We start from the raw sequence: 57,671 nt of genomic DNA, 5'->3' as shown, positions 1-57,671 counted from the left end.
CATGGTCCCTTCGTTGATCAATGGAAGATTAGTTCCTGCGGCAGACCGACGAGAAACGCAACGAATCTCTGTATCGTAGCGCTGTCCGGGTCACAAAGGTGAGAAATACATTGCAAATTCAGAACATCACGACACCGGTTGTAGTGGTGAACTGCAAACTGGGGGCGCTGGCTATTATGCGCAGCCTGGGAGAGCAGGGCATCTCGATCTATGGGGTTGATGCCGATCCTCATGCACCCGGGTTGCTCTCGCGATACTGCAAGAAGCGTTTTCTCTACGGGCTGGATGAACGTCGTCCGGAACAGTTTGTCGAACAGCTGTTGAGGGTAGGGGAGGAAATCGGGCGGCAGTCGATCCTGATCCCAACCTCGGACGAGACCGCTGTCTTTGTCGCGGAGTATGCCGAAGCGTTGAGCCGATGGTTCATGTTCCCGAATAACTCGCCTGCCGTGCTACGTGAGCTGATCAGCAAGAAAGGGATGTACGAGCTAGTTGGCCGGCATGGCGTGCCGACACCGTTTACCCTCTTTCCTGAATCTCTTGCGGATGTTGAATCGTCCCTGAACAAAGTGAAGTTTCCCTTGATGCTGAAGGGGATTTATGGAAATCGCCTTCAGGCGCGGAACAAAAAGAAGATGGTCACAGTCTATTCGCCGAATGAGCTGGTTGAACTGTACAAGGAAATGGAGGAGCCGGGTTTCCCAAATCTGATGCTTCAGGAGTACATCCCCGGTGGAGACGACCAGATTTTCATGTTCAACGGATATTTTGATCAAACCTCAGACTGCCGGATCGGCTTAACCGGGTACAAGATTCGTCAGTTTCCGGTCCATGTCGGCTGTACGTCGCTTGGAGAATGTCGCTGGAATGAGACCGTTGCCAAGTTGACCACGCAGTTCATGAAGGCGATTGGCTATCGTGGCGTGCTTGATATCGGGTATCGATTCGATGCTCGTGACGGCCAATATAAGGTTCTCGATATCAATCCACGAGTCGGCCAAGCGTTCCGGCTCTTCGTCGCCGAAGGCGACATGGATGTTGTCAAAGCACTCTATCTGGATCTCACCGGCCAGCCGCTCCCGATGATCATTCCGAGAGAAGGCCGCCGCTGGCTCATCGAAGATTACGATCTGACGTCCTCACATGACTACTATCAAGAGGGGACATTGCGCTTCGGGGATTGGGTCCGCTCATTCAAGGGGGTAGAGGAAGCGGCCTGGTTCAATTGGAGAGACCCCTATCCGTTCGTGAAAATGGCCTGGACCCTCCTGAAACGGCTCGCTTCCTGGGGGCTAAAGCGGTCGGGTGCGGGAAAGAGGTAGGAGATACGGTGGGGATTGCCGGATCCGATGTCAGTTCGGTAGGGCTACGTCCCTACATGCCTCAGCTCGATGGAGTCCGAGCCTGTGCCGTGATGATGGTGTTTGTGAGCCACTGGATTCCGTGGAGCTTTCAAGGCGGCTTCCCCTGGAACAATTTCGGTGTGGATCTATTCTTTGTCCTGAGTGGCTTTCTCATCACGGATATTCTGCTGCGCGGTCGGCGGTATATAGAAGGAGGGGAGCAGGGTCTTTTCCTTACACTGAGGCAGTTCTACATACGTCGTGCCCTTCGTATTTTCCCCCTGTATTTTGCCTTTCTCCTCTGTTACGCCTTGACGGCCCCGAGTTTTGTCGATGAGCTGACTCCGTGGTTGTGGACATACACGCTGAACCTGTTTCGCGTCTTGATCGATAACAACTGGGAAGGACCCATCTCCCATCTGTGGTCGTTGTCGATTGAAGAGCAGTTTTATCTCGTCTGGCCATGGGTCATTCTATTGACCCCTCGACGGTTTCTATTGCCCGTTCTTTTACTGTCGGTCGCGATCGGTCCCACGGCCAAGGTGATCCTTGGTCTGAACGAAGTGTCGGAACGGGCGATCCGGTTCTTCACTCTATCCCGTATGGACACACTGGCTTTGGGGGGGCTGCTGGCCTATGTCGTTCATCAACATGGGCTGCTGTCTGTTGCAAAGAGCCGTATTTCCGATTGGCTCATCTGGGCCGGGCTGCCTCTTTTCTGTGTGGTGGTAGGGCTTCGAGCAATCGGGATCGGCTCAACGAACTGGCTGATCCTAGAAATGTCCGCTGAGACGCTGCTTTGTGGGTGGGTGGTGCTCCGTGCAGCTCAGGGATTCCAAGGGCTGATCGGGCGATTCCTTGGCTCAGCCCCGCTGGTTTATTTGGGGCAAATTAGCTACGGATTATATCTTCTCCACAAGCCGATTCCATCTATTCTTCGGGCCTATGGGATTGACACGGATGAGATCCCAGCCGGAATCGGGTTCCTCATGTATACGGTCTTGGCGATTCTGGCAGCGTCCCTGTCGTGGTTTCTCTTCGAAAGGCCTATCAACAGGCTCAAGCGGAATTTCCCTTATCGAATCCATGGAGTCATGCCTGTCTGCGAGCCGGCATTGGCCGGGGCTGCTAGGGAGTAAAGCGATGCAGGAAATCGAACTTCGAACTGGTGCCTGGTATCACGATCGGTCCATCCAACTCACCTTCCCGGACTCCTGGGATGTTGTGACCTACTGGCCGGATACGCCTCCTCCGTTGACCGACGAAGAGATTGCCGAGCAAATCCGTCGGCCGATCGGGCAGCCGACGCTCAGCGAGTTGGCAAGAGGAAAAAAGCGCCCCGTCATCGTCGTGGACGACTTGGCGAGACCGACGCCGGTTTTCAGGATTCTGCCGTTCTTACTCAAGGAATTTGAGGCAGCCGGGATTCAGCCGCATGACATCCGGATTCTCGTGGCGACGGGCACCCACGGTCACCAAGACGCGACGGCTCTGGCAAGCAAGATAGGCCAGCCGGCCTACGCACGTTGCCAGGTGATCGTCCACAGCGATCTACGCGGTGCGAAACTCATCGGGACGACGTCATTTGGAACGCCGGTCTATGTCAATGGTGAACTGTGCAAGGCTGATCTGATCGTTGGAATCGGAGGTGTCTATCCCCAACACACGACCGGATTTGGGGGCGGTGGAAAGCTCATGCTGGGGGTCTCGGGCCGCAAGACTATCCGGACATTGCATTTCCGGCACAAAGGCGTCGGAGGCTCCTATAACATCGATAATGACTTCCGGAAAGACGTGACTGAGATTGCGCGCATGGCCGGATTGAACACGATCTATACCGTTCACATCAACGATCGCATGGAAGTGGTCCAACTCCTGGCGGGAGATCATTATACCTACTATCCCCAGGCAGCCGAGTTCTCGAAGAAGCGCTACACGGCCCCGCTGCCTGAGGATGCGGATGTCGTGATCGTCAATTCCTATCCATCCGACGTGTCCTACACGTTCGTCAGGAAGGCGATGAAACCGATCCGTTGTGCTCCCCGTAGCGCCATGAAGGTTGTGATCGGGTCGATGCATGAAGGGCTGGGCCATCACGGATTATTTCAACAGGGGCTGAGTGATCGGATCCGAGAATATCGCGAACTGTACAACAGAATTTCCGTGATGTCTCCAGGTGTTATCATGCAGAAGCTCATCAAGAACATGTTCTTTCGAAATCATCGACAGACTCAGTCTCATGCCAGTGTTTCCGTCGCTCCGCAAGTCGAACCTCTGTGGGTGTATCGACCTGCAGGGGCTGGTGTTGCGATGCAGGATCTTGAGGGGGTGCGGATCGTACAGTCATGGGATGCTGTGCTCAAGGGGATCCAGGCCCGCTTTGCGTTAAAGAGCAGCGTGAAAGTCCGGATCTACCCGTGCGGCTCACTGCAATGCCTCGACGCGCCGCTTGGCCAAGATCAGGCCTCTGGTGATTGAGAGGGGAAGATGGGACGACGCCTGCTGAGAGTAGAACGACTAGCCGCCAGGATCCGCAAGATCTGGGAGGAGAAACGGAATTCTGCCGGGCAAACGTATGTCCATCACCGCGTTTCAGAATATCAGGAGATCTGGAGAAATGTGGCAGCGAAGGTCGGAGCTCGCTTTACAGTCTTGGCGGATTCGGTTTGGGAACTGGAGCTGAATGGAAAGAAAACCAGGATTCTCAACGACAAGCTGGAGTTCGATAATCCGGTTACGCTTGAGATCGCCGGCATGAAGCCGTTGGTCTACCAGCTATTCGCCGAACGTGGACTCCGGGTGCCGGAGCATCGGACATACCAACTCGACGACTGGAAACAAGCCGCCGAATTTCTCAAAAGCCATCCGAAAGGGTGTGTCGTCAAACCCGCGAATGGAACCTCGTCCGGTCAAGGTGTCACGACCCATATTTTGACGGAGAGTGAGGTGAAGACAGCCTCCATTCTAGCGTCTCTCTATTGCTCGGATCTCTTGATTGAGCCGATGATCCCCGGAGAGTGCTACCGTCTCCTGGTCTTAGATGGCGAATTGGTCCATGCTGTCCGTCGGACAGGGCCAAGACTGGTCGGGGATGGAGTCTCAACGATAGCCAGCCTGCTTCAGGTGGACAATGAATTCCGGAGGAGTCGAGGTGAGCAGCCCCTTGATGCCGATCGCGATTGCCTCTTCACCCTCGATTATCAAGGGCTCTCATTGGAATCGGTGCCCCTCCATGGACAGGCCGTCCTCGTCAAAAGCGTGAACGATCCCCGGAGGAAGTGCGTCGAGGTTCGGACCGTCTACAACGATGTCGTGACTCATCTCATCTGCGACTCGTTGAGACATAATGCAGAGGCAGCGGCCAAGATTCTGAACTCGCGCCTGGTCGGGGTGGATTTCATCACGGTCGATCCCACGGTTCCTTTGGACAAGAGCGGAGGGGTGATCAACGAGGTCAATACGACACCCGGGCTGCATCACCACTATGACGCGGCCTGGGAATCTTTTCCCGAGCCTGCCCCGCGGATACTCCAATCATTGTTCAGTCGGTAACCGTCCATGGGCAAGAAGGTACTGCTCATTTCCTATCATTATCCGCCCAGCGTGGAGGTGGGCGGTCTGCGATGTGCAAATTTTTCCAGGCACCTGCCCCGCTTCGGATGGATTCCCTACGTCCTGACCTTGAAAGACGAATATCTTGATACAGCAGATCCTGAGAAGCTGAAGTGCGTTGGTTCCGTCAAGATTTTCAAGGCTGGCAGGATGCCCACAGTCTCACAAGCCTATGTGGGAATCAAACGCATAGCGCACTGGCTGTTCAGAAAATCAAGTGAATCGGTCACTCGATCAGACGGCGGTACTGGACCTGGTCAATCATCCAGTCGCGTCGCCGAGACCTGGTCTCAGAAACTCCGTCGATACATCCTGTCTTTTTTGTCGCTTCCGGACGAGCAGAGGAACTGGGTCTTGCCTGCTGTGATTCAAGGCGTTCGTATTATCAAACGAGAGAAGATCGACTGTATCTTCACGTCGAGCCCACCGTATTCGGTCAATCTGGTCGGATGGTTGCTCAAGGCTATTACGGGTGTGCGCTGGATTGCCGATTTCAGGGATCCATGGATGACCGGGGGTTCCAAGAAACTGTACGTGACCTGTGCGGTGTCGTTGGGAATCGAGCGATGGCTGGAACGGAGAGTGGTTGAGAAAGCCGATTTGCTCGTGGCGAATACCGAGATGTTATCCGAGGCCTTCAGAAAGGCGTATGGCTCTCAGCTGTCTGACCGGTGTGTCTGTATCACGAACGGATTCGATGGGGAATTGTTCTCAAGTTTCGGCCCTGTGAAGAAGGAAAAGGTCTTTACGATCACCTATACCGGGACCCTGTATTTCGGAAGGACACCAGAGCCGGTGTTTCAGGCTGTTCATGAGCTGATCCATGAGGAACGGATTGATGCCCAATCGATCCGGATTCGATTGATAGGACATTGTCAGGTCATTGATGGCAGACCCACAGGGGAGATCGTGCACGACTATCAGTTAGAAGGGATTGTGGAGGTCCTGAAACCGGTTTCATATAAGCGGGCGATCGAGATGGTTAAGCAAAGCCAACTCGCGCTGCTCTTAGCGCCGAACCAGCCGTATCAGATTCCGGCGAAAGCCTACGACTATATGGGAACTGGGACCAGAATCCTGGCTTTGGCAGAGGATGGAGCGACGTGCGACCTGGTTCGCTCTACCGGGGTTGGAGCGGCGTTTCGCCCTTCCGATACGGCAGGGATCAAGGAGTTTCTGCTTCGATCCATGAGTCCAGACTGCTTGTCGATCGACTCCAAGAGCAAAGGTCCAGTCTCCGAGTACGAGATTCAATCTCTGACACGACGTCTCGCGCAATATCTGGATAGCTTCGGCGGCCAGGCGGAACGCGCTGAACGGGTAGGAGGATCAGGACATGCGGCTTGAAGTCGGAAGGTCAGCCGGACCGGAATGGACCCGATGGGTTGAGCGGTTCGAGGGCAATATCTATCACAGCCAGGAGTGGGCCGAGATTTGTCGATCGGAGCATGTCTACCCATTGTTTTTCCGAGGACTGGATGAACAGGGCCGGTGCGTCGGGATCGCGCTTGGAATCGAGCGCCGCTCTTCAAGGCCGGTGATCGGGCATTTTTCAAGGAGACTGGATTTTGAGACATTCCCCGCGGTTCAAGGGAATGACGTCCAACTAGCCAGCCGGATGATCAGCCTGTTGGTCGAGTTTGCGAAGGCCGGAGGATATCGTGGACTCACGATCCAGTCTCACTATGCCGGGATGATGGTTGCCGATCTGGACCGCCTGGGTCTGATGATCACACCAAGGGTTGAGTGCATTGTCGATCTGACGAGGTCTGAAGAGGAGCGGTGGAAGCAGCTTTCGACACACCATCAGAGGAAGATCAAGAAAGCCGGCCGGCATGGTCTGGTCTTGGAGGAGGTCTGCACAGCCGAGGCTATGCAGGAGTTGAGGAGGCTCCAGATCGGTTCGCGCGACCGAAGAACGGCACGGGGCGAGTATTTCGGCCTGCAGCACGAAGCCTATTACGAACAGATGGGTCGGCGGTACTTTGAAAGAAATCTAGGTCGCCTGTTCATCATGCGGCATGAAGGGCACGCTATTTCGGCCGCGTTCATCTCGATGTATTCGGGACGGGCCTTCTATGTGCTTGGCGGAAGTGAACCGAAAGGGTTTGAGATGGATGCGCCGGCGCTGTTGTTTTGGAAGGTCTTCAGTCGCTGCATGGAACTGGGTTGTCGGGAGTTCAACCTCGGAGGAGTTCCGGCTTCTTCCGCTGATCCGGAATCCCTCGCGCATGGATTATACCGGTTCAAATCTGGTTTCGGGGGGCGCCAGGTTCAACGGGTGACCGGAGTGTTGGAGCATCTTCGCCCGAGTTTCAATTCGCTGGCCAAGAACATGAAAGACCTCTGGCTTCCGTTAACGACGAGCGGGTAGGTCGAGCGATGCTCTGGTGGTCAGGAGATGTGGAATGTTGTGGGCCAGTGACCGAACTTTCTAGTGAGCGGGGTTAAACAAGAAGATGGACGTGTTAGTCACAGGAGCGGATCAGCGACAAGGGCTGGCAGTAATCCGTTCACTCGGCCGGCGTGGTGTCTCAGTCGTGGCAGCGGGGCCGGACCCCAACAGTCTGGGGTTCTCTTCCCGTTATGCGGCAGCCCAATGGGTCTATCCTTCGCCTTTTGAGCAAGCGGGTGCATTCGTGGAGTCGATCTGTGAGGCGGCCAGGCGATTTCAGGTCCGTTTAGTGATGCCGGTTGTCGAGTCTACGGTGGCTGTACTGAACGAGCACAGGGAAATGATCGAGTCCGTTGCGCCGCTGGCCATGGCCTCCCGCGAGGCGGTGTCGCTGGCCCTTGATAAACGTAGTCAGTATTTGCTGGCCCAGCAGCATGAGATTCCGATTCCCAAAACGATGGTTCCAATCTCAATGCAGGAGGTAGATGCGCGCATAGCGGGGCTTCACTTTCCAGTCGTCGTGAAACCCAATCAAAAACCTCATGGCACATCAGCGTCATCCGGCGACTTCAAGGTCACGTTCGTGGCCGACGAAGATGCGCTCCGAAAACTCCTGGCCATCTACTTTCGGCATTTGGTTGTGCCGATTGTGCAGGAGTTCTATGTGGGGCACGGGATCGGGTTCGGCGTGCTCATGCATCGTGGCCAGCCGCTGGCCTGCTACCAGTATCACCGCGGCCGGGAGTTCATGCCGACCGGGGGTGTGCCGGTGCGGTATGAAAGCATGCCGATCTGGCCGAACGTGCAGGACTACTCCGTCCGTTTCCTTCGAGCCATGGGATGGGAAGGTGTTGCGCAGGTCGAGTGGAAGGCCATGCCAGGCACCAGGGACGTTGTCTTAATGGAGGTGAACGGCCGTTTTTGGGCGTCACTCCCCGGGTCGTTGCACGCAGGGATGGAATTTCCGTTCTGGCTCTACCAGAGCCAGCTGGGGGAGCCAGTCCACTACGACAGGCCTTATCGCCAGAAGGTCGCTAGCCGATATTTGCAGGCCGATCTCAAGCGCCTGGAACTGGTGCTCCGACACGATTTTCCCATCAGCAGCGTGCCGCTGCCGTCAAAGTGGAGAGAGTGTATGGATTTCGTTCTTGATGGCTTTCGCTGGCGGGTGAAAGGAGACATTTGGTCGTGGGACGATTGGTCTCCCGGCCTTCAGGAAGCCTGGAAGATCATCATGTATTTCTGGAATCGTGCAAATCAAAGGACGCTTGGGCCAAAGGTAGAAGGATAAATTCGGATGATATACGCACCGTTTGTCAAACATGTCAGCTTGCCGCTGTACCACTGGTGGCATGGGTCCGACCTGTTGAAGAACATCCGGACATTCGAGGCATCGCAATGGCTTTCCCAGGAGCGCCTCCGGGCGATGCAATGGGAGCGGCTGAGCCGGCTGCTCGAACATGCCTATGAAAATGTCCCGTACTACCAAGAAAAGTTCAAGGAGATAGGGGCAGAGCCAAGGGATATCCGTTCGTTTGAAGACTTTGGCAAGTTTCCTACTCTGACGAAGCGGATCCTTCAAGAGAGGCTCGCAGACCTGATCGCTTCAAATATCCCGCGCGGCGAAATGGTGAAGGGGATCACCAGCGGCTCTTCAGGGCAGCCGACTTCTTATATTCAAGAGAAGGCCAGCAACCGGATCCGGGCGGCAGCCGGAAAGCGGCTCACCAGGATCGCAGGATACGATCTTGGGCAGAGACTATTCTATTTGTGGCGTGACAGTCCCTTCGTCATCGATGGGGATCGAGTCAGGCCGTCCTCAGATGTGCAGGAGCCGAAATCTTCTGCCCTGGCAAAATTGAAGGGGGCGCTGCACGATCGCTTTGGCGTGGAGAATCAAACTTTGAGGGTCGATCCCACGTTGATGACTGAGGTGGAGATGGCCAGAGTTTACGAGCGGCTGCGATCATTCAAGCCTCACGTCGTCATCTCGTATGTGAGTACGCTCTATATGTTCGCCCAGTATCTGGAGGCCAATCGTCTTGGAGGGATTGCGCCCGGTTCCGTCATCGTGTCTTCAGAGACGCTTTATCCTCATCAACGTGAGTTGATGGAGAGAGTCTTCGGATGCCGGGTTTACAATCGATATGGCCTCAGCGAGACGGGCATCGTCGCAATCGAGTGCCCTGTCCGCGAGGGGCTCCATCTCAATCAGGAAATCCTCCACATGGAGCATGTCCCGGACGCATTCGGCTATACGCAGTTGGTTGTGACAGACCTGATCAACAAGGGTATGCCGTTACTTCGGTATGAGACCGGGGATACAGGCCGGTTGATCGAGGAGCCCTGTCGATGCGGCCGCGGATTATGTCGCATCGGAGACCTCGCTGGCCGCATCATCGATCAGCTTCCGACCAGGCTGGGTGGGCATGTGAATGGCCAGCTGTTTGCGACATTCCATTGGATCGAAGGCGTCAAGCAGTATCAGGTGGTGCAGGAGAAGATCGACGCCTTTAAAATTCGGATCGTCCGGACTTCTTCCTTCGCTGAGAACAACCTTGCCCCGATGCTCCAGACCATCCGCGAACGGTTCGGAGGGGATACTTCGATCGGGGTGGATTATCTCGAAAACATCCCCTTCACCAGAGGGGGGAAATACAAACTCGTTGTGTCTGAAGTCACAACGCAGGAGGTGTTGCGATGATCACGGCCGTTTCAGATTTGTTCAAGTACTATTCTTCGTTCGCCGACGCCGAACTGCTCAAAGTCTATCTGGCCGGATCACGATCCGAGGAGCGGGGTACGATGGAACACATCGAGGCCGCGGTCCAGTGGATCTGCCAGGCCCAGGACGCGTTCGAGGGCGGAGGAGTGGCCCGGAGCTACTCCATGGTCTACCAGCCATATTTTAAGAAAAGAGGCTGGTTTGCTCCCTATCCGGAGACCACCGGATATATCATTCCGACTCTCATCGATTATGCGCGATTGGTCAATAGCCAGGAATTCGTTGATCGAGCAGTTCGGATGGCGGACTGGGAGTGCCGGGTCCAGATGCCGAGCGGAGCAGTGCAAGGGGGGATGATCGATCAGCCGTCTTCTCCTGCAATCTTCAACACGGGCCAGGTGATTTTTGGATGGATTCGAGCGTTCAAAGAGACCGGTGCATCGAAATACTTGGATAGCGCAGTCAGGGCTGGAGGATTCCTGGTTTCGCAGCAGGATAAAGACGGCGCATGGAGAAAATCTCTTTCCGATTTCACGAATGGGTCACGGATGACTTCCTATACCTATAATACGAGGACGGCATGGGCGTTGTTAGAGCTTGCGCTGGTGACCGGAAACGAAGAATTTAAGGAAGGGGCCATTCGGAACGTCGAATATGCATTGGGGGAGCAGACAGAGAACGGGTGGTTTCGATCCAATTGCCTGACGCAGCCGGACCGCCCGCTGACTCACACGATTGCCTACTGTATCAGGGGGATCATGGAAGTCGGATCGCTGCTTAAGAATGAGACCTATCTCGCTTCGGCTCGAAAGGCGGCAGATGCCCTTTTGGCCAGACAGCGACCCGACGGCAGCCTTCCCGGCCGATACAATGGGCATTGGGAGCCTGCTGTGTCCTGGCGGTGCCTGACCGGGGAAGCTCAGATGGCGGGGATTTGGGGACGGTTGTATCAGCTCACCGGCATGCCGGACTATCTGGAAGGGATGAGAAAAGCCAATGCCGGGCTCAGAAAAGTTCAATTCATGCGCACCGATCAGCCGGGGCTGTATGGGGGCATCAGCGGATCTGAGCCGATTCATGGCATGTATGGCCGATTTGAGATCCTCAATTGGGCCGTCAAGTTTTTCCTGGACGCCCAGATGTTAGAGCTATCGCTGAGAAAGATGGGCGATAGCAGGCTGCGATCTCATGGCATCGGTGACGGTGCCTCTTCCAACTAAACACTGTCCGCCCATCGCAGATTGTGCTGTTTTCAGTAGTTGCATTCGCACTGACTGTTACACCCTGCTCCTGCTCTGCCATTGAATTCCTAACAGTGTCGACTGCGGTTGTTGCCGGCTCGCGGCCGTCGAATTTGCGAGGGCCTCTCCAACAAAAGGGAGCGCCATCGTTTTCTCCAGAAAGTTGATCTCGTATTTATGAAAGATCGTATCGGAAAAGCCGTGTTCTGGGTGGGATGGTCGAAGGGTTTTGTCCAATTCATTTCCTTCCTCAGCACGCTGTATATCGCCAGGCTGCTAAGCCCGAACGATTACGGCCTTATGGCCATGACCGCTATCTGGGTAGGCGCGTTGGCGATTGTGACGGAAATGGGGTTAAGCGCGATAGTCATTCAATTCAAGGATCTTGATGAGCGGGAGCTGAACCTCTGTTTTTGGAGTGCTGTGGGGATGGCGGCTGTTGGGTACGGAGTCCTGTACGTGGCTGCACCCACGATTGCAGACTGGTTTGGTGTCCCGATGATTTGTGAGATTCTGCGTGTCGTCAGTCTTACTCTGCCGTTGACCGCTGTCAAGATCATACCGGATGGCCTGTTACGAAAAGCGCTCGCACTCGACAAGACCTCGCGAGCTGAAATCCTCTCAGTCGCCGTAGCGGTACCGGTGCAGGTTGCAATGGCTTCTGCAGGGTTCGGCGTGTGGGCGCTGGTGACGGGCACTCTGCTCATGCCATTGGTGCAAAGCGTCATTACCTTCAAGCTTTCTGCGTGGCGACCGGGCCTAAAGATGGGGAGCCCTCGCACCAGAGCCATTCTGAACTTCGGTTCAGCCAAGCTCGGCGGCAGTATTAGCTGGGCTGTCTATGAGCAAACGGACAGTCTCGTCCTGGGAAAGATGTCAGGCGAGATGGGGGTCGGTTTATATTCGATGGCCAAACAGATCGCGTTGTTGCCCGTCCATAAGATCTCCGTTGTGGTGAATCAGATTGCCTTTCCGCTCATGGCAGGATTGCAAGACAACGTGGAGCAGATGCGGTTGGTGTTCCTGCGCCAGATACGAATGGTCGCGTGCCTGACTTTCCCTCTATGCATCGGGCTTGCACTAGTAACGGAGGATCTTGTCTGGGTGGCCCTTACAGAGAAGTGGTTGCCGCTTGTCCCGTTGCTGCAAGTCTTGTGCGTCAGTTCTGTTGTCCGGTCCTGTGAGGTGCTGTTTCCTCCGGTATTACTGTCCCGGTATCGGGCTTCGGTCTTGTTCTGGTGGACGATCAGTCTACTGTTCGTCATGCCGATCGCATTCTGGGCAGGGGCGTCATTGTCAGGAGGATTCGGTGTTGCGCTGGTCTGGGCGTTGGTCTATCCCGCCATGGTTGCAGGGATGATGCAGCGGGCTCTCAGAGAAATTAACCTCAATTGGAAGGTGGTTTGGGGCGAAGTGGCGCCGATAGTGAAGGGAACCATAGTGATGGCAATATCCGTCAGCCTGTTGCTCTCAGCGATGCATGCCGAGGATGCCGCGACCCATTTGCTTCGATTGATCCTGAGTGTCGGCCTTGGCGCGGTTGTCTACGGTGGCTGTATCTTTTGGCAAGGGGGCCGACTGGTCAGTGAGATCGTCCAACTTGTGCGATGGGTGATTGGGAAAGACATGACATTCAATCCGAGGAGCACAACAAAAGGCGCGTGAGGCATCAGGCTAAGGAGGATTCCGCGATGATCCAGCAACACAAGACACAGGCAGCGGGCGTGGATGTTTCCTCAACCACGACGGGACCAGTTGCGAATGGTGGGGCGCAATGTCTCTCTGTGGGCGAGGGAAATGAGCGTGACGGACTGGGCGAGCGCAGTGTTGCCGGCACCGGAGTAGAGGCGCAAAAGGAATTCGTGCAACAAGGACAGCCAATGATTTGCGACGCCCTCTCGTTGCTCGTGATTCGACTGCTGAGAGAAGGTTCCCGGTTGGCGCCGTCCGGGAGCGATCTGTGGCGGGTAAACGATCTGGCAAGCAAACTGGCAGGCAGGCTCTCGAAGGGGCATCAGATCGTTGTGCGCTCGCGCGATGGAAGGCGATTTTGTGTGGACCCAAGGGAAAAACAATATCACATGGGCCTGCTCGGCACGGGAGTCTATGAGCCGGTAGAGACCCGTGTCGTGATGGCTTGTGTCTCTGAAGGCGATATGGCGTTCGACGTCGGGGCCAATATCGGGTGGTATACCACCCTTCTGAGCCGGCTCGTAGGGCCTCGAGGAACCGTTCACGCCTTTGAACCGCTGGCTAGCACCTATCAAGTCCTCACGGGCAACTGCAACTTAAACAAATGCCTCAACGTGGTACTCAATAATATTGCGCTGGGCGACAGAGACGGCAGGGTGACGATGCATTACTACCCCGATGAAGCATGTGGCAATGCCTCGATGGTCCGGATGTCCACCGCATCATCCATTCAGTCAACCTGCAGCCTCACGACGCTTGACGCCTTTGTGCTGAAGTACCACGTGAGCCGATGCGACTTCATCAAATGCGACGCGGAAGGCGCAGAGATGGATTTTGTAAAGGGCGCGTGCCGGACATTGAGCGAGTTCGAGCCCAGCATATTAATTGAGTTAAACCCTCATATCTTTGCTATGGCGGGGTATTCATCGAGCGATTTGTTGAGGAAGATTCGGGAGTGTGGGCCCTACCGGTTCTTTTCCGTCGACAGGGGCGACTATGAAGAACTTATAAACCTTGAATCCTCCAATGGGGTTATCGGGCATCACAACGTGCTCTGTGTCTCGGAACGGTCCGCGATGTTCAAGAGGATTGCCTCCTTGTCGGGCGCGCAAGCGGGCTAAATAGCTCTTAGTGGTGTTTCCAGGTCTCAGCGTCTGTCTCCAATCTCTTCTGTACGGATAATGCCCCGACGGGAAGGATCTTGCAGCCATGTGTGGAATTGTAGCCGTCCTCAATTTTGACCGCGCAGCCATAGACTCTCAACGGCTGAGGGCTATGCGGGACGTGTTGCACCATCGAGGGCCTGACGACGAGGGGTTGTTCGTAGAGGGCCCCGTCGGCCTGGGTCACCGCCGCTTGTCCATTATCGATCTATCGGAAACCGGCCGGCAGCCCATGTCCAATGAGGATGGCTCGATCCAAGTCGTGTTCAACGGGGAGATTTACAACTACCTTGAATTAACGCAAGACCTGAAAGCCAAGGGGCATCGGTTTTCATCCTCCTCGGATACTGAAGTCATTCCCCACCTGTATGAGGAAGACGGAGAGGAGTGCGTCACCCGGTTTAATGGAATGTTTTCGTTTGTCCTGTGGGACCGGCGCCGGCGCCGTTTGGTTGCAGCCAGAGATCGGATGGGGATCAAGAACCTCTATTACTATGTTACTCCCAAGAAGCTCATCTTGGCCTCCGAGATCAAGGCGATCCTGGAAGATCCGGATGTCGAGAGGGCCATCGATCCCCAGGCGTTGGCTGATTACGCTTTCTGTGGCCGGGCGCTCGGAGGCAAAACGATGTTTCGGAATATCCGGGAACTTGAACCGGGGCATATGCTCCGTGTGGATCTCGAATCGGGCCGCCCTCTGATCAAAAAATACTGGGGACTGCGATACAATTACAATCGCTCTCGGTCCGACGAGGCGGTCAGGGATGAGTTATTTTATCTCTTGGACGAGTCAGTGAAGATGCACTGCCGAAGTGACGCGTCCTTAGGGTGTCACCTGAGTGGTGGTTTAGATTCCAGCACGGTGACGGCTCTGGCCGCGCGGCATCGCCCAGGCCTGAAGACCTTCTCCATCGGGTTTGCAGAAGATGGATTTGTGGATGAGACCCTGCTCGCCCGGATTGTGGCTCGCCATGTGGGATCCGAATACTGTGAGGGCAAGCCGGACTCCATGGATTTCGCCAGTCGCCTTCCCTATTTACTCTGGCACATGGATGTTCCAATGGCGACGCAAGGCGGGTTCGCATATTTCACGGCCTCCCAACTGGCCCGTCATCATGTGAAAGTTACTTTGACGGGGCACGGCGGTGACGAACTCTTCGCAGGCTATCCGGCACAATTTCAGGCCAGCTTTGGCCGTACGGACATGTTCGGCCAGTTCAAATATGCTCAGCGCATGTCTGGCTCACCGCTGGATCAGCCCCTGATCAAGAAGCTGTTGAGTCGTGGTTTGACAGGCCTGGCTCGGTCCCTCCGGCAGCGGATATTCAAGCCAGAGAAGACTCTCAAAGATCTCTGGATCGAGCTTCACTGTGGTCAATGGCTAGGAGCTTTCACCGCCGATTTTACGACGAGCTTGGGAGGCTACAGCCCCGTTGATGATTATCTCAAACCGTTCCTGGAGGTCGACACCGATGAGGTTCTGGACCAGTGCCTCTATCATGATCAGCGGGTTTATCTCCCCAGTCTGCTTCTCTTAGAGGACCGCGTCAGTATGGCGCTGTCGATTGAGTCTCGGGTGCCGTTCCTCGATAACCGGATCGTTGAGTTCCTTGCTACGGTTCCGCCAGAGCAGAAAGTGAGAGGGCTCGAACCGAAGTACCTGTTGCGGCAAGTGGCAGCCAAGCTGCTTCCCAATGAGGTGTGGGCGAGGAGGGATAAATGCAACTTCCCTGTTCCGGACAATTTCTGGCGATCGAAAGTCATGAAAGATCTCACAGAGGAGATCTTGATTGCCCCGGACAGCATCAGCCGGGGAATCTTTACGCCTGATGTTCTGAAAGGAGCTTGCCAGTACGGTGACCTGACGTGGGCGCTCGTGAACGTCGAGCTGTGGTTTAAGATTTTCGTTGACCAGAATCCCAACTGGACCGACCGGATTGTCTCTCCGCCGCCTGTCAGGCTGGAGCGGGAGGTTCACAGTCGACGACTTAGGGTGGTGAAGTGAATCCGGCGGAATCAATCGATTGCCGGTTCATGTGGGTGACTTCAGTCATTCCCCCTCAGATTCCTGAGAACTCTACGAAAACAATGTTACGGGACAGCCTCCCTTCGTGATTGAAGGGGAGCGACGGAGACAAGCTGAACGGAAGTCGATAGGGCATTCAGGGGCAGAGCGGGAATCGCAGGAGACAGTAGAAAGACATGGCCAGAGTCAATGTCATCAGAATAGAGCAATCCAACGAAGAAGCGGTCTGGGATCGTTACGTTGGAGAACATCAAGGGGCTACGACGTACCACCTCACGGCCTGGCGTCATGTGATTGCCAACGTCTTCGGGCATCCTACCCTCTATTACATGGCGACAGACGAGCAGGGAGATGTGAGAGGCATTCTTCCGCTGGTGTATCTCAAGAGCCGAGTATTCGGGACGTTTCTGGTTTCCCTTCCCTACTTCAACTATGGCGGCGTGATTGCCGAAAGTGGGGAGGTGAGAGATGCGCTCTTAGCAGAAGCCGTGCGTGATGCAGGGGCACTGGGGGCTTCCCACATCGAACTCCGCCACGTGGCCGGGATGGAGCTGGCGTGGCCTAAGAAAGATCATAAAGTATCGATGCGTTTAGAGCTTCCACCTCGGTACGAGGATCTGCTCAAAGGATTTCCTCCAAAGTTGCGGAGTCAAATCCGGCGTGGTGAAAAGGAGGGCATGGAAGTCAAAGTCGGGGAGGGAAACCTGCTCGATGAGTTCTACACAGTATTCTCGAGGAACATGCGCGATTTAGGGACGCCGGTGTATAGAAAACATTTCTTTGCCGAGATTCTTCGATCTTTCCCCAAAGAGACCAAGATCGCTGTCGTGTCTCTGGAGGAACAGCCTGTGGCAGCTGGCTTTCTCGTGGGGTTTCGCAATACCCTGGAAATTCCATGGGCATCCTCGGACAGGCGCTACGCTCGGATTGCTCCGAACATGCTGTTGTATGGCTCTGTGCTTAGATATGCCTGTGAACAGGGGTATCGGATTTTCGACTTTGGGCGCTCCACAAGGGATAGCGGAACGTACCGATTCAAACAACAGTGGGGGGCCAAGCCTGTTCAGCTTGAATGGCACTACTGGCTTCGAGATGGTCAGCCTCTTCCGGAACTGAATCCTCAGAACCCAAAATTCAGCTTCGCTATCGAGACATGGAAGCGGCTTCCACTTCCACTGACCACTTTGATAGGACCTCGGATTTCAAAGTATCTGCCATGAAAGTCCAACGGCACCTGCCTCCAACTGCAGCACCGTTATGTCTTCCTGATCTGCTGAAGGGGATCGCGGGACTGCTGCGTCCTGCTCCCTCATGTGCAAAGTTGGAGTCGGAACTGAAGAGTTACTTCGGGGTTCGGCATGTCTTTCTCCTGACCTCTGGTAAGGCAGCATTAGTAACGGTTCTGAATAGTATGAAAGCCCACTCCTCCCGTCGGCAGGTCATCATACCGGCCTACTCTTGCTACTCAATTCCCTCCGCTGTTCATAAAGCCGGGCTCGAGGTTGCCCTTTGCGATGTGGACCCGCACAGCCTCGATTTCGACCTTGGCGAGCTGGAGGCTGTTGTGGGGGAGAACACTCTAGCCATTGTTACGCCTCATTTGTTCGGTCAACCAGCGGATCTCAAGAGTATCAAAGCGATCGCCAAGTCGTCTGGCGTGTTCGTCATCGAAGATGCAGCGCAGGCGATGGGAGGTCGAGCTGACGGCCAATGGCTTGGCACACAGGGAGATGTCGGGTTTTTCAGCCTCGGTCGGGGGAAGAATGTCTCAGCCGGATCTGGGGGAGTGATAGTCACCAACTCCGACAGCGTGGCTGAGGCGGTATCGGCACTGTACCAAGGATTACCTCAAGAACCGGCGGCAAGCTTGCTCGCGAATGCCCTCACAGTTATTGCCACCAAAGTGCTCCTTCATCCCCTACTGTATTGGCTGCCTGCGGGGTTACCGTTCCTGGGGCTCGGTGAAACCAAGTACTCCCTGGATTATCCGGTCTGCCGGATGGACGGGATGCGAGCAGGATTGCTTTCCTCGTGGAGGAGCCGGCTCGAAGAATCAAATCGATGTCGGATCAAGGCCCACCAACTGTTTCGAAAAAGACTTCCGTCGTTTACTCGCACCATTAACCCCGGGCCATCTGATCAATCGGCCTACCTGCGCCTTCCCCTGCTGATGCCAACTGCTCAACAAAAGGCCGCGCTGTGTCTCATTGCCAAAGACTACGGGCTGGGTGTGAGTGCCTCATACCCAGCGCCGGTTTGCATGATTCCCGAGGTTGCATCCAAACATCGGTCGCAGCGCTTTCCGGGGGCTGAGGCCTTGGCGGCGCGATTGGTCACGTTGCCGCTGCACCGCTATGTCACGGAAGACGATGTCGAACGGATTGCCATGGCCATCAGCCGGTTTTCTGGGGAAGCTGAAGAGGCCATCGCGCAAGGGTATAAGCGGACGTGTGTAACAGCCAAGTGATGCGGGAACCCTACCGCGGTCGAATGCAGGCGGGGAATCGCCCGAAAAAAGCGAGCGTTACCGATGGGCAATGAAATTATTTTTTGGTTGTCGCTGGGGTTGATGGGCTATGCCTATTTCGGATACCCGCTCCTGCTCGGCGTGATGTCCTTGTTTAGGGACCGTGAAGTGATGAGGGCCGACATTACGCCGTCCGTGACGTTTGTGATCACAGCCTATAACGAAGAGAATCGGATCACGGAAAAACTTGAAAACACGCTCAAGCTGTCATATCCCGACGCTCTTCTGGAAATCATTGTTGCCTCCGATTGCTCTTCAGATAGGACTGATGAGTTGGTGAAATCGTATGAGTCGAGAGGGGTAATGCTGGTGCGGGCTGCCGAGCGCAGGGGCAAAGAAGCTGCACAGAAGCTCGCAGTGCAGTCGGCGAAGGGAGAAATCCTCGTCTTTTCTGATGTCGCGACTATCCTTCCGGGCAATGCCATTCAGAACATTGTTCGGAACTTTTACGATCCTACCGTGGGATGTGTCAGCAGTGAAGATCGCTTTGTCGAGACGGATGGAAAGATCAGTGGAGAAGGGGCGTATGTCCGATATGAGATGTGTCTCAGGTCGCTTGAGACACGCGTCAATTCGCTTGTCGGTCTGAGTGGATCATTCTTTGCCGCGCGGAGCAGTGTCTGTAAGGCCCAGTGGTCGGAGGATCTCCAGAGTGACTTCAATACTGTCCTGAATAGCATGCGTTCGGGTCTTCGGGGTGTCGCAGACCCTGACAGTGTCGGCTACTACAGGAACATTCGAGATGAGAGAAAAGAATTCGACCGGAAAGTCCGCACCGTGTTGAGGGGAATTTCCGTGTTTATGCAGAGCCTTAGTTTGGTAAATCCCTTCCAGTATCCGATTTTCGCCTGGCAGTTGTTCAGCCATAAACTCTGTCGGTGGCTGGTACCCTTTGCCATGATCAGCGCACTTGTGGCTAATACTTGGCTGGCATCGGACTCCATCCACTATGGCCTGTTTCTAGCGGCACAGCTATGCTTTTACATGATTGCCTTTGCAGGAATAGTTCATAAACCCCTCGCCAAGCTCTCGATGGTGAAGTTGTCGACTTTTTTCCTTTTGGTCAATGCGTCAATTCTTCAGGCCTGGTGGCGATATTGCGCAGGGGAGCGGTTGGTGGCATGGGAACCTTCACGGCGATGAGCCGGATCAAAGCCTGGGCCCGCCGAGGCGCCGCAGAGGTGTATTGGCGCACCCCCGGCTGCCTTGACGGGTTACGGGGGAAAGTCACCATCCTCACGTACCATCGGGTTCTCCCGCTCGTAGATGTGGACAAGCATTGTGTGCAGGCCGGTATGTATGTATCACCGGATGTGTTCGAGCGGCATCTCGGCTTCCTGACCGCACAGTTCCAGCTTCTCACGTTTTCTGAATTGCTGAGCTTGTGGGAGACTCGCCGGTGGGATGCGGGAGCCCGCTACTGCGTGATCACCTTTGATGATGGGTGGTTGGATACATATCAGCATGCCTGGCCTATCCTCAAACGGCATCGCGCCCCGGCAACGGTCTTCCTGCCGACGTCCTACATCGGCACCGACCGATGGTTTTGGCCGGACCGGTTGGGGGTGGTGATGCGGAATCATGTTCAGGAGGATGTGTCGGTCAGGCAGGTCCGCGCCCGCCGACTCCAGCGTGAGTTTCCCTGGCTTGCCCCGGCCGCCGCCGCCCTGGAGCAAGGAGATACTGATACCGTTATTGAATGTTGCAAGAAGCAATCTCAGGATCAGATCGATATCTGTCTCGACCAGTGGACGGAAGATCTCCAGATCTGTTTCCCGACTCGGCGCATGCTGATGAATTGGGACGAAACCCGTGAAATGTGTTCCGCCGGAGTGGAGTTTGGTTCACACTCTGTCAGTCATCGCATCCTGACTTCCTTGTCACAGGCTGACTTGACGGAGGAAGCCGAGGAGTCCTTGGCGATGCTCCAGCAGCAGAAGCTTCAGCCCATTCCCGTCTTCTGCTATCCCAATGGAGACTGGTCGCCTCTTGTGGCGGAGAGCGTGCAGGCTGCCGGGTATCGGGCGGCGACTACGACAGAGTTTGGATATGAAAGTGCGCAGCCTGCATTGTGGTTCGGGTTGAAGCGCATCAATATGCATCAGGCCGTCACGTGCAACGAGTCGCTCTTGGCGTTTCATCTGGCAGGGTTCAACGATTTGCCCAACAGCATAAAGGCAACCGTGCGCTCACCGGGGGTACGCTGATGCTTATACCTGCGCAGCGTGGAGTGCTTGTGACTGACGGTAACGAACGGGCGGCACTTGCCGTGACTCGGTCGCTTGGGCGTCGGGGAATCCCTGTGTATGTCGGAGCCGAGACGTCCCGGTCGCTTGCAGGAACATCGCGCTACTGTCGGGGCTCTTTTGTCTATCCCTCTCCCTGGCAGGCACCTGATGAGTATGTGGGCTGTCTGATTGAACAGGCCCGCATGCACGATGCCTCCGTCGTCTTCCCCGTGACCGATCTGGCCGTTGAACTGCTGGGCGAAGCGCAACTGCGAGGCTGTACCACATTCATCCTCCCGATCCCTTCCCTAGAGCGGTATCACAGTCTTTCGAATAAATATCGGCTGATGCAATGGGCACAGAAAGAGGGCATTCCGATTCCAGAGACGCACTTTGTGACAGACGGTGATGTAGATGCCATTATCCCCGGTCTCGATCGTTGGCCGGTGGTCGTGAAGCCGGGGCGGTCGCTGATCCGGGTCCATGGTTCGCTAAGAAAGACCTCGGTCCAATATGCTCGCGATGCCGATGAATTACGCCGGCTTTATGCGGAGCATGAGGAATTGCGCGAGCCTTCGCTGGTGCAGTCGCGGATTGTCGGTCAGGGGGAGGGGGTCTTCGGCATATTTGAAAAGGGCAATCCGCGCGCGATGTTTGCTCATCGGCGTATCCGCGAAAAACCTCCGTCAGGCGGGGTGAGCGTGCTGCGCGAGAGCATTGCCTTGCCGGAACCAATGACAACGTACGCGGAGACCATCGCCCGATCGGTTGAATGGCATGGCGTTGCAATGATGGAGTTCAAAGTCGATCGTCAATCGGGAATTCCGTATTTGATGGAGGTGAATGGGCGATTTTGGGGATCGCTGCAATTGGCCATTGACGCAGGCGTCGATTTTCCCTGGCTACTCTATCAGCTAGCTACGACCGGTTCAGTGCCCGAGTCGCATCCCTATCGAATCGGGGTCAAATCTCGCTGGTGGCTCGGCGATGTGGACCATCTGCTGCTTCGTCTGCGGAAATCTGAGAAAGAACTCAGTCTGCCTCCTGGGAGTCCGTCCCGATTGGCCACCATCACAAACTTTCTCAACGTGTTCGATGAGCAAACACAAGGTGAAGTGTTTCGATTTACTGATCTCAGACCCGGACTTCATGAAATGCGGATGTATCTTCAGCCGCTGTTCGATCGAATCGGGCCCGCGCTAGCCCGGCGACTCTCTGCGGCTGGTTATGCGATGGCGAGAACGGCGTGGATGGTCGGACTTAAGCTCGGTCTCCATCGGAGGAGAATCAAGCGGATACCGTCGGGGGGAGGCGCCGCCGTTCTTGTGCTCTGCAAGGGAAACATCTGTCGAAGCCCGTTTGCCGCTGGATATCTCATGGCACGTTCAAAGTCAGGTCGTGGACTCCTTGAAATCATGTCGGCTGGCCTGGATACCACAGCAGGCAAACCAGCCTATCCGTTGGCCATCACCACGTCGGTCAAACACGGCGTCGATTTACGCCATCATCGTACGACGGTTCTCTCGAAGGAGCTCGTCGACAAGGCCGACATCATTCTGGCCATGGAACTTGTCCATAACACGATGTTGTTCCGGCAGTTCCCTGAAGCGCGAAAGAAGACCTTTCTTCTTGGGCACTTTGCGCCAGACCCTCTTACCGATATTCGTGATCCCTATGGGGGGTCATCTGAAGAGTTTGAAGAATGCTACGCCTTGATCGTGAAGGCCTGTGACGGACTTCTTCAGTACGTGCAGTCCTCACCGCATCTAGCTGAAGCAGGCGAGAATGCGTTCTTGCGGATTCAATCTTGAAGGCCCCCTGCTTGTAGCAGTTTCCTTCGGGCAGAATTCGAGGCAATTGGCCTGGTGATACAGCTGTTGCGCTGAAGTGTCGATGGATAATTGTTGGCGACGACATGAATGAGGAAAAACTTTGAAACATGATTCATTCGTGTATTCTAGTACTCCAATCGTTCATGGAAAGAGTAGGTTAAAACAGTGCAGATCCGAACGGTATCCTTATCGTCCAGTGGTACAGTCATGCTGCGGAAGCGCAGGATGCTTCTCGGTAACGTTTCGCTGGCGGTCGGCAGTCTCCTTGCTGTCGCCCTTTTCGCGGAAGCGGCATCTATGCTCTTCCTTCCGCCTCCAATCACATGGCGCGATCCCCAAGAACTCTACAATCATGATCCGCTGCTTGGGCATGTCCTTGCGCCGGGGCAGCATGCCTTTACCCACTCGTTTCCTGTCAGCACGAACTCGCACGGGTTTCGAGATCGTGAATATCCACTGAGCCCTTCCCCCGGGACGGTCCGGATACTCTGCCTCGGAGATTCATTGACCTTTGGAGACGGCGTTGGAGTTGAGGACACCTATCCGAAGCGGCTTGAGGCAATCTTACAGGAGAGTGGAGGGCACAGTTTTGAAGTAATCAATACTGGAGTACCTTCGTACGATACGTGGCAGGAGATTACGTTTTTCAAGACGAAAGGGGCCCAGTTTGAGCCGCGCATTGTAGTGTTGGGGTTCTACGGAAATGACATTGTTCCGAGACCGGAGGTTGTCAAGACAGCACTATCCGGTGACGGGACGCTCAAGCGGAAAGGATTCGGAGGGGTCTTCCCCGACGAAGTCGTCCACATCCTCAAGGGAAGCCGCCTTCTCTTGTTCTTGAAGGATCGGATCGGCAAGCTCCTCAATTCTATTCAACCATCCCCAGAGTATCGTCACCAACGGGCCTTGTTGGAAGGTCTGCCGGATGAGTTTGTCGAACAGGGCTGGCAGGAGGTGGAATCCTCCCTCAAGGAAATGATGGAGTTGCAGCGAAGACACGACTTTCGTTTCGTCATCATGGGGTTTCCCATGGCAGAGCAACTATTGCACGAACATCCGCAGGCTCAATACCCAGCGAGACTCAAGCATATCGCTGAAAAGCTCGACATTCCGTTTATCGACCTGCAGCCGGTGCTCAAGCGTGAGTTTGAGGGATTTGGGTCGTTGTTTATCGAGTGGGATGGTCATCCCAACCCGCGGGCACACCGCATTGTAGCGGAGGAGCTTTCTCGTGTTCTCGTGCCGATGCTGAAGGAGCACCAGGGGAGTTCATGAATATGTTTACCAAAGAATCATGGGCGATGGCTGAGGCCGGCTCATCGGGCAAACAGGGCATGAAGGATCGTCCCATGGCTGCTACGCGAAAGCTGACCAGGCTCGTGGCGTACGGTCTCATGGTTCTGCTCGGGATTTCTACGCTCGAGGTCGCGTCGTATTCATATCTCCGGGTGGTCGAGGGATACGACGGCGAACACCTCATGACTTACGAGTTTGACGAGTACAAAAATATTCAACCGACGCCGAATTACCATAATACAAAAGGGATCCATCACAATGCCCAGGGGTTCCGAGAAGATTCCGATACCCCGCGCGAAAAGGATGCGAACACCTATCGAATCTTCATTATGGGCGGCTCGACCGCGTACGGCCTCCAGTCAATGTCAAAATTCGGCCAGGACAAGTACTCCGTAATCCGGAACAACGAAACGATCGACGCATACTTGGAAGAATATCTCCGTGGCAAGGCAGGAAATAAGAAGGTCGAAGTGATCAACGCTGCGATTACCAGCCAGTATAGTCATCACCATTTGATCTACCTGAACCAGACCGTTCTGAAATTTCACCCTGACATGGTGGTCTTTATCGACGGATTTAACGACTACTTTCAGTACGTGAAGGGATTTGACCAGTTTCGTGACTATGGATATCAGGAGCGGGCGCATCTTTATCTGGGACCTCCGACGATTGAAGCCTGGGCCGGGTACACGGGTTGGTGGTTGTTCAGGAAGAGCCACTTCATCCATGTGGCAAGCAAGACGCTGCGCCCGATTTGGGTGACCATCAAGTCGATCGGAGGAAAACGTGCGCGCGTCGATGTGGAAGATGCCCTCCAGAATCTTGAGATCAATGCAAAGGGCAATTTTGTGAAAATGGTCGAACGGAATTCTCTGATTCTGCGGCATGAAGAAGTCGTGCCGGTGTTTGTGTTGCAGCCCGAGCTCGCGTTTAAGCAAAACAAAGTGTTGTCGCCGTTGGAGCAACAGATCTATGCGGAGTTGGACCAGCAGTGGCAGGAGAATTTTGTGGAATTCAAGAATCGAGCACGGCCGTTGGTAGTCGATTACCTTCACAAGAGTACGACCCGAACCGGTTCAGTGTTTCTCGACATGACAGATATCTTCGGGGGGTTTGACGGGGATGCCTACACGGACTATTGCCACCTTACGCCGATGGGAAACAAGTTGCTCGCAGAGAGAATCGGTGAACGCATCCTTCCTCTTCTGATCAAGCCCGCTTCAAAAGCCTAGGTAAAAGCTCGGGAACTGTCTTGGCCATGCGACCGATATTGACAAGACTCCAAATGGAACGATCTGAAGGGGTGGGCAGCCTCGCCTCTCATGCCGAGATTGCGCCCGTCGAGCGGACGTCTGCCCGAATCATGTTCATCTATGTCATGTGGTTCTTCGTATGGTACGAGCCTGATTGGCTCTTGGAGGCCCTAGGAGGGGGCACGATCCTCGTGAAGCTCTACGCCGCGCTGTTTGTTCCGGTGTGTGCATTGTTGTGGACCCGCTTTCGGCGGGAAGCCTTGTTCTGGCCTTATTTGGTGATGATCGGGATTTTTCTTATCTGGATGCCGTTCGTCTTGAATCGTGGTTTCTTGATGAATGGTTTTGGAAAGGTATTGCAATATTCTCTCCTCACTGCAGTAACCGTATCTGTCCTGGAAACACCGCAACAGGTGATTCTGCTGTTGAAACTCTTCCTGTTTCAGTTCCTCTGGTTCGGTATTCAGGGGCTTCCCACGGCAGGAGTGCCATGGCACCAGAATCTCTCGAACGACGACTCGTTTGGTCCATTCATGACGATCGGGCTCGGTTTTGCCTACTATGTGGCGATGGGCACCACCATCACGAAGTATCGCTACTTGGGTTTCCTCATGTGCCTCATAGGCATAGCGGGAACCATCCTATCTTTCGCCCGCGGGGCCGTCATCGGGCTGTGTGTGGTGCTTGCCATGCTCGCAATCCGTACGCCACGGAAGTTGGCGTTTCTAGGTTACGGCGCGTTGCTCGCCGTAACCGGGCTGGTCGTGATCATGGTCGCATTCCCGAACGGGGAGTTCTGGGATGAAATGGCGACGATCACAGAAGAAGGGGCCAGTGGAGGCACAGGTCTGCAGCGCTGGGTGATGTGGCAAGCTGCATGGGAATTGTTTCTGACTAATCCTATCCTCGGTGTAGGACCCGGGAATTTTGGCCCTACCGCGACCGAGTACTTTACGGAGCGAGGTGTGACAAACATGGGGAGTACATTCGATACCCCTGACAAGATGTACATGATGGCGCTGCACAACGACTATGTGCAGGTGTTGGTCGAGCAGGGGCTGGTGGGGCTTTTTGCGCTCGTCTCCGTCTTCGTCTACTTTTTCAAATGCGTGAGGTACCTCCGCTCGGACGTTGTACAAAAGGCCTGGATGAATCAAGCAGGAGGGTTTATTGACCCGGGCAATCTTGCCCTAGGTCTAGAAGCCGCCATGGTTGGCTTCATGGTGACTTCGGCTGTCTACCCGCAATTGTTCATCAATTACTGGATGTGGTCGATCATGATGCTGGCCCTCGTATCGTCGACTATAGCCAGAAAAATGGTTGAAGGGATGGGTGGTACTGCGGGGCTCACATTCCGCCGCGGACTGCGCGGAACAGCCGTGGAGCGTCCGGTGAAGTCGGAGCTATAAAGTTGGACTCAGTTGAAATCGGCCTGTTGTATGTCGGCTAACCTTATTTTGCACCTGTCGAGCACCAGTGGACCTGGTGGAGCAGAAATGCTGGTGAGCAGCATAGCGTCGGGCTTGGATCGTAACAGGTTCGGTTCGATGGTTGGGCTGTTTGCTCCAGGGTGGCTGAAAGATCGGTGTGAAAAGCTCGGGCTTCCTACCGCTGTTCTTCCTATGCGGAGTCAATGGGATCTTGCTTGGATCAGACGCTGTTGCACGCTAGTCCGGCAGCAGCAAGTGGCTCTCATTCACGCCCATGAGTTTCGGGCCAATGTGTTTGGAACAATCGTGGCGAAACTCTGTGGTGTCCCGCTTGTAGGGACTGTCCATGGAAAAAATTATTACCCGGAGCATGTGAAACGTCGAGTCGCATATCGGTGGGTGAGCAAAGCTGCCAGGATGGTAGCCGTCTCCGAGGATCTCCGGCGATTTCTTTCAAGCCAGGTGGGAGTTCGCGAAGATCGAATCGCTCGGATATATAACGGTGTTGACATGCCCCAGCGCATGTCTTCCGAGCAGGTTGCGCGAGTTCGGTCTGATCTAGGTATTGATCCGTCAGAATTTGCGCTCGGTATTGTGGGAAGTCTATACCCGGTCAAGGGGCACACGTATCTATTGCAAGCGGTTCAGTCGGTTCTCAAAGTCCACCCAAAAATAAAGCTTTTGGTCGTCGGCCAAGGGGACTTGGATATTTGCCTGAAGCGACAGGCGGTGGAATTGGGTATTGAACATGCCGTGTCCTTTCTCGGGCTTCGGAACGATGTTCCAAACGTATTAGCCGCCCTGGATCTGTTTGTCCTCCCTTCCTTGTCGGAGGGATTGTCCGTGGCCTTGTTAGAGGCGATGTCGGCCGCTGTGCCAGTCATCGCGTCGCGTGTCGGTGGAAATCCAGAGATTGTCCAGGATGGACTGACGGGTTTGCTTGTGACACCGAAAGCTGTTTCTGAATTGACCGGCCACATTCTTGAGATGATCAATAAGCGAGATAGATCGAAATTATTCGGTGAAAGAGGAAGAGAGCGGGTAGCTGACGTATTTACCACTGCACAGATGCTTAATCACTATCAGGAGCTCTATGAGGAGTGCCTGTCGCAGGCGCAATGACGCACGCGATTTTCGAATGTTACAGTGCCTAGATTGCAAAAATATTGTTTGTGTTGAGTGAGAGCGGCCACATGGAATTTCCGGGCGGGAAAAAGTTTGCATTCTCAATTCTTGACGACACAGATGATGCGACCTTGGCGAACGTCAAGCCGGTCTATGCTGCACTCAGAAATGCCGGCATGCGGACGACGAAGACCGTATGGCCCATGGGTTGCCCGGAGGGAAGCCGGTTATTTTTTGCAGGAGAAACGCTGGAGAATGAAGCCTACTTGAAGTTCGTGCACGAGCTTGCAGCTCAGGGATTCGAAATTGCCTCTCACGGCGCGACCATGGAGTCGAGTTTGCGTGAGAGGACGCTGCGAGGGCTTGAATTTCTCAAAAATGAATTTGGATCCTATCCGCGCTTGTTCTGCAATCATGGGTTCAATCAGGACAACCTCTATTGGGGAAGCAAGCGCTTCCAGAGCGCGCTCTTCAGGGGCCTCCTCTCCTGGGCCAAGGGCCGTCGGTCGATCACCTATTATGGCGATGATGAGAACTCGCCTTATTTTTGGGGGGATTGTGCCCGTACGTATATTCAATATGTCAGGAATTTTACCTTTCGGCGACTGAATATGCTTGAAGCGAACCCCGATATGCCCTATCGATTACGTGGAACTAAATACGTCAACTTCTGGTTCTCCACCTCCGATGCGCCTGATGTGGGAGCGTTCAACCGACTTCTCACGCGTGAACGTCTCGATCAACTTGAACGGGATGGCGGTGTCTGCATCGTGTCGACGCATCTGGGAAAGGGATTTGCGACCGACGGGAAGCTGGACCAGGATACGGACAGGATTCTCCGGTACTTGAGCGGAAGGCCAGGATGGTATGTCCCTGTCTCAGAACTACTGGACTATCTCCGGGTCAAACAGGGGGGCGGAGAACTGAGCGATTGGACTCGTTTTAAGCTTGAATGGCTATACATTTTGGACAAGCTGAAGCTAGCCTTTTAACGGGAGTATGAGCACGGGTCAATGCCTGTTTCACCAGCTATAACATCTTACGCCGCGCACTCATCGAGCGCCGTGCACAGTGGGCGAGTGAGCCGGCCGGGCGTCCTTCGCGTCTGTCATGTCGCGTCGGGAGACTTATGGGCCGGGGCAGAGGTGCAAACCGCCCAGCTCCTGGTGGAGTTGCAGAAAGATCCTGCTCTTCACGTGGAAGCAATCGTGCTGAACAAAGGCATGCTCTATGACCAACTCGTACTTGCGGGAATCAACACTCATCTGATAGACGAAGGCGCGCTGAACTCTTTTGAAATCTCGAGACGCTTATATGAATTCAATAGACGCTGGCGGCCGGATGTGGTGCATACGCATCGAATTAAGGAGAACTGCCTGGGGGGGCTGGCTGCCGCATTGTCAGACGTCCCGGTGATTCTGCACACAGTTCATGGCATCCAAGAGGCGCTTGGCGGATGGGAACATGTGAAATGGAAGTGCTATTCCCTCATGTCGAGCCAAGTTACGAAGAGGGTCGCTTCCGGATTAATAGGCGTGTCGAATGACATTGCGTCCTTTCTCAGGAAACGATTTCCCGATACACAAGTCAAATGTATCCATAATGGGATCATGAACAACGTGTCAGCTCGAAGCGACATGCCGGTGACAACGAGAGATCAGATTGGCATCGCAGAGCCTGCCTTCGTCGTCGGGTGCGTGGGGCGCTTGTCGCCGGTAAAAGGAATCGAGTACTTACTACGGGCAGTTTCTTTGCTTGTGCATGAGCGGGGAATGCAGTCTATTCGGGTAGCCATTGTCGGGGGAGGTCCCCTACAACGATCTCTAGAAACACTCGCACAGCAACTCGCTATTTCTGAACATGTCAGATTTCTGGGGGAACGGCATGATGTACCGAGTCTGCTGAGGCTGTTTGATGTCTTCGCCATGCCCTCGCTCCACGAGGGCATTCCCATGGCATTGCTTGAGGCCATGCGCGCCGGCTGTCCTGTCGTCGCTTCCGCTGTAGGAGGGATTCCCGAAGTGATCAGGGATGGGACTGACGGGATGCTGGTACCTGCCGAGGATCCAAGCGCGTTAGCTCATGCCATCGGTGCTATGCAGGCTTCGGCATCAAATCGGACAAGGTTCGGCGAGGCGGGACAGGCACGGGTGGCCGCTGAATTTGATGCGGGACGTATGGCAAGTCGCACGAAGGAGTTCTATCTGGATCTGCTTGACCGACCACGTTGATCCCGCTCCTCCCCCCCGCCAGGCCAGTCCTCCGACCTTTTCCTGCTTCACCAGCCATATCCTCTTGACCACCTACTATCGTTGTCCATCGGTATGAGGGGCGCCACCTCCTTGCGCGTTCCCCGTCAGCCTAAGAACCGATATGCAAGATCGGTCACCTCTGTACGGTCAAAAGCACGATTAAAGTTTGCTTGTGGCTTCGGGTAAAGCAAAATAGCCTCTGAGATATATCCCCGACCAGGCTCCTATAAAAGATTCTAAGCCGGATACAGCAGGTTGGGTGTGTGTTGAGACTGGGTGGTGCCATCGAAGCGTCGTGACGAACTCCAAGCTCTGGGGATCTCCTGGAAAGATGCGAGCAGCGAAGTCGAACCTTCCCTATTACGTCGTGGCAGCAATGTTCGCCGGTCTCGTGATCGAGCTCACGGCCTACCTGGCGATCCACTTCGTTCTGCTTCCCCGTGAACCGGCATTCTTCTTTCGTAGCCCGTCGATTACTGCAGCTGAATTCGACCGTTACATGAGCATACGTGATTCGTTGCTGGGGTGGCCTGGGAAACGCACAGATGAAAAAGGTGTGGAGGTCATTGAGTCCCGTCCCATTCCGGCCTATCCGACTGCGGGGAATGAATGTATTTCACTCTACGGGGACTCATTCACATATGGAGATGAGGTCGAGCATGCGGAAGCATGGAGCAATGTGTTGTCCCAGCAGGTCAGATGCCGTGTCGGCAACTACGGGATAGGAGGGTATGGAACTGACCAAGCCTATCTGCGGTTCGTCAAGAATACCCATGATTCGGCAGGGGTTGCGATTCTTGGAATCTTTCCCGAAAACGTGCTGAGAAACGTGAATCGGTACCGTTATTTCCTTGATGCGCGGACGACATTCTCACTCAAGCCGAGATTTATTCTGGAGAAAGATCAATTGAAATTAGTGGAAATACCGGTGTGGAGCCAGGAGGAGTTTCTGGTGGCAACACAAAATCCTGAAAAAGCCTTCGAATTTGAAACATTCTTGCCCGATTCAGAATTCGGCCCGGTGTCGCTCTCGTTTCCGTATTCATGGAAAGCCATCAAGCTGTTTCTTTCCGACAGGGCCAGAAGTGCCATGCTTGGCCGCACCAGCTGGGAGGTGTTCTATCGGGAGGATCATCCGACACATGCCCTCAGAATCACGAGTGAGATCGCCGAACAGTTTGTGAAGACCGGCCGATCAAGAGGAAAGTCCCCCTTCGTGCTGATCTATCCCACCGCTCGCTCATTCAAACACTTCAAGGAGACGGGGGAACTGGTCACCCGTCCCCTCAGTGACGATCTGGGGCGGAGGGACATTCCTACGCTCGATCTCCATGAAGAATTCGGTAAGCGTGTGGAGAAACAGGGGTTTTGTGATCTCCTCACACAACCGGCTGTCTGTGCAGGGCATTTCAATCTAAAAGGGAATGTGATGGTTTCGGAAATCGTGCACGAATATCTCGTCAGGATGAAGCTGCTCGACGCAGGTGCATTGCCTGCTGCTGCGATGCAAGAGGCTGGCTGAAATGATCGTTTGTCATGTCTGGGATGCGGACTATCCGTGGGACGTCCGGGTCGAGAAGGTCTGCGACTCGTTGCTGAAGAAGCACGAAGTACATCTTGTGTGTCGGAATTCACGGCGACGCGCTCGGTACGAATACGCCAAGGGCCTTCATATTCATCGCTTGCCCTGTTTGCCGGAGGGATTGGGAGGCCTGAATGGCCTCATCGGGTTTCCTGCATTCTTCAATCCGCTCTGGATCTATGAGATCGGGAAAACAGTCAAGCGAACAAAGGCCGACGTCATCGTCGTCCGAGACATCCCCTTGGCCTGGACCGCGCTGGGGATTGGGCGTCTTCTCAGACGCCCGGTGGTCCTCGATATGGCAGAGAATTACCCGGCCATGATCCAGGACCTTTGGGATTACCAGGGGTTTTCAGTCGTCAATTTCCTGGTGAGAAATCCAAGTATCATCCGCATGGTCGAGCGAGTGAGTGTGCGCCAGTGCGACCATGTTGTGGCGGTGGTCGAGGAATCCCGTACTCGACTCATTTCCCTCGGGGTTGATCCTGCGAGGATTTCGTTGGTCATTAATACGCCGACGTCGGAGCGACTCGTAGACTCGTCTCACGCTCGTAGCGTCGGTGTCTCACGTGAGTCACGGAGCCTCACCCTTCTCTATCTCGGGTTACTGGAATGGGCGCGTGGAATAGAAACGGCCATTCGGGCGATCTCCCTGGTGCGAACGCGTCTGCCACAGGTGAAGCTGGTGATTATCGGCTCGGGGCGCCATGAAGCCCACTTTAAGCAGGTCGTCGCGCAATTGGACTTGCAGGACTCGGTGCAGTTCCTGGGATGGCTGGATTATACCAAGGCGATCGAGGTCATTAAAGAATGCGATATCGGCCTGGTTCCTCATCATGCTACCGAGAGCTGGAACACGACTATTCCGAACAAACTCTTCGACTATATGTCGATGGGGAAACCAGTCATCGTGTCGGATGCGAAACCGACCAAACGAATCGTGCAGGAAGAGCGATGTGGCATGGTGTTCGAAGATCAGAATCCTGAAGATTTGTCGCGTGTGATTGTTGAGCTGGAGAATCTATCCGTCAGAGAAGAGATGGGTCGTAACGGAAAAGAGGCAGTTGCGACGAAGTACAACTGGGCGGTCGATGAAGAGAGGCTCCTCAAGGCCGTGGACCTCGCTGTGGCCGGTAGGAAGCGATAATCATGTGTGGCATTGTTGGCATATTGGATGTTCAAGGGCGGACAGTGGCGCCTTCTTGGATAGACTCGATGAACGACGCGATCGTCCATCGGGGCCCGGATGACAGTGGGAGTTATGTGGAGGCGGGAATTGGGATCGGCATGCGCCGCCTGTCGATTATCGATGTCGCTGGCGGTCATCAGCCGGTCTATAACGAAGACAAGACTGTCTATGCTGTGTTCAACGGGGAAATCTACAACCATCGTGAATTACGCAGGGAGCTTGAGACGGCGGGGCATCGGTTTTATACACACAGCGACTCTGAAACCTTGGTCCATCTGTATGAGCAGTATGGTGTAGAAGGGGTCACGAGATTGAGAGGGATGTTTGCCTATGCGCTGTGGGATGCAAAGGCCGACCGCCTCATGCTCGCAAGAGATCGATTCGGAATCAAGCCGCTGTTCTATTCCTTCGTCGACGGCAGGTTGGTCTTTGCGTCCGAGCTGAAGGCGTTTTTTCGGCTCCCGTGGTTCGCTTCGGATGTGAATCGAGCCGCAGTCGATCGATTCCTGGCCTACCTCTACATTCCTGGACCCCAGACTATCTATCAGGATATTGTCGAGCTGCCGCCGGCGCATACTTTGGTCTGTGAGCGTGGTCGAATATCCATCCAGCGCTACTGGAGCTTACAGTTCCGATCGCAACCTAATGTGTCACTCGAAGAATGGGAGGAGCGCTTTCTCGTTCAATTCAAGGATAGTGTGAAAAGTCATCTCATCAGCGACGTGCCGCTTGGCGCATTCCTTTCGGGAGGGATCGATTCCAGCGCCATCGTGGGTGTGATGGCGCAGGAGTCGTCAGCACCAGTGTTGACATTTTCAATCGGCCATGAGGGGAAAGGCGCCTTTCAAGATGAACGGGCGTTTGCGCGAATCGTGGCAGAACGGTTTCAGACGACGCATCATGAATTTGTGGTTACGACAGACATCAAGGATCTCTTGCCCAAATTGGTGGCGTGTTTCGACCAGCCCTTTGCCGATTCATCCGCGATCCCCAACTATTATGTCAGTCAGATGACCCGTCAGCATGTCACCGTTGCACTCTCCGGGCTGGGCGGGGATGAAATCGGAGGCGGCTATGAACGGCACCTTGGCATGCTGTGGGCGGAGCTTTTTGGAAAACTTCCTGCTGCCGCACGGGGAGTACTCGGACAGAAGTGGATTCACCTGCTTCCGGATGTTGCAACAGGACATCCTTGGATGAGCCGGCTCAAACGGTTTCTCGCTGCTGCTGAACAGTCACCCCCAACTCGATATGCCGCATTTATCACGGCATTTTCGGAACGGGAACGTGCGGATCTTATATCCAGGGACTTCACCGGGGCGCAGAATCCTGGCAGACCTGAGAGTCTCGTGCGCGATATTTTTGAGTCAGGCGACGCCGACGGTTTGCTTCATAACCTCTTGCTCAGCGACATGCAGCTGTATCTTCCCGGCGATCTCCTGACGCTGACGGATCGAGTCAGCATGTTCCATTCACTCGAGGTCCGTGTGCCATTTCTCGATCATCCCCTCGTCGAACTCATGGCGCAGATTCCGCCCCAATACAAGACGTCACTCTGGTCGAAGAAGATCTTGTTCAAGAAAGCGCTGCGAAATCTGCTTCCATCAAGTATCTTGCACCGTAAGAAGCTGGGCTTTTCCGTGCCGCTTGCACTTTGGCTGCGTACGGATCTCAAGGCCATGATGTGCGATACCCTGTCGCTGCACATCCTCAAGGACATTGGTTTCCTCAACGTCACGGAGGTCCAGCGCATCGTTGCTGAGCACGTGGACGGCCGGGCGAATCATGAGAGCAAATTGTGGGGGCTGATCAATCTGGTCTCCTGGTGGCGTGATGGACGTCGGTGCTACAAGAACTGAGTGCAATCGGTGCATGCCGGTGAACAAGAGATATAGCGTTGCCGTGACGATCGCTGCGCTTGTCGCAGCGTTGGGAATTGGCCTCCTTCTCTCCGAATCGCTCCTTCGACTCTTCTATCCCCAGACATTGGGTGTGTGGGCTCAGACCAGGGACGGGCTTATCCTTCTGAGGCCTACGCTCCACGTATTTCACGAAAGGTTTCGCACGCACGTCCACACGAATTCTTTCGGCTTTCGTGACCGGGAGCACAAACTCGGGAAACCGGATGGGACGCTGCGAGTCCTGCTGTTGGGCGATTCCTTCATGGAAGCGCTACAGGTCGATTTTGAAGATGCCATTTCCACGCTGCTGGAAAAGGAGTTGCAGGGGTTGATCGGGTGTCCGGTCGAGGTCATCAGTGCTGGTGTCAGCGGCTGGGGAACAGATGATGAAGTCACGTACTTGAAAAGAAAAGGGGCAGAGTTCCATCCGGACGTCGTGCTCTTCGCGGCAACGCTTCACAACGACATAAGCGATAACATGGAAGGGCGCTATCATAGAGTGGACCAAGGGCAGCTCATCGAAAAACCCATCAGAGAGCTGCCTTGGTATACCTACTGGGGCATTGAAGCGCGAAGCTATCTCGCATCCCACTCGCATCTGTATCAGATCGTGTATCAGTCCTGGAAATCATTAGGGCGCTCGGATGCAGGGGCGCGGCTCACGAGTCACGTCGTTGAGTTAATGAGAAACGTCCAAAATGATGAGGTCAAGAGAGGGTGGTGGGTCACTCAAAAGTTGCTGGAAGAAGCACAAAGTCTGGCAAGGGCAGATGGGTTCAAGCTCGCCATGTTCATCATTCCAACGGTCTACGAAGTGGACGAACGATCATACGTGGATTTGATTGCCGCCCATCAGTTGAACGGAAGTGATCTGAATCGTGACAAGCCTGTTGAGACATTGGCGGCTATCCTGGACGGTGAAGGTATTCAAGCGATTAATCTACTTCCAGAGTTCCGAACCTGGAGTAGTGAGTCCGGTCAGCAGCTCTATCTTCAGGGAGATGGACACTTTAATAAGGAGGGTCACCGGCTTGCTGCGTCCGTTGTCAGCAGGAATCTGGCTCGAATGATACATGAGTGGGAGAGCTTCGATCGATGTCGCATCACGCGAGCCGAGATGACTCACAACTCAGCGCGTGCGGAGTAGAGTTGCCCGGCTTGGGTCGTTACGGCTCGGCGTCCTTCAGGCCCGCCAGTGGTTCAGATCCAGGAATGTCTTGAACCAGAAAAAAGACCGGGATGCATGCGCCATGTCACGGAAGAATCATGAGTCCGGTCACCGGGGCTGGTGCTGTGGTGTCGCCTCCAGGTGCGCCCATCGGCCCGATCCGCCTGGTCGCCCATACAGTTTGGTCGCGATAGACTTCACCCGCGCATTCTCCTGCTCCACCCGGCGCCGGGCACCAATTTTCCTGATGGAAGTTGCAGCAGCCTTTACTCGTGTTGGACCAGGTGAGACCCGTGTGCCGCAATCGCAATGTCCCGGGACCCTTGCAACCTAAACCGTTGGTCCCACAGTCGTCCTGCCAGAACTCGACCAACCCGTTAGAGAGATCGAGGTGTGTTTCCATGTAGTACCAGTGGCCGGGAATCATGTGCAGGTCCTTGCCTTGGTTCTGCGCGCACCGTCCGCCCGGACAACCGCTTCCTTGCTGCTGAGCCCAGTCGAACATGTCGGCGCCGAACGGCGTCTGCGTCAGGCCGTGTTGCGTCGTGCCATCTTCGTAGAACGTCCATTTCTCATGACCGAACTTGTAGCCAGGGGAAAATTTAAGATATTCCCGGTGGTAGATGTTCATATAGTTGGTTGCAGTCTGAGGCCCCAAACGATGCCAAGCTTGCCCGCCCTTGCCGGATTGATTCCGGAACGCCGTCGTCGCCGTGCAGTTGGTGCCAACCGCGCCCTGGCCTCCACAGCGAGCGAAATTCTGTTTCAGCGGGTCGGTCGCATAGATGGTTCCTGCCCAGCCCTGGTTCACCGGATTGTTGCTTCCGCCGGCGGTATCAGCGTTCGTCACAAACCATGACCCGTCCTCATAGTCGTCGCACATCAAGATTGTCGGATCGTTGCCGTTACATTGCGGCTCGGCAGAGTTCAGGAACGGGTGGGCCTTTGCCGGTTCCACGAAGCCTGTCGCTGTGAAGATCGATATGAAGCCTATGATCAGCAACAAAGCCCATTGATTCATCCAGACAACCCTGTTTGGCTCGTGACCGGCCAGTTTGTTCATGGCAGAGATCTCCTTCTAAATTGAACCCACGGCTCGATCCGTCCTCTTCCTCACGGCGTTTAGGCGCATGCCTGAGGAGCCTAATGAGCCGCTACCGGCTCGCCTATTGCACATCGCTGCCGAGTCAGTCTCCTCTGTGAAGGGCCCCCCACAGGAAGTGGTTGTTTCAGCTCTTGTGAGTGGGGTTGCACGGGCATTCTCCGTTCATTCATTCACACGGTCAGAGCACATAGTTTATTACCCACTACGGCATGTATCAACTTGATCCGTGTTTCGTGCACCATTCGGTAAATCCCACCCTGCTGGGTCCTGGTTCAGATAGGCCCTGCCCTGGAAGGTCCCAAGCAAGAGCGATGCCTTGAGTTCTCTCATACAGTCAATCGAGCCTTTAAGTTCGAATCAATTCGCCAAAGCAATAGCTTGAAATGCCAGATCCAGAAAGTTCCCTGGATGGTCTGACTCTGGTTGTGCCGCTTGGCATCATACCTTGTTAGCCCAAGCATACAGGTGCGTCACGTTACGCATCAGTCGAGTCACGCTGGTAGGGGCTGCACTCGAGACACGTAAGATGAAGGAAGTGCACGGGCTCATCGTCGAAATATTCCTAGGCAGAATTCGCTCGTTTCGTTGACGGAAGCCCTGGACTCTGCCATTCTTCCAACAGTCTAAGGAGGGAAGTTATGGCTCACAAGAAAGAGAGTGAACGAAGGGTTGCGGTTGTTGGACTTGGTTATGTCGGCCTTCCTATCGCCGTTGCATTCGGCAAACGCGGTAAGGTCATCGGGTTCGATATCAATAAAACGAAGATCGACGAGCTGTTAAGGGGTTTTGACCGAACCGGGGAAGTGTCGGCCGCTGATCTTAAAGCCTGTCAGGTGGAGTATACATCGGAGCCCACCGATCTCAAGGCAGCAGACTTCATCATTGTAGCCGTTCCAACTCCGATTAATGAAGCACTCCAGCCCGATCTCAAAGCCCTGCGAATGTCCTCGGAACTGATCGGCAAACATCTGTCGCCTGGAACGATCGTTGTCTATGAGTCCACGGTATACCCGGGAGTCACAGAGGAGATTTGCCTCCCCATTTTAGAGAAGCTTTCCGGCCTCAAAGCAGGAGTGGACTTCAAGGTTGGATACTCACCCGAACGCATTAATCCTGGGGATAAGGAACATACACTCGAGAAGATCGTTAAAGTCGTTTCGGCTCAGGACGCGGAATCGCTCGAAATCGTTGCGAATACCTACGGACTCATCGTGAAGGCCGGGGTCCATCGCGCTTCAAGTATCAAGGTCGCAGAAGCAGCCAAGGTGATCGAGAACACACAGCGCGATCTGAACATTGCCCTGATGAACGAGTTGGCGCTCATCTTTCATCGTCTGGGAATCGATACCAAGTCGGTCCTTGAAGCTGCGGGCACGAAGTGGAACTTTCTGAAATTTTTCCCCGGGTTAGTCGGCGGACATTGTATCGGTGTAGATCCCTATTATCTCACCGCGAAGGCAGAATCGGTTGGATACCATCCACAAGTGATCCTGGCTGGCCGGCGGATCAATAACGGCATGGGAAAGTTTGTCGCGGAACAAACGATGAAGCAGCTCAGCCAGCTTGCCCGCCCTGTCAAGGAGCTTAAGGTGGCAGTCTTAGGCCTCACGTTCAAGGAGAATGTGCCGGATCTTCGCAATAGTAAAGTGCCTGAAATCATTCAAGAGCTGCGCGAGTACGGGGTTCAGGTGTCGGTGCATGATCCGATCGCAGAACCAGAGGAGGCAGTCGCCGAATACGGCATCCATTTGCAGCAGTGGAACGAGCTGAAGAACGTCGATGGGCTGGTTATTGCGGTGGCCCACCGCACCTATACGGAGATGGGCCTGCAGGAATTGCTCAAGCCGCTTCGAAATCAGCAAGACGGGGTGGTTATTGATGTGAAGAGCCTGCTCGATCAGGAAAAACTACCAAAGACGCTCAAGTACTGGCGTCTGTAGCACCTGTCAGGAACAGCGCCTTTCTTAACAGGCGAAACCGTTTCCATCAGAACGCTTCGTTGGTCCGTCGAAGACTGGCAAGCCGGAATATCTTCTTGCCACGAGAGTAGGGGGACCAGCATTCAATGCCGGGTCCCATCCTTTTCCTTCCCTTCCCTATTCCCCGCACTCAATCGGTGAATCCGTAACTCCTGCCGGCATTTCCTCCCAGTATCCTATAAATTTCGTGGCATTCGCCCGTCGATAAGAGTACAAGTAGAATCATTCTATGCGTATCCTTGTTACAGGCGGAGCCGGGTTTCTCGGAAGCCATCTTTCTGCTCTGCTGCTGCATTCTGGGCATTCCGTGATCTGCATGGACAACCTCATCACGGGACGGGTTGAGAATATCGCCGATTTACTGGGGCACGAACGATTTTCTTTTGTCAAATACAATGTCTGCGATTATCTGCATATTGAAGGCCCCCTGGATGCGGTCATGCACTTTGCCTCACCTGCGAGTCCGCAAGATTATCTTGAATATCCTATTGCCACCCTGAAGGTCGGCGCCCTGGGCACGCATAAGGCTCTTGGCCTAGCCAAGGTGAAGGGTGCGAGGTTTCTCTTGGCCAGCACGTCGGAAGTCTATGGGGACCCGCTTGTGAGTCCTCAACCTGAATCCTACTGGGGGAATGTGAATCCCATCAGTCCCCGGGGCGTGTATGACGAGGCCAAGCGTTTTGCAGAAGCCCTTACGATGGCCTATCACCGCTATCATGCAGTCGATACGAGGATCGTGCGCATTTTCAATACGTTTGGACCACATATGCGTCCGAACGATGGGCGTGTCGTGTCGAATTTCATTGTCCAGGCGCTTCAGGGGAAACCATTGAGTGTCTTCGGCGATGGGTCTCAGACCAGGAGTTTTTGTTACGTGGATGACCTTGTCCGTGGTATCACGGGGTTGCTTTTTCTGGGTTCGGACAAGACGGTTGAGCAACGGACCGATCGTAAGTTCCTCGTTACCAGGAATGAGGGTGCCGACCAGTCCAGCATGCACGACCCAGTGAATCTTGGAAACCCGCGTGAGCTTACGGTTTTGGAGATTGCGAAATTAGTATTGGAGCTCACCGGCTCATCGAGCCAGATCACCTATCATCCGCTGCCTGCCGATGATCCCAAAGTCAGGCGACCCGATATCAGCCGGGCGCGGGCTCTACTAGAATGGGAACCTCAAGTAGAACTCGAGGACGCTCTCAGGCGCACGGTAGAATACTTCAGGAAGGTGATCTAGGAGCCCGTCTGGTTTCTCGTGTTTATATTGGTCTGTTTGGTTTGTTGGGTTGAGCTCGACTAACCAGACGAGCAAAACAAGCCAAATAAACCGGATCAACCTTTCCCCCGCCTTGACCGCGCTGAAATCCCCGCTGTATCCTGTCCTTGTCCCTCATGTCATGGGGTAAGAGTCGTTGCTATGCTCTCTGAACAAAATAACCAGGCGGAAGCTTCGGTCACGTCAATCGAATCGGCTGGCGCAGAAGTCATTCCCCCCATTCCACTTCCAGAGTACGTTAATGGATTGGTCACGCGGGCTAAACAAGCTGCGGGCCGGCTGGCTACACTTCCGACTCTGGTGAAGAACCGGGCTCTTCTTGCAATGGCAGAGGCGCTGGAAGAGCAAAAAGATGCGCTCCGTGCCGCGAACGATCTGGATCTGGAGGCCTTCGGGTCTGTGCCAGGGAAGCAGACAATGGCGGATCGGCTGCGCCTGACGGCGGAGAGGATTGTCGAAATGGCGGTAGGCCTGCGCGAGGTGGCTGCGCTTCCTGATCCCCTCGGTGATATGTCGAAGATGTGGACAAGACCGAATGGGATGCAGGTCGGGCGCGTGCGGGTGCCAATCGGCGTCATCGGGATTATTTATGAGTCCCGCCCGAATGTGACGGCTGATTCCGCGGCCCTCTGTTTGAAATCCGGTAACGCCTGCGTGCTTCGAGGAGGGAGTGAGGCAATCCATTCCAATACGGCAATTGCGACGATACTCTCGGAAGCAGCAGAGAAATCCGGTGTCCCGGGCGGAGCCATCAGCTTTGTCACGCGGCCTGATCGTGATCTGATTCCCCTTCTTCTCAAACAGGATCGCTATATCGATCTGATCATCCCGCGAGGCGGCGAATCCCTCATGCGCGTCGTGACCGAACATGCCACGATTCCCGTGATGAAACATGACGCCGGTGTCTGTCACATCTATGTTGATGCCGATGCCGATCCCGCCATGGCGGAGCGGGTCTGTTTCAACGCGAAGGTGCAGCGGCCGTCGACCTGTAACGCAATGGAGACTCTCTTAGTCCATCAGGGCATCGCGCGCCAGTGGCTGGCTCCCTTCATCGATAAGTTGGTGGCGGCCAAGGTTGAGGTGCGCGGCTGCGAAAAAACCTGCCAGCTGTCATCGTCGGCCAAACCGGCGGGCGATGATGATTATGGAAAAGAGTTCCTCAACCTCACCGTTGCGGTAAAAGTAGTTAAGAATGTCGATGAGGCGATGGAACATATTGCCAAGTATGGCTCTCACCATACAGAAGCCATCGTGACAGCCGATTATCCGAAGGCCATGCGGTTCCTGCGTGAAGTTGACGCCAGCGCCGTCTTGGTCAATGCTTCGACCAGGTTGAACGACGGTTATCAATTCGGGCTGGGAGCGGAAATCGGGATCAGTACATCCCGTATCCACGCCCGAGGTCCGATGGGACTGGAAGAATTGACCTGCTTTAAGTATATCGTCATGGGGAGCGGGCAAGTCCGCGAGTAAACAGGCTGCTGAAACAGGCCCCCAACTTCGTTCTCAGTCGTTCAAACCCCTCAACGTACCGATTTGAGGATACTTGAGGCAAAACGACTATCCGCTCGCATTTGATCGAAGCGAGCGGTTCAAGCGAAGCTTGGTATGTACCTCCTCGGGGTTCTCTCTCCTTGTGGCCTCGTTGGCTGACCTGTTTGAGCAGCCCGCAGCATAATTGAGACCATTTCTTGTGAATCCCTCAGCGCTCGCCAACCCCGGTAACATCAGCTTCTCCGGAAATCAAATGTTTGCTCGCGATCTTGCCGCAGCTGGTGGCCGTTGCGTCAAACAACCAACTGGGCACCTCGTGTTCTATCGCTCGGATGGTCGCCGGTTTCTTGCGACCGATCCAGAAGGGAATCCATTGCATGAATGCGAGTGGGGGACAGATGCCATAGGCAATGTGGTTCTCTGTCGTGCTCGGGTGCGTCTGGATTGGGATTGCTGGGTCGGGTTGAAGCCGGCTAGTTTGGTCAATGAAACTAGCCTCAATCTAACCAGTAAGCGCGGTTGGCAGCTTCTCAAGGCCGATGATTTGCGTGCGATGGCTGCGCAGGCGCTTCGTGTCACGATCGAGGATGTGCGATTCTTCTATCGGGATGAGGATCTTCGGATCGAGCCGACAGGGCGGGCGACCATCCGTCAGCGCAAAGATGCGCTCTATGTGCTTCAGGACGGAGGGTTCGAGCAGGCCCGCTTCATGGCCTGTATGGGAGCCATGAATTGGTCCTCTCTCGACTTTCTGCCGGTGGTCGAACTCTTTAAGTCGCTCTTACCGGGAACTGGCTCTGCGGTGTTTGAATTGATTCGCGGGCTCTACGATGATCAGAACGAAGGGAAGCCGAGTGCTCGACCCTTGCGATATAGAGGTATTCCCCCCTATCCCTCGGAAGCAGCATTCAGGCTGTTTAGTAATTTCTTTACCCCTCAGGCGCCCGAGAGGAATGACCCCTTCACGATCTTTATGAATCGGGAACGGTCCGGTCAAGTGATCTGGTTACCGGCGGCCACGATGCCAGTTCGATATTTTGATCAACGCGCGGGGGCTTGTTTCACGATCCAAGACAATAAGCTATATAAGGTGACGGTCGCATCAGATCCCTCGGGGCTATCCTATGCGAGCCAGCAAGGCCGTCGATTTGTTCCTTACGATCGGAGCGCGGAGGTTGTTGGAGAACAGGTTATCCTGAAGAATCGAGATCGAGAAACTACGTTGGCTGCGCCCCTACTGCAGGGGAATCTACGAGAGACTGGTGGGCCAGTGGCTATGAGCCCAGTCGACTGGCGGTCGGTCTTTGTCCAGGGGGTTCCGACTATCCTTCCAGCAGAAGCCTATGGAGCGGTATTGCTCTATCCGGAAGACGGGTCTGAAATCGGTGAATATTCGGCGCAGCCATTCGTGGCTGATTACATACAGGATATTGGTGAACAGGATCGGGAGATTGGAACGGTGCTCTCGAGAGCTGAGCACGTGTTCATCGAGAATGGCGATGCCGTGGTTGCGACCTGCATCACGTTTGATCGCGTGAGAGACTATACAGTGCTGGTCCGGCGTCCAGCCTATGCGCAAAAGCAGGCACAACAACTCTGGAGCGTCTGTGCGGAGTTACAGCGGTGGGATTGGCTCTCACATATCCGATTCGTTTCGGACGGGGAGACATGCAATCAAGGGGCGCAGGGCTCCTATGACTTGGTCTACCATTGGGTGCCCTACGATAGCGCAGATATATCGAGCAGCCTGGACAACCGAATGAAGATGATCAGCCAATTGCTTCGGACGGGAGGCCATGCATTTGTCATCGGTCCGGCACAGTTGGGTCCCCAGGGGCTATCTAAAGGACTCCATATCTGCTGGGAAGAACTGGTCGAACAGCTCCCTACGTTTCGGATGCATCGCACGATCTTGCCACAAGCAAGGCTGAGGGCCGGTCTTACGCTATTCCACATGAAGAAGGTCTAGCAGAATACTGAAAAAGTCCGCCAGCAGGGGGATGGGTGGCCTGGTTGGTCCCCCGTGCTCACGGAACCCCCACGATGAAGCAGTGGTCGTTCGACGTGCGCAGTTGGGGACCAAGCCAGGCCACCCCTTGAAAGAAGGTAACGAGCGAGCTTGGAAGGATCATCTTTGATCATTCGCTGCGGCCTTGCCCGAGGAAAGGCGGGTCTTGGCGCGCCGGGGTGGGTGGGTGAGAAGCCTGGCCTGTCTGAGCATCCTGTGGGAAAGTCTCCTGGTGGTTACATGTCCGCGATGTCGCAGATGAATTAGGTTGATGAGATGAACGAACCGACTCCCGAACAGATTGGCGGTGAGGAGCCGAGCGACAGGATCGTTATCTATTGGGAACGGGAATATTCGACTGCCATTCCGCCTGAACGACTGAAGCTCGATTTCATGCCGCACCGGCCGCTGTTGTCGGGGATGTCGCTGGGCGAGCAGCGGGCTGTGGCGGCTGAGGGTTACAAAGTGATCCCGGACGATTGTGGACCGGTCCGAACGGTAGGCCAGTACGGCTGGCTTATCCGGTCTCCGGCGGACTGTAAGATCCGCCGGACAGCCGATGGGGTCAAGTGGCAAGCGCCGCCGATCCTGCCGGAAGAGCGGCTTCTCGGCTACAAGTCGTTTTCTGGAACCTATGTCGATTTGATCCTAAACAGCGGGTATCCCAAGCTCTGCTGCGGCATCCGGTTCTACTATCCGAAGCGGGTGGGATTGATGATGAAGGATCTGCCGAACCACTTCTATCACTATCCCGAGCGGACATTTCTCGTATGGGAGGGAGTGAAGACTCAAGAGTATAAACGCACACCGAATATGTACGACTGGCTTCCTGGCTATGACGCCTTCACTGCCAACTTTCTGTTGCAACTTACCAAGCCGACGACGATTAAACGTGGAGATCCGATCGGCATCGTCGTTCCAGTGCTTCTCCCAAAACAATTTGTATTAGAAGAGCTCACTCGGCGCGGGTGACCATTTAGGGGGAGATGGTTTCCATCCGATTGTCCCCACTAAAGCGAAACAAGCGAGACTGGCAGGAAAAGCGCGACTCGACGGTCGGGGTTCGAAGGTCCGAACATTTCAGCCTTCAGCCTGAACCCCTGAGCAGGCGCGTTCTTCCAGCTTGACAGGGTTCCTCTGGCCCCAGTAAGATACGGGAACCTTTAATGCTCATCCTGCGAGGTGAGTAAGGAGTGTCCATGGGTGTCAGTCAGGTCTGTGTCTGTCGACACAACACAGTAACCTTCTCGTCGGATTCCGATGGGAGGGTTTTTTTATGCCAAAAAGCTGGAATAACGCGTTCAGCCATCACCAGTCAGCCTTCAGCTTGTTGTCTGCTGATTCATGAACTGAAAGCTGATGTCTGAGAGCTATTAGCTGAGTCGGCCATACATATGCCAATGAGTAGCGGCGAACAAAAAGAACGACGGGAGGAAAAACTAGTAATGGACGCGGGAGACATCGCCCGGGGGCTTACCCGCATTGCCCATGAAATTCTCGAACGCAATAAGGGTGTACAGGCGCTTGGATTGGTTGGGATTCGGACCGGGGGAGTGTATCTAGCCCATCGACTGGTGAAACGCATTCAGGAGATTGAGTCGGCATCGGTGCCGATCGGCGAATTGGACATTACCCTCTATCGGGATGACCTCTCCTTAAGGAAGGAACAACCGATTCTTCGTAAGACGTCGGTCCCGTTCGATATTTCCGACAAGATCATTGTCTTGGTCGACGACGTGCTGTTTACCGGGCGAACCATTCGCGCCGCGATGGATGGATTGATCGATCTGGGGCGACCGGCAGAGATTCAACTGGCCGTCCTCGTCGACCGGGGCCATCGTCAGTTGCCGATTAAAGCCAACTACATCGGCAAAAACCTCCCCACTGCTCGTGAAGAAAAGGTCCAGGTTCTGCTTGAAGAATCGGGTGAGGATGACCGGGTGGTTATCTTAAAGCCGTGAAGCGGAGTATGCCATGAGTCTCAAACGGAAAGATCTCTTGAGCCTAGCCCCTCTGTCGGTGGATGAGATCAGATTACTGTTAGAGACGGCTGATTCGTTCAAGGAAGTGACAGGCCGGGAAATCAAGAAGGTTCCGGCACTTCGGGGCCGCACCGTGGTGAATCTCTTCTTCGAGCCCAGTACCAGGACGCGCACTTCGTTCGAGTTGGCGGCAAAACGGTTGAGCGCAGATGTGATCAATTTCTCGCCGTCGTCGAGCAGCGTGGTCAAAGGAGAAACGTTACTGGACACCGCCCGCAATATTGAGGCGATGCAGGCGGATATTATTGTCTTGCGTCATCCCTCTGCAGGAGCGGCCGAGACCCTGGCTCGCGGGGTGAAGTCGTCTGTGATCAATGCAGGGGACGGGTGGCATGAGCATCCGACCCAAGGCCTCCTGGATTTGTATACGATTCGCGATCGTGGATTGTCGTTCGAGGGGCTTCGGGTGGCGATCATTGGAGACGTCGCGCATAGCCGTGTGGCGCGTTCGAACATTCACGCACTGGTGAAACTGGGGGCAGAGGTTCGTCTGGTAGGGCCGCCGACGATGATGCCTTTTGGGGTGGAAAAGCTCGGTGTGCGCGTCTACTACAATTTCGACGAAGCATTGCGCGGTGTGCAGGTCATTATGATGCTGCGATTGCAGCTCGAACGGCAGGGGATTGCGCTCTTTCCAACCATCCGTGAATATGCGCGACTCTACGGGTTAACGGCCGAGCGGGTCAGGTTGGCTGACCCAGGGGCGATTGTGATGCATCCAGGTCCGATCAATCGCGGGGTCGAGATTGCTCCGGATGTGGCCGATAGTTTGTCGTCGGTCATTCTGGATCAGGTTGCGAACGGCGTAGCAGTCCGCATGGGTATCCTATATCTATTGTCAGGAGCAAGCTGAATCGTGGCCATTCACATTACAGGCGGGCACGTCATCGATCCCGGACGGTTTAGCGGTATGGCCGATGTGCTGATCGATGATGGGCGGATCATCGCGGTGGGATCTCACCTCAAAGTTCCGGCTGGGGTCACGAAGATCGATGCCACGGGTCAACTAGTTCTTCCCGGCTTCGTTGATCTTCACGTCCACTTTAGGGAGCCGGGTTTCGAATACAAAGAGTCGATCCAGAGTGGGGCGGCGGCGGCAGTGGCAGGGGGGTTCACATCGGTCTGCTGCATGCCCAATACGAATCCGGTCAATGACAATCAAGCGATTACGGAATTTATGCTGGATCGTGCACGAGCGGCCGGATTGGCGAATGTATTTCCGATCGGCGCGATTACGAAAGGTTCGGAAGGAAAGGAACTGGCGGAGATCGGCGACTTGCATCGTGCCGGTTGTGTCGCGATTTCCGATGACGGAAAGCCGGTGATGAACAGTCTGGTCATGCGAAGAGCGATGGAATATGCGTTGGCCTTCGACGTGCCGGTCGTCGATCACTGTGAAGACCTCCATCTTGCCGAGGGAGGCTGTATGAACGAAGGGGCCATTTCCACCGAGCTGGGTCTTCCCGGTATGCCCGCGGCGGCAGAAGATGTGATGGTCGCTCGTAATGTCGCACTGGCGGAACTCACTGGAGCTCGGCTGCACCTGGCGCATATCAGCACGGTAGGATCTGTCCGGATGGTGCGGGAGGCCAAGTCCCGCGGACTCAAAGTCACGGCTGAAGCCTGTCCCCATCACTTTACCATCACGGAAGAAGTGGTCCGCGGCTATAATACCTCTGCCAAAATGAATCCGCCGCTGCGGACGTGGAAGGATGTGCAAGCGATCAAGGAAGGTCTTCGCGACGGCACGATCGATGTCATCGCCACGGACCATGCTCCGCATGCGACACAGGAAAAGCAACTAGGATTCACGGAGGCGCCATTCGGTATCGTCGGATTGGAGACAGCCCTCCCCTTGACCTTTGCGCTGGTCGACGAGGGCGTCTTATCGTTGGAGGCCGCTGTTGATAGATTGAGCACCGCGCCGGCCAAGGTCTTTGGATTGTCCAAAGGCACGTTGGCAGTCGGGGTTGATGCGGATGTGGTGATCGTCGACCAGCAGGAACAGTGGGAGGTGGATCCCGCTAAGTTTCGCTCAAAGAGCCGAAACACGCCGTTTGCCGGATGGAAGGTGAAGGGACGGGTGACGACGACGATTGTGGGTGGCCGAGTGGTATTCAAGGCCGGTTTGGCGGAGCCCTAATGCGATGCGGCGCATGTCCCGCTGGGGAATGATTTGTTGCCTCACGCTTGAATGGCTGGCGTTGGGCATATGGGTCGGCGGTCTGCTGGTACTTATCGGGGCGGTCATTCCAGCAGTCTTCAATACGTTCGGTGGTCAGGATATAGGCGGATTGTTTCTGACCCAGGCATTTGAAGGCTATAATCGTTTCGTGATCGGTGCGGTGACGATCCTGTGTGCCGCCGCATGGTACCGCTGGTGGAGCGGCGATCAGGCAGTAGCAGTCAGTCGGGGTGAGTTGGCGCTGTTGGCAGGTATGGTGTTGATCGCCGGCATCATTGTCGTTGTTCTGCATCCCTATGCGTCATCGCTACAAGCTCAGGCTTTCGCGGTGAAGGAAGAGGCTGCAAGGAAGGCGGCCTTCGAGGCTCTGTTTCGCGTTCTTTTACCAGTTCGGTTGATCTATATGGTTAATCTTGCTATGGGAATCTTACTGATTGGCATCAGGTCCAGCCTTTCTCTTTCTCGAGAGAAGATATCCACATGAAAAAGGCATTGTTGGCATTGGCGGATGGCACGCTCTTCGAAGGTCGAGCCCTCGGGTACGAGGGTGAGACGGTGGGAGAAGTCGTATTTAACACGGCAATGACCGGCTACCAGGAAGTCTTGACCGATCCTTCGTACAAGGGACAAATCATCACGATGACCTCTCCCCATATTGGAAACTACGGTGTGACACCGGAGGATGCCGAGTCACGGCGTATTTGGGCCGAGGGGTTTATTGTGAAGGAGGCGAGCCAGCTTGCCAGCAATTGGCGCAGTCGACAGCAGTTGCAAGAGTATTTGCATGAGGCGAAGATCGTTGCCATCGAAGGGCTGGATACGAGGGCCCTCACCAGGCACCTGCGTGAACATGGCTCACAGCAGGGTCTGATCACCCACGGGGGAGGGGATTCACGCCTAGCCGTCGAGAAGGCACAGGCAGCTCCCAGCATCATGGGCCGGGACTTGGCGACGGAGGTTACTTGTGACAGGGCATATCAATGGGTGGAGAGTGCAGGGCAGTGGGCTCTCTCGCGTAACGACAGGGCTGGGATTGGCGCGACCAGGCGTTGGCATGTCGTTGCCTATGATTTCGGGGTGAAACTGAATATTCTTCGCCGGCTTGTCGATGTCGGGTGTGATGTGACTGTTGTGCCGGCTTCGACGACTGCGGAGCAAGTCGAAGCCCTGAAACCTGATGGAATTTTTCTGTCGAACGGTCCGGGGGATCCGGAGGGAGTGCCCTACGCAGTTGAGGCAGTGCGCCGGTTAATCGGGTACCGTCCGATCTTTGGCATCTGTTTAGGGCATCAGATTCTCGGTCTCGCGCTGGGTCTTAAAACCTACAAATTAAAGTTTGGCCACCACGGGGCAAATCATCCAGTCACGGATCTTCGTACAAGAAAAGTCGAGATTACGTCGCAAAACCACAATTTCGCGGTACAGGTCGTCTCTCCAATCAACAGGATTCCGGATCACCTTCCCCTGATCGACACGGTCTACGGTCAGGTTGCGGTGACACATCTCAGTCTAAACGATCACTCGATCGAAGGGTTGGCCTGTGCTGATCGTCCGGTGTTTTCGGTGCAGTATCACCCGGAGGCGTCTCCCGGTCCCCACGACTCTGCCTATTTATTCACTCAGTTTACTCAATTGATGGAGAAACAGCATGCGTAAGGTTTATTCGACACTCTGCCTAGTCTGCGTCCTTGCAGCCGCCAGCCTGCAGTCCGGGTGCATCACGGTCAACCTGATCGAACCATCAGGCCCGATCAAAGAAATGCAACTCAGCGGCACGGGCGATGGAAAAGTGTTGTTGCTGGATCTGTCGGGTGTGATTAGTGGACAAGGTAAGGATGGTCTTGTTCCGCAGCCGAATATGTTGGCCACGTTCAAGGAAGAGCTGACGAGGGCTTCGAAGGACGACAAGATCAAAGCCGTAGTCGTTCGCATCAACAGTCCAGGCGGAACCGTGACGGCCTCTGACATCCTGTATCACGAGTTGCGGGAATTCAAAATCAAGAGAAAGATTCCCGTGATTGCCTCGATGATGGATGTGGCGGCATCAGGAGGCTACTACCTCGCCATGGCGACAGACAGTATTTTGGTTCATCCCTCCACTGTGACGGGCAGTATCGGTGTCATTATGTTGACGGTCAATGCCAGGGGCTTGCTTGAAAAAGTGGGAGTCGAAGCCAGCGCGATCACGTCAGGACCGCGCAAGGACATGGGCTCACCCTTTCGGGTCATGACTGCTGAGGAGCGAGGGATCTTTCAAAGCGTGATTGACTCGTTCTATCAACGGTTTTTGGCAGTGGTACAGGAAGGACGCCCCCACCTGTCCCCTGAACAAATTAAGAAGCTGGCCGATGGGCGGATCTATTCTGGAGATCAGGCCAAAGCTGCAGGCCTTGTCGATGAAATCGGGTATCTTGATGACGCGATCGAGGTGGCCAAGAGGAAGGCTGGTTTGACGGAGGCGCGGGTGGTGACCTATGGGCATCGGGGAGAATATAAGAATAATATCTACTCCCGCCTCTTCGGGGCGAGTCCTGGCATCGCAGGGTTAGCCGATATTGATGTATTGTCGATGGTGCGGGGTGGAACGCCGCAGTTCATGTATCTTTGGATGCCCTGACAGGAGTTTCGCATTGAGTGCGGGAGCGATTCATTTGCCGAAGTAGGACTGCAATGACTCAATCAGCAGATCGCGCGATGGGCAACGTCTTCGCGACCGCGGTCGGACGTCGGGCGATGCTGGCTCTGGGCGCGCAGGGGGCGGTGGGGCTCTGTGCGGCCCTCGGGATTGGGACGGCCATGAGTCTGTTCGGCAGCTTGACCGGTTGTTACCGGGCGCCTGGCACGGCCCGCGATCAGGTGATTTTTTTCTCCGAAGAGAAAGAATTGCAACTCGGATTGGACGCATTCCGCCAGGTTTTAAGGGCTGCCCCCCTCAGCGACAATGTGGAAGTGAATGAGCTGGTGCACCGCGTGGGGCGAAACATTGCTGAAGCAGCCAACAAACCGGAGTACCAGTGGGAGTTTGCGGTCATTCAAGACGACAAGATGGTCAATGCCTTTGCGCTGCCAGGCGGGAAAGTCGCCGTCTTCACCGGGATTCTCAAGCATACGAAAGACGATGCTGGTTTGGCGACGGTGATGGGACATGAAGTCGCGCATGCGTTGCAGCGCCACGGGGTGGAGCGGATGAGCCGGAGTATTTTGGACCAGATCGCACAATTGGGCGCACTGGGTGCGGCGGCGACGGGAAACGTCAATGCCGGTGCGGTCCAGGGCCTGTTGGGGGCTTATGGGGTCAATGTGTCGTTACCCTTTAATCGAAAACAAGAATCGGAGGCCGACTACATCGGGCTTCGATTGATGGCGGAGGCTGGATACGATCCTCGTGCAGCAGTGCCGTTCTGGGAACGCATGAGCGGCTGTCCCAGGGAGATGATCGGTAAGCTCTGTTTTCGCTCGCAGCAAGCGGTACCGGAGTTCCTTTCCACCCATCCTTCCGACTTGACACGTATCAATCAGATCGAAGCCTGGTTGCCCGAGGCGCTCCAGCACTATCATGGCCCGGGGGGCGGGCCGGTTCCACCGGCGCCTGCACCATACCGTCCGAAGATTGGGCCAATGCCACAAACCAGCTAGCCGATCCTGAAACGAGGTCGCTGTGCCAAAACGAACAGATATCAAGTCCATTTTGTTGATCGGGTCCGGGCCGATCGTGATCGGCCAGGCCTGCGAGTTTGACTATTCCGGCACCCAGGCCTGTAAGGCCCTCAAAGAAGAGGGGTACCGGGTGATTCTCATCAACAGCAACCCTGCGACGATCATGACCGATCCCGAATTGGCCGATCGGACCTATGTGGAGCCGATCACGGTCGAGGTGGTCGAGAAAGTGATCGAGCGGGAACGCCCCGATGCCCTACTCCCGACCATGGGAGGACAGACCGCATTGAATACGACCATGGGATTGGTCAAGCGGGGCACATTGGAAAAATATGGGGTCGCCTTGATCGGCGCATCTGCCGAGGCCATTCATAAGGCCGAGGATCGTGAAGCTTTCAAACATGCCATGCAGCGGATTGGGTTGCGAGTACCGGCCAGCGGTACGGCGCATACCCGTGAGGAGGCCATCAAGATCCTCGATCAGATCGGATTTCCGGCGATCGTTCGGCCATCGTTCACCATGGGCGGTACCGGTGGAAATATCGCGTACAACCGGGAAGAATTCGAGAAGATTGTCGAGTGGGGCCTCGCGATGAGTCCTGTCGGTCAGCTCTTGATCGAAGAATCTCTGATCGGATGGAAAGAATACGAGTTAGAGGTGATGCGGGACCTCAAAGACAATGTCGTCATTGTTTGTCCGATCGAAAATCTGGACCCGATGGGGGTGCACACGGGTGACAGTATCACGGTAGCGCCGGCCATGACACTTTCGGACAAAGAATATCAACGGATGCGGGATGCTGCAGTGGGGATTATGCGTGAGATCGGCGTCGATACCGGAGGGTCGAATGTCCAATTCGGCCTGAATCCTCAGGACGGTGATATGGTGGTCATCGAAATGAATCCGCGTGTATCGAGGAGTTCCGCCCTCGCTTCGAAAGCGACGGGGTTTCCCATCGCCAAGATTGCGGCGAAACTTGCCGTGGGCTACACGTTGGATGAAATCACCAACGACATCACCGGGGTGACGAAAGCCTCCTTTGAGCCCACGATCGATTATGTGGTGGTCAAGATCCCCCGCTTTGCTTTTCAGAAGTTCCGAGGTGCCGACCCCACCCTTACGACGCAGATGAAATCGGTGGGTGAAGTGATGGCCATAGGGCGGACCTTCAAAGAGTCCTTGCAGAAGGCGATTCGATCACTGGAATTGAATTTGAACGGGCTCTCCTCACGGGAAGGCTTGGATCGTGGCATTCCTGAAGGGATCGATCGCCAGCTGGTATTAGAGTCGGTACGCCAACATCTGCGGACCCCGATTGCCGAGCGGTTGTGGCATGTGGCGGATGCCATGCGTCTAGGCATATCGAATGAAGACCTGTTTGCCCTCACGAAAATCGATCCCTGGTTCCTGGAGCAGATCCGAGATCTGATGCAATTTGAAGCCCTGCTGGTGGGCCAGAGAGAAAAGAATCCAGCCACCCTAGAGGAGTCGCTACTATGGGAGGGCAAGGAGCTTGGTTTTTCAGACGACCGTATCGCAGAACTTATTGGGACCGCTGCTGCCTCGATCCGGAAGCAGCGGATTGGAGACGGTCAGAGCAGAAGAAGGGTGACCTACAAACGAGTCGACACCTGTGCCGCAGAGTTTGAAGCCCATACTCCGTATCTCTATTCGACGTACGGGCGCGAATGTGAGGCTCGTCCGACAGATCGGAAGAAGGTGATCATTCTGGGTGGGGGGCCGAATCGTATCGGGCAGGGCATCGAATTCGACTACTGTTGTGTCCATGCGGCCATGGCCCTTCGTGAGGAGGGTATCGAGTCGATTATGGTGAATTGTAATCCCGAGACGGTGAGCACCGACTACGACATCTCGGACCGACTCTATTTTGAGCCGTTGACGGAGGAGGATGTGCTCAACATCGTGGAGTGCGAACAGCCATTGGGCGTCGTGTTGCAGTTCGGCGGGCAGACGCCCCTCAAGCTCGCGCTTCCCTTATCCAAGGCCGGAGTGAAAATTCTGGGGACGAGTCCCGAGGCCATCGATCGTGCAGAGGATCGAGAGCGGTTTCGTGACCTCTTGAATACGCTCGGGCTCCGCCAAGCGGAGAGTGGTATGGCCCGATCTGTAAGCGAGGCGGTTCGGATCGCCTCGCAGATCAGTTATCCGGTTATGGTGCGGCCTTCATATGTGTTGGGCGGACGATCCATGCAGATTGTCTACGATGAATCAGGCTTGCTGGAGTATATGGGATCGGCGGTCACAGCCTCGCCAAAACATCCCGTGCTGATCGATAAATATCTGTCGGATGCGATAGAAGTCGATGCCGATGCCATTTCTGACGGGAAGAACGTCGTGGTGGCCGGGATCATGGAACATATCGAAGAAGCCGGAGTGCATTCGGGAGACTCGGCTTGTTCATTGCCGCCCTATTCACTTGACCCAAAAGTGGTCGAGGAGATCCGCCGGCAAATGACGGCCTTGGCTCTGGAACTCGGCGTGATCGGCCTGATGAACGCGCAATTTGCCATTAAAGACCAGGTAGTCTATGTGCTGGAGGTCAACCCTCGAGGTTCACGCACCGTACCGTTCGTGAGTAAAGCGATCGGCGTGCCCCTCGCCAAGCTGGCCATGAAAACCATGGTAGGCAAGAGCCTTCCGGAGCTCGGGTTCATCAAAGCCCCCACTCCCGCTCACCTGTCCGTAAAGGAATCCGTGTTTCCATTTAATAAGTTCCCGGGGGTGGATGTCCTCTTGGGTCCGGAGATGAAGTCTACCGGGGAAGTGATGGGCATCGACCAGGATTTCGGATGGGCCTTCGCGAAGTCCCAAGCAGGAGCCGGCTCAACGTTGCCGAAGGGAGGCACGGCTTTTATCAGCGTGAAGGGGAGTGATCGTCCTGCAGCTCTGGAAGTTGTGCGACAGCTTCAACGGCTGGGTTTTACTGTTCAAGCCACGAGTGGAACGGCGGAGTATTTGCGTAACCATGGAGTCCAGGCTGAAACCGTGAACAAGGTCAAGGAAGGTCGTCCCCATATCGTAGACCATATCAAGAACGGGCAGGTCGCGTTGGTTGTCAACACCGTACGCACGGCAGCGTCACATGCCGATTCATTGTCGATCCGCCGCGAGGCGCTGAATAAGGGGCTGGCATACTATACGACGATCCGTGGGGCGCGGGCGGCGATTATGGGCATTGAAGCGATTCTCAAAAAAGAACTCACCATCCGGTCGTTGCAGGAATATCACCACCACTCGTAGGGGGCGCCTAGGCTATGCCGACACCGATTACGAAGAAGGGGCATGAAGCGCTCAAGGCCGAGCTCGATCGTTTGCGGAAAGTCGAACGCGCCAAGAATATCGAAGCCATTGCCGAGGCCCGTGCTCATGGCGATTTGAGCGAGAATGCGGAGTACGATGCGGCCAAAGAGCGACAGGGGTTCATCGAGTCGCGCATTGTGGAGTTGGAGTCGAAGCTGGCCGACGCGCGGATCATCGAAACCGCTGGCCGAACATCTGAGACCATCGTGTTCGGCGCTACGGTGCTCCTGATTGAACAGGAGTCGCAGTCAAAGCGTGAATACACGCTGGTGGGGCAGGATGAAGCCGATATGAAAGTGAACCGTATTTCGATTCAGTCTCCGGTCGGCAAGGCGCTAATTGGAAAGCGAGTGGGGGATTTCGTCGAGGTCAAGACCCCTGTCAAGATGGTCGAGTACGAAGTGGTAGAGATTCGTTTCGAGGAACTTTAATGTGCCGCATTCTCTGGGGCTCATCACGTTATTGACCGATTTCGGCGATCAAGACCCTTTCGTGGCGAGCATGAAAGGAGTCATCCTCACCATCAACCCCCAGGCGCGCTTCGTCGATCTTTCGCACCACGTGTCGCCCCACTCGATTGAAGAGGCCGCTTATCTCCTGAACTCCTGCTATCGGTATTTTCCTGAGGGTACAGTGCATGTCGCCGTCGTGGACCCTGGCGTCGGCAGCGCACGGCGCCCGCTCCTTGTCACAACCGCCAGCTATTATTTCCTCGGCCCTGATAACGGATTGTTTTCGTATGTCCTAGAGGATGAAGATGACGTGGAGGCCCGAGAGATCGAGAACCAACAGTACCGCCTCAAGTCCGTTGGGCATACGTTCGACGGTCGAGATCTGTTTGCACCCTCTGCCGCCTGGCTGTCGAAGGGAGTGCCGGCTTCATCGTTCGGCCAAGTCATCCATGATCCCATTAGGTTTTCGATCATTGAACCAAGCAGACAGGGCAACAGACTGGTAGGGCGGATCGAGCATGTTGATCGATTCGGCAATCTCATCTCGAATCTGACCCTGCAACACCTTGAAGAGATGCATCAGGTCACGAAATGCCGGCAATTGTCCATTCGGATAGGCGAACGGATCATTGAAGGCCTTGTCGTCAATTACAGCGAAGGGAAGACGGAGCAGCCGTCCGCGCTCATCAACAGCGACGGCCGACTGGAAATTTTCGTAAAGGAAGCGTCCGCTTCCGATCTTCTTAAGGTAGGAAAAGGCGCTCGAATCGAAGTCTCGTGAGCAGGAATCGCAAAGCGGGATGGCGCGGGGCTGGGGCTCATCCGCTCCCGCGCCTCCCGGAGCGACCCGTTCGGGGTCCGCTGAGCGGCAGCCTTCGGAAATTCCTTCGCAGACTCAGTCAGTTTCCGCTTTCCTTCTCAGCGGACCCTCGACGGGTCCCCGCTCCTCCGGCGACGTCCGCTCTGAAGCCCAGCCCCGCGCCATGAGGTATAGGGGTGCAAGACGTTTACCCTGGTCTGACATCGCCGCGATCTGTCAAAAAACTCCCGGTATATTTTCCTGTCTCCACCGCCATCGAAAACACAAGGGCGTTGCCTGCCTGCGACGAAACAATTCTCGCCCCGGTTATCTGCAGAAACGCAATGGACGTGCCGGCCTTTGCCGACAATGCATTTAGATCGTTCCCCGCTGCCTTGAGTTGAGCCAGGAGTGCGGATTGTGCGGATGCCAGTGGACCGTTCAGAACATGCGCATTCAATCCGATCGCTATTTCCACGATCTCAGTCGACATCGTTATCTCCTTATTGATGTGGGGGATGAAAAGGAGCGAATGACATATAGATGCTCAGAGGAACCCACACGAACGCCGCACCCGCCATCATCGACACGATCAACAAGACGGTGGTCGACAGGATTGACGAGGAGAACAGTGCTGAACTCACCCAATTGTTGAGGTAGTCCCTATACCGATCCCCCCCTCTCCACGAAGAAGCTGATCGGGAGTTCGTAACCAAACGCATACAGTAACGCTACTCCGACGAATCCGACCGCCAGACGTTCCTTGACTGAGAACCCTGTTTGTTGCCATCGTTCACACATGCCGCGGTACGACTCCTGGCCTATTATGTGGTTCACGAAGAACATGTAGTAGACCCAGTACATCCCCAGCAGGAGAGCACTAAGGACCGTGTACAGGATCATCACCTGTGCGGAAAACGGACGCTCGCTGAGTCGCGCGGCGGTTTCGAGCGCTCCGAGGGTGGGCTTGAGCTGCTCAATAAAGTTCAGCGCCCACAGGGGCGGTGCAGTCTGCATGACCGCGACAAAATACAGGCTGTATCCGAGAATCGCATGGGCAGAGATACTCACCAGTAACTGGCGCTGCACGGCAGACCCCGTGGGAGATAGATCTGGATTCGTCACAGCCATGGGCATCCTACTGTGCGCGCATCATGATCATGGATCGCTTCCAGATACACAAGCCCCTCAACTCGCCGGCTTGGTCGACGCTGGGGGGAAGAGAAAGGTATCAGCAACTGTCTTGAGATTTAGGCATGGTGTGCCCCCACTTCTTGCCAGGGCGTCCGATGTTTCAGCATCGCATTGAGAATCGTCAGCAACTTGCGCATGCAGGCGGTGAGTACCACTTTCTTCGCTTTCCCTGCTTGCT

The 57,671-nt window shown here is 55.0% G+C and carries 47 protein-coding genes (1 of these 47 running past the window's edge); 43 read left to right on the top strand and 4 right to left on the bottom strand.

Annotated elements, in window-relative coordinates; all coding sequences use genetic code 11:
* From HZB34_16385 to HZB34_16250, 28 genes are all read left to right on the top strand, one after another.
* On the top strand, positions 1-79 hold the end of the coding sequence (locus tag HZB34_16385; GenBank protein ID MBI5317541.1) for a 2-phosphosulfolactate phosphatase. It extends 662 nt beyond the left edge of the window; only the last 79 of its 741 coding nucleotides appear in the window; its start codon lies off the left edge, out of view; it ends in the stop codon at positions 77-79.
* Positions 80-110: 31 nt separating this feature from the next.
* Positions 111-1,322, top strand: coding sequence for a hypothetical protein (locus HZB34_16380; protein MBI5317540.1), 1,212 nt, complete (start codon positions 111-113; stop codon positions 1,320-1,322).
* 8 nt (positions 1,323-1,330) lie between these two features.
* Positions 1,331-2,482, top strand: a complete 1,152-nt coding sequence (locus HZB34_16375) for an acyltransferase (protein MBI5317539.1) — start codon at positions 1,331-1,333, stop codon at positions 2,480-2,482.
* A gap of 4 nt (positions 2,483-2,486) precedes the next feature.
* On the top strand, positions 2,487-3,821 hold the full coding sequence (locus tag HZB34_16370; GenBank protein MBI5317538.1) for a DUF2088 domain-containing protein: 1,335 nt from the start codon (positions 2,487-2,489) through the stop codon (positions 3,819-3,821).
* Positions 3,822-3,830: 9 nt separating this feature from the next.
* Positions 3,831-4,895, top strand: a complete 1,065-nt coding sequence (locus HZB34_16365; protein ID MBI5317537.1) for a hypothetical protein — start codon at positions 3,831-3,833, stop codon at positions 4,893-4,895.
* A gap of 6 nt (positions 4,896-4,901) precedes the next feature.
* A complete protein-coding gene (locus tag HZB34_16360; GenBank protein MBI5317536.1) occupies positions 4,902-6,302 on the top strand; it encodes a glycosyltransferase in 1,401 nt (466 codons plus the stop codon).
* Positions 6,292-7,329, top strand: a complete 1,038-nt coding sequence (locus tag HZB34_16355) for a GNAT family N-acetyltransferase (protein MBI5317535.1) — start codon at positions 6,292-6,294, stop codon at positions 7,327-7,329. The genes HZB34_16360 and HZB34_16355 overlap by 11 nt, the downstream gene beginning before the upstream one ends.
* A gap of 91 nt (positions 7,330-7,420) precedes the next feature.
* The gene (locus HZB34_16350; GenBank protein ID MBI5317534.1) at positions 7,421-8,641 is read left to right on the top strand and encodes a hypothetical protein; all 1,221 of its coding nucleotides are present in this window, start codon (positions 7,421-7,423) and stop codon (positions 8,639-8,641) included.
* A 6-nt stretch (positions 8,642-8,647) separates the two neighbouring features.
* Entirely contained in the window at positions 8,648-10,054 is a 1,407-nt protein-coding gene (locus HZB34_16345; protein MBI5317533.1) for a phenylacetate--CoA ligase family protein, read from the top strand.
* On the top strand, positions 10,051-11,295 hold the full coding sequence (locus HZB34_16340; protein MBI5317532.1) for a hypothetical protein: 1,245 nt from the start codon (positions 10,051-10,053) through the stop codon (positions 11,293-11,295). Before HZB34_16345 ends, HZB34_16340 begins: the two co-directional genes overlap by 4 nt.
* Positions 11,296-11,493: 198 nt before the next feature.
* The gene (locus HZB34_16335) at positions 11,494-12,981 is read left to right on the top strand and encodes a lipopolysaccharide biosynthesis protein (protein ID MBI5317531.1); all 1,488 of its coding nucleotides are present in this window, start codon (positions 11,494-11,496) and stop codon (positions 12,979-12,981) included.
* Between the two features lie 26 nt (positions 12,982-13,007).
* The gene (locus HZB34_16330) at positions 13,008-14,129 is read left to right on the top strand and encodes an FkbM family methyltransferase (GenBank protein ID MBI5317530.1); all 1,122 of its coding nucleotides are present in this window, start codon (positions 13,008-13,010) and stop codon (positions 14,127-14,129) included.
* A gap of 88 nt (positions 14,130-14,217) precedes the next feature.
* Positions 14,218-16,176 (top strand): asparagine synthase (glutamine-hydrolyzing), encoded by a 1,959-nt coding sequence (gene asnB / locus HZB34_16325; protein MBI5317529.1) that lies wholly within the window; start codon positions 14,218-14,220, stop codon positions 16,174-16,176.
* Between the two features lie 197 nt (positions 16,177-16,373).
* Complete coding sequence (locus tag HZB34_16320; GenBank protein ID MBI5317528.1) at positions 16,374-17,417, top strand: FemAB family PEP-CTERM system-associated protein; 1,044 nt, start codon at positions 16,374-16,376, stop codon at positions 17,415-17,417.
* Positions 17,414-18,664 carry a DegT/DnrJ/EryC1/StrS family aminotransferase gene (locus HZB34_16315; GenBank protein ID MBI5317527.1) on the top strand — a complete coding sequence of 417 codons (1,251 nt, stop codon included), beginning with the start codon at positions 17,414-17,416 and terminating at the stop codon, positions 18,662-18,664. Before HZB34_16320 ends, HZB34_16315 begins: the two co-directional genes overlap by 4 nt.
* Before the next feature lie 63 nt (positions 18,665-18,727).
* Positions 18,728-19,867 (top strand): glycosyltransferase family 2 protein, encoded by a 1,140-nt coding sequence (locus HZB34_16310; GenBank protein MBI5317526.1) that lies wholly within the window; start codon positions 18,728-18,730, stop codon positions 19,865-19,867.
* Entirely contained in the window at positions 19,846-20,931 is a 1,086-nt protein-coding gene (locus HZB34_16305) for a polysaccharide deacetylase family protein (GenBank protein MBI5317525.1), read from the top strand. The genes HZB34_16310 and HZB34_16305 overlap by 22 nt, the downstream gene beginning before the upstream one ends.
* 29 nt (positions 20,932-20,960) lie before the next feature.
* Positions 20,961-22,763 (top strand): ATP-grasp domain-containing protein, encoded by a 1,803-nt coding sequence (locus HZB34_16300; protein MBI5317524.1) that lies wholly within the window; start codon positions 20,961-20,963, stop codon positions 22,761-22,763.
* A 246-nt stretch (positions 22,764-23,009) separates the two neighbouring features.
* Positions 23,010-24,059 (top strand): hypothetical protein, encoded by a 1,050-nt coding sequence (locus tag HZB34_16295; GenBank protein ID MBI5317523.1) that lies wholly within the window; start codon positions 23,010-23,012, stop codon positions 24,057-24,059.
* Positions 24,056-25,312: an SGNH/GDSL hydrolase family protein gene (locus HZB34_16290; protein MBI5317522.1), complete on the top strand. Its 1,257-nt coding sequence runs from the start codon at positions 24,056-24,058 to the stop codon at positions 25,310-25,312. Before HZB34_16295 ends, HZB34_16290 begins: the two co-directional genes overlap by 4 nt.
* 53 nt (positions 25,313-25,365) lie before the next feature.
* Entirely contained in the window at positions 25,366-26,742 is a 1,377-nt protein-coding gene (locus HZB34_16285; GenBank protein ID MBI5317521.1) for an O-antigen ligase family protein, read from the top strand.
* A 93-nt stretch (positions 26,743-26,835) separates the two neighbouring features.
* Complete coding sequence (locus HZB34_16280) at positions 26,836-27,885, top strand: glycosyltransferase (GenBank protein MBI5317520.1); 1,050 nt, start codon at positions 26,836-26,838, stop codon at positions 27,883-27,885.
* Between the two features lie 71 nt (positions 27,886-27,956).
* The gene (locus tag HZB34_16275) at positions 27,957-28,880 is read left to right on the top strand and encodes a hypothetical protein (protein ID MBI5317519.1); all 924 of its coding nucleotides are present in this window, start codon (positions 27,957-27,959) and stop codon (positions 28,878-28,880) included.
* A gap of 72 nt (positions 28,881-28,952) precedes the next feature.
* Positions 28,953-30,119: a glycosyltransferase gene (locus HZB34_16270; protein ID MBI5317518.1), complete on the top strand. Its 1,167-nt coding sequence runs from the start codon at positions 28,953-28,955 to the stop codon at positions 30,117-30,119.
* A gap of 352 nt (positions 30,120-30,471) precedes the next feature.
* Entirely contained in the window at positions 30,472-31,662 is a 1,191-nt protein-coding gene (locus HZB34_16265; GenBank protein ID MBI5317517.1) for a hypothetical protein, read from the top strand.
* A gap of 1 nt (position 31,663) precedes the next feature.
* Positions 31,664-32,869, top strand: coding sequence for a glycosyltransferase family 4 protein (locus HZB34_16260; protein ID MBI5317516.1), 1,206 nt, complete (start codon positions 31,664-31,666; stop codon positions 32,867-32,869).
* A gap of 2 nt (positions 32,870-32,871) precedes the next feature.
* On the top strand, positions 32,872-34,770 hold the full coding sequence (gene asnB / locus HZB34_16255) for an asparagine synthase (glutamine-hydrolyzing) (GenBank protein MBI5317515.1): 1,899 nt from the start codon (positions 32,872-32,874) through the stop codon (positions 34,768-34,770).
* A gap of 13 nt (positions 34,771-34,783) precedes the next feature.
* Positions 34,784-35,959 carry an SGNH/GDSL hydrolase family protein gene (locus HZB34_16250; GenBank protein MBI5317514.1) on the top strand — a complete coding sequence of 392 codons (1,176 nt, stop codon included), beginning with the start codon at positions 34,784-34,786 and terminating at the stop codon, positions 35,957-35,959.
* A 106-nt stretch (positions 35,960-36,065) separates the two neighbouring features.
* On the opposite strand, the gene HZB34_16245 is transcribed toward HZB34_16250, so the two are convergent.
* The gene (locus HZB34_16245; GenBank protein MBI5317513.1) at positions 36,066-37,043 is read right to left on the bottom strand and encodes a hypothetical protein; all 978 of its coding nucleotides are present in this window, start codon (positions 37,041-37,043) and stop codon (positions 36,066-36,068) included.
* Positions 37,044-37,723: 680 nt separating this feature from the next.
* On the opposite strand from HZB34_16245, the gene HZB34_16240 reads away from it, so the two are divergent.
* From HZB34_16240 to HZB34_16170, 15 genes are all read left to right on the top strand, one after another.
* Complete coding sequence (locus tag HZB34_16240) at positions 37,724-39,025, top strand: nucleotide sugar dehydrogenase (GenBank protein ID MBI5317512.1); 1,302 nt, start codon at positions 37,724-37,726, stop codon at positions 39,023-39,025.
* Between the two features lie 268 nt (positions 39,026-39,293).
* Entirely contained in the window at positions 39,294-40,298 is a 1,005-nt protein-coding gene (locus HZB34_16235; GenBank protein MBI5317511.1) for an SDR family oxidoreductase, read from the top strand.
* Positions 40,299-40,478: 180 nt separating this feature from the next.
* Positions 40,479-41,813 (top strand): glutamate-5-semialdehyde dehydrogenase, encoded by a 1,335-nt coding sequence (locus tag HZB34_16230; GenBank protein MBI5317510.1) that lies wholly within the window; start codon positions 40,479-40,481, stop codon positions 41,811-41,813.
* Between the two features lie 274 nt (positions 41,814-42,087).
* Positions 42,088-43,803: a hypothetical protein gene (locus tag HZB34_16225; GenBank protein ID MBI5317509.1), complete on the top strand. Its 1,716-nt coding sequence runs from the start codon at positions 42,088-42,090 to the stop codon at positions 43,801-43,803.
* Positions 43,804-44,118: 315 nt separating this feature from the next.
* Complete coding sequence (locus HZB34_16220; GenBank protein MBI5317508.1) at positions 44,119-44,814, top strand: hypothetical protein; 696 nt, start codon at positions 44,119-44,121, stop codon at positions 44,812-44,814.
* Positions 44,815-45,242: 428 nt separating this feature from the next.
* A complete protein-coding gene (gene pyrR / locus HZB34_16215) occupies positions 45,243-45,803 on the top strand; it encodes a bifunctional pyr operon transcriptional regulator/uracil phosphoribosyltransferase PyrR (protein ID MBI5317507.1) in 561 nt (186 codons plus the stop codon).
* 13 nt (positions 45,804-45,816) lie between these two features.
* A complete protein-coding gene (locus tag HZB34_16210) occupies positions 45,817-46,737 on the top strand; it encodes an aspartate carbamoyltransferase catalytic subunit (GenBank protein MBI5317506.1) in 921 nt (306 codons plus the stop codon).
* A gap of 3 nt (positions 46,738-46,740) precedes the next feature.
* Positions 46,741-48,027, top strand: a complete 1,287-nt coding sequence (locus tag HZB34_16205; protein ID MBI5317505.1) for a dihydroorotase — start codon at positions 46,741-46,743, stop codon at positions 48,025-48,027.
* Between the two features lie 4 nt (positions 48,028-48,031).
* Positions 48,032-48,553: a hypothetical protein gene (locus HZB34_16200; protein MBI5317504.1), complete on the top strand. Its 522-nt coding sequence runs from the start codon at positions 48,032-48,034 to the stop codon at positions 48,551-48,553.
* Positions 48,550-49,725, top strand: a complete 1,176-nt coding sequence (gene carA, locus HZB34_16195) for a glutamine-hydrolyzing carbamoyl-phosphate synthase small subunit (protein MBI5317503.1) — start codon at positions 48,550-48,552, stop codon at positions 49,723-49,725. The genes HZB34_16200 and carA overlap by 4 nt, the downstream gene beginning before the upstream one ends.
* Positions 49,718-50,686, top strand: a complete 969-nt coding sequence (gene sppA, locus HZB34_16190) for a signal peptide peptidase SppA (protein ID MBI5317502.1) — start codon at positions 49,718-49,720, stop codon at positions 50,684-50,686. Before carA ends, sppA begins: the two co-directional genes overlap by 8 nt.
* Before the next feature lie 77 nt (positions 50,687-50,763).
* Entirely contained in the window at positions 50,764-51,705 is a 942-nt protein-coding gene (locus tag HZB34_16185; protein ID MBI5317501.1) for a M48 family metalloprotease, read from the top strand.
* Positions 51,706-51,727: 22 nt separating this feature from the next.
* On the top strand, positions 51,728-54,988 hold the full coding sequence (gene carB / locus HZB34_16180; GenBank protein ID MBI5317500.1) for a carbamoyl-phosphate synthase large subunit: 3,261 nt from the start codon (positions 51,728-51,730) through the stop codon (positions 54,986-54,988).
* 14 nt (positions 54,989-55,002) lie between these two features.
* Positions 55,003-55,479 carry a transcription elongation factor GreA gene (gene greA / locus HZB34_16175; protein ID MBI5317499.1) on the top strand — a complete coding sequence of 159 codons (477 nt, stop codon included), beginning with the start codon at positions 55,003-55,005 and terminating at the stop codon, positions 55,477-55,479.
* Between the two features lies 1 nt (position 55,480).
* Positions 55,481-56,281, top strand: a complete 801-nt coding sequence (locus HZB34_16170) for an SAM-dependent chlorinase/fluorinase (protein ID MBI5317498.1) — start codon at positions 55,481-55,483, stop codon at positions 56,279-56,281.
* A 226-nt stretch (positions 56,282-56,507) separates the two neighbouring features.
* Here the strand turns inward: HZB34_16170 and HZB34_16165 are convergent, their stop codons facing one another.
* From HZB34_16165 to HZB34_16155, 3 genes are all read right to left on the bottom strand, one after another.
* A complete protein-coding gene (locus HZB34_16165) occupies positions 56,508-56,792 on the bottom strand; it encodes a hypothetical protein (GenBank protein ID MBI5317497.1) in 285 nt (94 codons plus the stop codon).
* Positions 56,793-56,962: 170 nt separating this feature from the next.
* On the bottom strand, positions 56,963-57,430 hold the full coding sequence (locus HZB34_16160) for a hypothetical protein (protein MBI5317496.1): 468 nt from the start codon (positions 57,428-57,430) through the stop codon (positions 56,963-56,965).
* Between the two features lie 119 nt (positions 57,431-57,549).
* The coding region (locus tag HZB34_16155; protein MBI5317495.1) for an IS110 family transposase at positions 57,550-57,671 on the bottom strand (122 nt) is incomplete at its 5' end.

The organism is Nitrospirota bacterium, assembly GCA_016219645.1.
Classification (GTDB): Bacteria; Nitrospirota; Nitrospiria; order Nitrospirales; family Nitrospiraceae; genus Palsa-1315.
The sequence above is the reverse complement of the archived record's forward strand: the minus strand, read 5'-3'. Positions and strand labels throughout refer to the sequence as shown.

Coding starts and splice junctions, on each gene's coding strand:
- HZB34_16370 (MBI5317538.1), top strand. CDS start 2,487: ATGCAGGAAATCGAACTTCGAACTGGTGCCTGGTATCACGATCGGTCC.
- HZB34_16365 (MBI5317537.1), top strand. CDS start 3,831: ATGGGACGACGCCTGCTGAGAGTAGAACGACTAGCCGCCAGGATCCGC.
- HZB34_16360 (MBI5317536.1), top strand. CDS start 4,902: ATGGGCAAGAAGGTACTGCTCATTTCCTATCATTATCCGCCCAGCGTG.
- HZB34_16355 (MBI5317535.1), top strand. CDS start 6,292: ATGCGGCTTGAAGTCGGAAGGTCAGCCGGACCGGAATGGACCCGATGG.
- HZB34_16345 (MBI5317533.1), top strand. CDS start 8,648: ATGATATACGCACCGTTTGTCAAACATGTCAGCTTGCCGCTGTACCAC.
- HZB34_16340 (MBI5317532.1), top strand. CDS start 10,051: ATGATCACGGCCGTTTCAGATTTGTTCAAGTACTATTCTTCGTTCGCC.
- HZB34_16335 (MBI5317531.1), top strand. CDS start 11,494: ATGAAAGATCGTATCGGAAAAGCCGTGTTCTGGGTGGGATGGTCGAAG.
- HZB34_16330 (MBI5317530.1), top strand. CDS start 13,008: ATGATCCAGCAACACAAGACACAGGCAGCGGGCGTGGATGTTTCCTCA.
- asnB (MBI5317529.1), top strand. CDS start 14,218: ATGTGTGGAATTGTAGCCGTCCTCAATTTTGACCGCGCAGCCATAGAC.
- HZB34_16320 (MBI5317528.1), top strand. CDS start 16,374: ATGGCCAGAGTCAATGTCATCAGAATAGAGCAATCCAACGAAGAAGCG.
- HZB34_16315 (MBI5317527.1), top strand. CDS start 17,414: ATGAAAGTCCAACGGCACCTGCCTCCAACTGCAGCACCGTTATGTCTT.
- HZB34_16310 (MBI5317526.1), top strand. CDS start 18,728: ATGGGCAATGAAATTATTTTTTGGTTGTCGCTGGGGTTGATGGGCTAT.
- HZB34_16305 (MBI5317525.1), top strand. CDS start 19,846: ATGGGAACCTTCACGGCGATGAGCCGGATCAAAGCCTGGGCCCGCCGA.
- HZB34_16295 (MBI5317523.1), top strand. CDS start 23,010: ATGCTTCTCGGTAACGTTTCGCTGGCGGTCGGCAGTCTCCTTGCTGTC.
- HZB34_16290 (MBI5317522.1), top strand. CDS start 24,056: ATGAATATGTTTACCAAAGAATCATGGGCGATGGCTGAGGCCGGCTCA.
- HZB34_16285 (MBI5317521.1), top strand. CDS start 25,366: ATGGAACGATCTGAAGGGGTGGGCAGCCTCGCCTCTCATGCCGAGATT.
- HZB34_16275 (MBI5317519.1), top strand. CDS start 27,957: ATGGAATTTCCGGGCGGGAAAAAGTTTGCATTCTCAATTCTTGACGAC.
- HZB34_16265 (MBI5317517.1), top strand. CDS start 30,472: ATGCGAGCAGCGAAGTCGAACCTTCCCTATTACGTCGTGGCAGCAATG.
- HZB34_16260 (MBI5317516.1), top strand. CDS start 31,664: ATGATCGTTTGTCATGTCTGGGATGCGGACTATCCGTGGGACGTCCGG.
- asnB (MBI5317515.1), top strand. CDS start 32,872: ATGTGTGGCATTGTTGGCATATTGGATGTTCAAGGGCGGACAGTGGCG.
- HZB34_16250 (MBI5317514.1), top strand. CDS start 34,784: ATGCCGGTGAACAAGAGATATAGCGTTGCCGTGACGATCGCTGCGCTT.
- HZB34_16245 (MBI5317513.1), bottom strand. CDS start 37,043: ATGAACAAACTGGCCGGTCACGAGCCAAACAGGGTTGTCTGGATGAAT.
- HZB34_16240 (MBI5317512.1), top strand. CDS start 37,724: ATGGCTCACAAGAAAGAGAGTGAACGAAGGGTTGCGGTTGTTGGACTT.
- HZB34_16235 (MBI5317511.1), top strand. CDS start 39,294: ATGCGTATCCTTGTTACAGGCGGAGCCGGGTTTCTCGGAAGCCATCTT.
- HZB34_16230 (MBI5317510.1), top strand. CDS start 40,479: ATGCTCTCTGAACAAAATAACCAGGCGGAAGCTTCGGTCACGTCAATC.
- HZB34_16225 (MBI5317509.1), top strand. CDS start 42,088: ATGTTTGCTCGCGATCTTGCCGCAGCTGGTGGCCGTTGCGTCAAACAA.
- HZB34_16220 (MBI5317508.1), top strand. CDS start 44,119: ATGAACGAACCGACTCCCGAACAGATTGGCGGTGAGGAGCCGAGCGAC.
- pyrR (MBI5317507.1), top strand. CDS start 45,243: ATGAGTAGCGGCGAACAAAAAGAACGACGGGAGGAAAAACTAGTAATG.
- HZB34_16210 (MBI5317506.1), top strand. CDS start 45,817: ATGAGTCTCAAACGGAAAGATCTCTTGAGCCTAGCCCCTCTGTCGGTG.
- HZB34_16200 (MBI5317504.1), top strand. CDS start 48,032: ATGCGGCGCATGTCCCGCTGGGGAATGATTTGTTGCCTCACGCTTGAA.
- carA (MBI5317503.1), top strand. CDS start 48,550: ATGAAAAAGGCATTGTTGGCATTGGCGGATGGCACGCTCTTCGAAGGT.
- sppA (MBI5317502.1), top strand. CDS start 49,718: ATGCGTAAGGTTTATTCGACACTCTGCCTAGTCTGCGTCCTTGCAGCC.
- HZB34_16185 (MBI5317501.1), top strand. CDS start 50,764: ATGGGCAACGTCTTCGCGACCGCGGTCGGACGTCGGGCGATGCTGGCT.
- greA (MBI5317499.1), top strand. CDS start 55,003: ATGCCGACACCGATTACGAAGAAGGGGCATGAAGCGCTCAAGGCCGAG.
- HZB34_16165 (MBI5317497.1), bottom strand. CDS start 56,792: ATGTCGACTGAGATCGTGGAAATAGCGATCGGATTGAATGCGCATGTT.
- HZB34_16160 (MBI5317496.1), bottom strand. CDS start 57,430: ATGGCTGTGACGAATCCAGATCTATCTCCCACGGGGTCTGCCGTGCAG.